The 53876-nt window shown below is 40.8% G+C and carries 46 protein-coding genes; 12 read left to right on the top strand and 34 right to left on the bottom strand.

The window, feature by feature from the left end:
* The 21 genes from HXY43_RS21555 to HXY43_RS21455 all read right to left on the bottom strand — a co-directional run.
* Window positions 1-314: glycosyltransferase family 2 protein (locus tag HXY43_RS21555; protein ID WP_290887482.1), on the bottom strand; the 314-nt coding region annotated here is incomplete at its 3' end.
* A gap of 51 nt (window positions 315-365) precedes the next feature.
* Window positions 366-1364 (bottom strand): glycosyltransferase family 2 protein, encoded by a 999-nt coding sequence (locus tag HXY43_RS21550; protein ID WP_290887478.1) that lies wholly within the window; start codon window positions 1362-1364, stop codon window positions 366-368.
* A 91-nt stretch (window positions 1365-1455) separates the two neighbouring features.
* Window positions 1456-2397 (bottom strand): glycosyltransferase, encoded by a 942-nt coding sequence (locus HXY43_RS21545; protein ID WP_290887475.1) that lies wholly within the window; start codon window positions 2395-2397, stop codon window positions 1456-1458.
* Between the two features lie 88 nt (window positions 2398-2485).
* Window positions 2486-3625 carry a glycosyltransferase gene (locus HXY43_RS21540; protein WP_290887473.1) on the bottom strand — a complete coding sequence of 380 codons (1140 nt, stop codon included), beginning with the start codon at window positions 3623-3625 and terminating at the stop codon, window positions 2486-2488.
* A gap of 128 nt (window positions 3626-3753) precedes the next feature.
* A complete protein-coding gene (gene hepA / locus HXY43_RS21535; protein WP_290887494.1) occupies window positions 3754-5595 on the bottom strand; it encodes a heterocyst formation ABC transporter subunit HepA in 1842 nt (613 codons plus the stop codon).
* A gap of 252 nt (window positions 5596-5847) precedes the next feature.
* Window positions 5848-6666, bottom strand: coding sequence for a heterocyst development glycosyltransferase HepC (gene hepC / locus HXY43_RS21530; RefSeq protein WP_290887470.1), 819 nt, complete (start codon window positions 6664-6666; stop codon window positions 5848-5850).
* A 504-nt stretch (window positions 6667-7170) separates the two neighbouring features.
* On the bottom strand, window positions 7171-7302 hold the full coding sequence (locus HXY43_RS21525; protein WP_290887467.1) for a hypothetical protein: 132 nt from the start codon (window positions 7300-7302) through the stop codon (window positions 7171-7173).
* Between the two features lie 510 nt (window positions 7303-7812).
* A complete protein-coding gene (locus HXY43_RS21520; protein WP_026734476.1) occupies window positions 7813-10044 on the bottom strand; it encodes a polysaccharide biosynthesis tyrosine autokinase in 2232 nt (743 codons plus the stop codon).
* Window positions 10045-10068: 24 nt separating this feature from the next.
* A complete protein-coding gene (locus tag HXY43_RS21515; RefSeq protein ID WP_026734475.1) occupies window positions 10069-11169 on the bottom strand; it encodes a glycosyltransferase in 1101 nt (366 codons plus the stop codon).
* Window positions 11170-12071: 902 nt separating this feature from the next.
* Window positions 12072-13328: a glycosyltransferase gene (locus HXY43_RS21510; protein WP_367161495.1), complete on the bottom strand. Its 1257-nt coding sequence runs from the start codon at window positions 13326-13328 to the stop codon at window positions 12072-12074.
* 620 nt (window positions 13329-13948) lie between these two features.
* On the bottom strand, window positions 13949-15259 hold the full coding sequence (locus HXY43_RS21505) for a Gfo/Idh/MocA family oxidoreductase (protein ID WP_290887459.1): 1311 nt from the start codon (window positions 15257-15259) through the stop codon (window positions 13949-13951).
* Window positions 15260-15501: 242 nt separating this feature from the next.
* Window positions 15502-16059 carry a dTDP-4-dehydrorhamnose 3,5-epimerase gene (gene rfbC / locus HXY43_RS21500; RefSeq protein ID WP_290887456.1) on the bottom strand — a complete coding sequence of 186 codons (558 nt, stop codon included), beginning with the start codon at window positions 16057-16059 and terminating at the stop codon, window positions 15502-15504.
* Window positions 16060-16148: 89 nt separating this feature from the next.
* A complete protein-coding gene (locus HXY43_RS21495) occupies window positions 16149-16994 on the bottom strand; it encodes a phytanoyl-CoA dioxygenase family protein (protein WP_290887453.1) in 846 nt (281 codons plus the stop codon).
* 50 nt (window positions 16995-17044) lie between these two features.
* Window positions 17045-18052 carry a glycosyltransferase family 2 protein gene (locus tag HXY43_RS21490; RefSeq protein WP_290887450.1) on the bottom strand — a complete coding sequence of 336 codons (1008 nt, stop codon included), beginning with the start codon at window positions 18050-18052 and terminating at the stop codon, window positions 17045-17047.
* A 150-nt stretch (window positions 18053-18202) separates the two neighbouring features.
* Window positions 18203-19231 carry an NAD(P)-dependent oxidoreductase gene (locus HXY43_RS21485; RefSeq protein WP_026734467.1) on the bottom strand — a complete coding sequence of 343 codons (1029 nt, stop codon included), beginning with the start codon at window positions 19229-19231 and terminating at the stop codon, window positions 18203-18205.
* A gap of 29 nt (window positions 19232-19260) precedes the next feature.
* Complete coding sequence (locus tag HXY43_RS21480) at window positions 19261-19962, bottom strand: DapH/DapD/GlmU-related protein (RefSeq protein ID WP_290887446.1); 702 nt, start codon at window positions 19960-19962, stop codon at window positions 19261-19263.
* A 52-nt stretch (window positions 19963-20014) separates the two neighbouring features.
* Window positions 20015-21226 (bottom strand): L-2-hydroxyglutarate oxidase, encoded by a 1212-nt coding sequence (lhgO, locus tag HXY43_RS21475; RefSeq protein WP_290887443.1) that lies wholly within the window; start codon window positions 21224-21226, stop codon window positions 20015-20017.
* A 121-nt stretch (window positions 21227-21347) separates the two neighbouring features.
* A complete protein-coding gene (rfbF, locus tag HXY43_RS21470; protein WP_290887440.1) occupies window positions 21348-22121 on the bottom strand; it encodes a glucose-1-phosphate cytidylyltransferase in 774 nt (257 codons plus the stop codon).
* 315 nt (window positions 22122-22436) lie between these two features.
* Window positions 22437-24620 carry a tetratricopeptide repeat protein gene (locus HXY43_RS21465; RefSeq protein WP_290887437.1) on the bottom strand — a complete coding sequence of 728 codons (2184 nt, stop codon included), beginning with the start codon at window positions 24618-24620 and terminating at the stop codon, window positions 22437-22439.
* Between the two features lie 54 nt (window positions 24621-24674).
* Window positions 24675-25454, bottom strand: coding sequence for a PP2C family serine/threonine-protein phosphatase (locus HXY43_RS21460; protein ID WP_290887434.1), 780 nt, complete (start codon window positions 25452-25454; stop codon window positions 24675-24677).
* A 48-nt stretch (window positions 25455-25502) separates the two neighbouring features.
* A complete protein-coding gene (locus HXY43_RS21455; RefSeq protein ID WP_026734461.1) occupies window positions 25503-26177 on the bottom strand; it encodes a VWA domain-containing protein in 675 nt (224 codons plus the stop codon).
* Between the two features lie 593 nt (window positions 26178-26770).
* On the opposite strand from HXY43_RS21455, the gene HXY43_RS21450 reads away from it, so the two are divergent.
* The 6 genes from HXY43_RS21450 to HXY43_RS21425 all read left to right on the top strand — a co-directional run bounded on the left by HXY43_RS21450 (window position 26771) and on the right by HXY43_RS21425 (window position 35096).
* Window positions 26771-28177, top strand: coding sequence for a response regulator (locus HXY43_RS21450; protein ID WP_026734460.1), 1407 nt, complete (start codon window positions 26771-26773; stop codon window positions 28175-28177).
* Window positions 28178-28945: 768 nt separating this feature from the next.
* The gene (locus tag HXY43_RS21445; RefSeq protein ID WP_290887429.1) at window positions 28946-29131 is read left to right on the top strand and encodes a hypothetical protein; all 186 of its coding nucleotides are present in this window, start codon (window positions 28946-28948) and stop codon (window positions 29129-29131) included.
* A gap of 83 nt (window positions 29132-29214) precedes the next feature.
* On the top strand, window positions 29215-30318 hold the full coding sequence (locus HXY43_RS21440) for a GAF domain-containing protein (RefSeq protein WP_290887426.1): 1104 nt from the start codon (window positions 29215-29217) through the stop codon (window positions 30316-30318).
* Window positions 30319-30421: 103 nt separating this feature from the next.
* Window positions 30422-31006, top strand: a complete 585-nt coding sequence (gene hemJ / locus HXY43_RS21435; RefSeq protein WP_026734457.1) for a protoporphyrinogen oxidase HemJ — start codon at window positions 30422-30424, stop codon at window positions 31004-31006.
* 228 nt (window positions 31007-31234) lie between these two features.
* Window positions 31235-32098 carry a DUF6671 family protein gene (locus tag HXY43_RS21430; RefSeq protein ID WP_290887423.1) on the top strand — a complete coding sequence of 288 codons (864 nt, stop codon included), beginning with the start codon at window positions 31235-31237 and terminating at the stop codon, window positions 32096-32098.
* Window positions 32099-32330: 232 nt separating this feature from the next.
* Window positions 32331-35096, top strand: coding sequence for an S-layer family protein (locus tag HXY43_RS21425; protein ID WP_290887421.1), 2766 nt, complete (start codon window positions 32331-32333; stop codon window positions 35094-35096).
* A gap of 206 nt (window positions 35097-35302) precedes the next feature.
* On the opposite strand, the gene HXY43_RS21420 is transcribed toward HXY43_RS21425, so the two are convergent.
* From HXY43_RS21420 to petC, 3 genes are all read right to left on the bottom strand, one after another.
* A complete protein-coding gene (locus tag HXY43_RS21420) occupies window positions 35303-36259 on the bottom strand; it encodes a 1-acyl-sn-glycerol-3-phosphate acyltransferase (protein ID WP_026734454.1) in 957 nt (318 codons plus the stop codon).
* A gap of 707 nt (window positions 36260-36966) precedes the next feature.
* Entirely contained in the window at window positions 36967-37968 is a 1002-nt protein-coding gene (gene petA, locus HXY43_RS21415; RefSeq protein ID WP_290887416.1) for a cytochrome f, read from the bottom strand.
* A gap of 96 nt (window positions 37969-38064) precedes the next feature.
* Window positions 38065-38604 carry a cytochrome b6-f complex iron-sulfur subunit gene (gene petC, locus HXY43_RS21410; protein ID WP_290887414.1) on the bottom strand — a complete coding sequence of 180 codons (540 nt, stop codon included), beginning with the start codon at window positions 38602-38604 and terminating at the stop codon, window positions 38065-38067.
* Window positions 38605-38831: 227 nt separating this feature from the next.
* On the opposite strand from petC, the gene HXY43_RS21405 reads away from it, so the two are divergent.
* Entirely contained in the window at window positions 38832-39140 is a 309-nt protein-coding gene (locus HXY43_RS21405) for a DUF3067 family protein (protein WP_026734451.1), read from the top strand.
* Between the two features lie 256 nt (window positions 39141-39396).
* The gene (locus HXY43_RS21400; RefSeq protein ID WP_290887410.1) at window positions 39397-39876 is read left to right on the top strand and encodes a GNAT family N-acetyltransferase; all 480 of its coding nucleotides are present in this window, start codon (window positions 39397-39399) and stop codon (window positions 39874-39876) included.
* Window positions 39877-39879: 3 nt separating this feature from the next.
* Here the strand turns inward: HXY43_RS21400 and HXY43_RS21395 are convergent, their stop codons facing one another.
* Window positions 39880-40491, bottom strand: a complete 612-nt coding sequence (locus HXY43_RS21395) for a class I SAM-dependent methyltransferase (protein ID WP_290887407.1) — start codon at window positions 40489-40491, stop codon at window positions 39880-39882.
* A gap of 180 nt (window positions 40492-40671) precedes the next feature.
* The gene (locus tag HXY43_RS21390) at window positions 40672-41169 is read right to left on the bottom strand and encodes an ATP-binding protein (RefSeq protein ID WP_290887404.1); all 498 of its coding nucleotides are present in this window, start codon (window positions 41167-41169) and stop codon (window positions 40672-40674) included.
* 235 nt (window positions 41170-41404) lie between these two features.
* Between HXY43_RS21390 and HXY43_RS21385 the strand changes: the two genes are divergently transcribed.
* Window positions 41405-42670 carry a pre-peptidase C-terminal domain-containing protein gene (locus tag HXY43_RS21385; protein ID WP_290887401.1) on the top strand — a complete coding sequence of 422 codons (1266 nt, stop codon included), beginning with the start codon at window positions 41405-41407 and terminating at the stop codon, window positions 42668-42670.
* Window positions 42671-42746: 76 nt separating this feature from the next.
* Here the strand turns inward: HXY43_RS21385 and HXY43_RS21380 are convergent, their stop codons facing one another.
* The 3 genes from HXY43_RS21380 to HXY43_RS21370 all read right to left on the bottom strand — a co-directional run bounded on the left by HXY43_RS21380 (window position 42747) and on the right by HXY43_RS21370 (window position 47363).
* Complete coding sequence (locus tag HXY43_RS21380) at window positions 42747-43796, bottom strand: WD40 repeat domain-containing protein (protein ID WP_290887398.1); 1050 nt, start codon at window positions 43794-43796, stop codon at window positions 42747-42749.
* 159 nt (window positions 43797-43955) lie between these two features.
* Window positions 43956-45995: a serine/threonine-protein kinase gene (locus HXY43_RS21375; protein WP_290887395.1), complete on the bottom strand. Its 2040-nt coding sequence runs from the start codon at window positions 45993-45995 to the stop codon at window positions 43956-43958.
* 282 nt (window positions 45996-46277) lie between these two features.
* Window positions 46278-47363, bottom strand: a complete 1086-nt coding sequence (locus HXY43_RS21370) for a serine/threonine-protein kinase (protein ID WP_290887392.1) — start codon at window positions 47361-47363, stop codon at window positions 46278-46280.
* Window positions 47364-47951: 588 nt separating this feature from the next.
* On the opposite strand from HXY43_RS21370, the gene HXY43_RS21365 reads away from it, so the two are divergent.
* Window positions 47952-48176 carry a hypothetical protein gene (locus HXY43_RS21365; protein WP_290887389.1) on the top strand — a complete coding sequence of 75 codons (225 nt, stop codon included), beginning with the start codon at window positions 47952-47954 and terminating at the stop codon, window positions 48174-48176.
* A 48-nt stretch (window positions 48177-48224) separates the two neighbouring features.
* Here HXY43_RS21365 and HXY43_RS21360 read toward each other — a convergent pair whose 3' ends face one another.
* A complete protein-coding gene (locus HXY43_RS21360; protein WP_290887386.1) occupies window positions 48225-48593 on the bottom strand; it encodes a pentapeptide repeat-containing protein in 369 nt (122 codons plus the stop codon).
* The gene (locus HXY43_RS21355; RefSeq protein ID WP_290887383.1) at window positions 48575-48895 is read right to left on the bottom strand and encodes a hypothetical protein; all 321 of its coding nucleotides are present in this window, start codon (window positions 48893-48895) and stop codon (window positions 48575-48577) included. The genes HXY43_RS21360 and HXY43_RS21355 overlap by 19 nt, the downstream gene beginning before the upstream one ends.
* A gap of 320 nt (window positions 48896-49215) precedes the next feature.
* Between HXY43_RS21355 and HXY43_RS21350 the strand changes: the two genes are divergently transcribed.
* Together HXY43_RS21350 and HXY43_RS21345 are read left to right on the top strand one after the other, a co-directional pair.
* Complete coding sequence (locus HXY43_RS21350) at window positions 49216-50529, top strand: cytochrome P450 (RefSeq protein ID WP_290887381.1); 1314 nt, start codon at window positions 49216-49218, stop codon at window positions 50527-50529.
* Window positions 50530-50537: 8 nt separating this feature from the next.
* Window positions 50538-51185, top strand: coding sequence for a hypothetical protein (locus HXY43_RS21345; protein ID WP_290887378.1), 648 nt, complete (start codon window positions 50538-50540; stop codon window positions 51183-51185).
* A 75-nt stretch (window positions 51186-51260) separates the two neighbouring features.
* Here the strand turns inward: HXY43_RS21345 and HXY43_RS21340 are convergent, their stop codons facing one another.
* The 3 genes from HXY43_RS21340 to HXY43_RS21330 form a co-directional block, all read right to left on the bottom strand.
* Complete coding sequence (locus tag HXY43_RS21340) at window positions 51261-51569, bottom strand: hypothetical protein (RefSeq protein WP_290887376.1); 309 nt, start codon at window positions 51567-51569, stop codon at window positions 51261-51263.
* The gene (locus HXY43_RS21335) at window positions 51535-52707 is read right to left on the bottom strand and encodes an FAD-binding oxidoreductase (protein ID WP_290887373.1); all 1173 of its coding nucleotides are present in this window, start codon (window positions 52705-52707) and stop codon (window positions 51535-51537) included. Before HXY43_RS21335 ends, HXY43_RS21340 begins: the two co-directional genes overlap by 35 nt.
* Window positions 52708-52862: 155 nt before the next feature.
* Window positions 52863-53777 carry a hypothetical protein gene (locus tag HXY43_RS21330; RefSeq protein WP_290887370.1) on the bottom strand — a complete coding sequence of 305 codons (915 nt, stop codon included), beginning with the start codon at window positions 53775-53777 and terminating at the stop codon, window positions 52863-52865.
* Window positions 53778-53876: the final 99 nt, after the last annotated feature.

Raw genomic sequence — 53876 nt, 5'->3', positions numbered from 1 at the left:
TAGGCAAAAACTGTCTCCAAAAAAGTTTCGCCTAAAACAGCATCATCGTCGAGAAAGAGTACATGAGAACCAGTTACAGCCTTTAAAGCATTATTCCTATTAGCCCCTAGACCTTGTCTAGGTCCAGGTAAATATTTCACACTTGGATAATGCGAATAGATAAGGGCTTCGGTATCACTGTTAGTACTGTCATCTGATACGATTGTTTCATGGATTGGATAGGTTGATTGCTCAAGAGAATCTAACGCTTTTTTTAAATTCTCTGGTCTATTTCTTGTACAAATACAAATAGCAACCGTGAATTTTTCAGACATACTTTTCTATAAGAATTTGCAAGTGATACCTACAATTAATTTTTTTGACAATTAGAAACGACGTGCAAATGATGATGGAGTAAAACTTAAAACCAGTGCTGCAATTGCCCGCAAACTAAACTTTCTTTGCAAAGAACGCCAGAAATAAGGACGCGCTTGCTTGGTTTGTGCAGATCGCATTAAGCCGACTCCTAGGTTAGTACTTACTTTTGCCCATTGCTGTTGAAAATAGGGTTTAAATTCCTTGAGTCTTTCATCTTCCATAAAACGCTCGAAGCAGAACATATCCGCTTGAGCTTTGCGGATTTTTGCTTGGTAGTTTTGTCTACCACTCATCATTGTTTCCGTTTGATCATGTCTGCGATATCTAGTTAATTTTTCAGGACAATAGTAAGCACCCATTCCAGTACAGCAACAAAGGTAGGTCAAGTAAATATCCCACGAGCCACCCACTTCCTCCGGAATTTTATCCCAATCTATAGCCTCTGTGCGAATTACAGCCGCCATTGCTGTAGCTATTGCTTGATCCACTAAACCAATTTTGTAAAAAGGTTGGTAAATGCCCTCTTGAAGATTAGTCCGTTTAAATAGCTCTGAACAATGTTCTGTAATGGCATCATTGATTGTACCATCAGCATCAATGACATAATGGTCACAAAAAGCCAAAACCAAATTAGGATTAGCTTCTAGGGGAGGAATAAGCTTTTCTAAAAAGTTTTCTTCCCACATGTCATCATCAAGCAGGGTAGCAATATATTTCCCGCGTGCCATTTTGAAGGCTTTCATGGTATTTGCGAACATTCCTAAATTCGTCTCATTGCGTGAAAAGCGAATTCGCGGATCATTAAAAGACTCCACCAGTGCTTGTGGGTTTTCCGGACTACAATTATCAGAAACAATAATTTCTATATTTTTATAGGTTTGTCGAACAGCAGTTTGCAAAGCTTGTTGCAAGTAGTCTGGACGATTGTAAGTGGGAGTGATAACACTGACTAAAGGCTCTTGAGAATTAGTGTGTAAAGTTTTTTGTAATTCAGTGGATACAACCATAGACTTGAATTAGTTTCTAAGGTATGGAAAATTTTTACATTAACAGGTATATATTGAGATAAAGACTTAATTTGGAATAACAAAAAATTAGCTATATTCTGTTCAAACTACGTCTTTCTAACCAAAGTTTAACCACAGTGTTTAACTTTGAAGGTAATTTCGTCTCCCACGGATTTTGCAATGCTAAAAGACTAAGTAAGACCAAACTTGTTCTGTTACCTAATTTGTATTTGAGCAGTTGATAAGGCCAATGACCTGCAAGATTAACTTCTCGATCAATACCTAAATCTTTCAGTTTACTATTCAGCATCTTGGCACGGAATTCATGGTCTTGCAATATACGCATATCCCGGGTATCTTTCTGCGCTCCACTAGAGTTACTCCAATTATTGGAGCCATGAGTACGATACTGAGATAAAACTCTATCTATGCCTACTACCTCTCCCAAAAACGGAGCTAAATCAGCCAGGTAAGAATCTGCACAAATTCGGTATTCTGCTTCTGGGATGTTCATAACTTTGCACAGAAAATCTCTACTGAAACTCAGTGCTGTAGAAGGTGGAAAGGGCCACCAACCTCCTGTTCTTGCTACTTGACTGGAAATATCTCCTTTTATAGGTTTGTAAGGTGGCCAGGGTACACTGATGATTTTGCCTACTGTATCAATATTTTCTACTTTATGGTAAACGACCGCAGCCTTGGGATAGGTATTGAAAGCTTCAACTACCTTTTCGACTTTTTGAGGCAACCATACATCGTCTGAATCTAAAAAACAAATTATCTTACCTTGGCTGACAGCAAATCCTGCATTGAAAGCCGAGGCTTGCCCACCATTTTCTTTATATATAGGAATGATTTTATCTTCGTAGCCAGCAATGATTTCCCGCGAGTGATCTGTGGAACCATCGTCTACTACAATTATTTCTGTGTTGGGATACGTTTGATTAAGAGCGCTATTGAGCGCATCTTTTATATACAGAGCATAATTGTAGTTATTAATTAAAATAGTCACCAAAGGTTGCTCTATATTCATGATCGATCTATTTCTCCCCAAATAATTTTGCGTTTTAGTAAAGATTCCAGCATATTAGTTATGCTCCATTGATTTAAGATTAGAAATCTCAAAAAGTGTAACAAGTTTGAATTAGTTTAATATAGTCTGGGCGTAATTTCTCCCAACTGAAGCGATTGTAAACACTTTGATGACGACGAATGCGCTTAGATGAGTCGTGAGATTCTGCTAAAGCTTGGGGTACTAAACCTGCTAAACTACCCTGATTATTAAAATCTGCATAATATCCTTCTTTTCCTACTACAAAGCGAGCAACTTCATAATCGTGCGCCATACATGGTAAACCATAAGACATTGCTTCTGCAAAAACTCGTCCGAAGCCTTCGTGTAGAGAGGCTAGTACAAAAGCATCGGCAATTTTGTAGTAATTTGGCATTTCCTGATGAGGAACAGTTCTAATCTGGAAATTTTCAGTTCCAAGTAGTTCGTTGGCAAGTTTAAAAATTTCCGGTGATTCCTCGGTTTTTTGCCCTAACATGAGAAGATAGGGACGCGGTTCGGGTAAAGCAGCTATTTCACGAATGAGGTAATCCATACGCTTGTGAGCTTTACCAATGGCTCCTACTGAGAGAATCAAAGGTCGCTGTTCGGGTAATTCCAGCTTACGCCGCAAAGCTTGTCGTTGTTCTGGTCTCAATATCTCTACCTTGAATAGCATTTTGAATCCATTGGGAAGCAAGGTTTGCTTTTGGGCTGGCAATCCTACATCCAAAGCAGCTTGCAAATGAGTAGGTGCTAATTGATGCACATAATTCCAGCGAAAGATATTATTAATTGTTGATGTTGGGCCTCCGTTGCGAAATAAAAGCTTATAGCTTTGTTTTGTCAAACGACGCCAATGCCAAAGTAAATCGCCTACACTTTCATCACTGAAGTAAATAACATCTGGTTTGCCAAAATAAATGTATGGCAATAGGCTAATGAAAAACGACAATTGTTCAGTGAAGTAAGGGTCTTTCCTTCTGTAAATTGTGCCGATAACAAATTGGCTAATTTGAGTTGTTAGCCATTTTTGCCGCGGTAAGTTCCATAAAGTAATCTCTTTTTTAGAGGGCTGTCCGCCACCTTTGAAAAGAGTGATGTCAAAGCAATTAGCTTCTGATAAAACATCGAAGCATTCCCGAGTAAAAGATTCATAGCCACGGTTGACTTGACCGAGTCCTGAGCATATTAGAAAAATTTTAATCATTTCATGTTTTTAAGTAAATTTACAACATAAGTAGATGCTCCTGTCAGCTTTGACGATTATAGTTTGGATTGATTACAATATCTTTCCTATAGCGAATCTTTAATGACTAAAGATCCTTGAGGACAGCTTTAATTTATCTGTCCCATTTCATGTTGCATTTGGTGATATTTCCAAAGCTTTCCACGTTGTTCTAGCAACTCTTGATATTGCCCTTGTTCTACAATCCGTCCCTGTTCAAGCACCACTACCTTGTCAGCTCTAATAATTGTTGATAAACGGTGGGCGATCGCAATTACGGTTCTACCCACAGATAGCTTTTCGATTGATTCCTGAATTAATCGCTCTGATACAGAATCTAAAGCACTGGTAGCTTCATCCAATATCAGTATTTCTGGATCGCGTAGCAAAGCACGAGCGATCGCGATCCGCTGTCTTTGTCCTCCAGATAACCGGACGCCGCGATCGCCTAATTGTGTATCAAAACCTTCAGGCATCTCTTCAATAAATTCCAGTGCATTTGCTAGTCGAGCTACTTCTCGAATTTGAGCCTCGCTTGCTCCTGATGTACCATAGGCAATATTGTTCCAAATAGAAGTATTAAAAATAAATGTATCTTGGCTGACTACAGCCATTCTGCGACGCAGTGAGTTAATTTCAAACTGTCGCAGGTCAACTCCATCAATTAAAACCTGTCCTTGTGTTGGATCGTAAAATCGAGTAATTAGATCCGCTAATGTTGTTTTACCAGCGCCAGAAGCTCCAACCAGCGCTGTCATTTTTCCCCGTTCAATTGTTAGTGTAATGTTTTGTAAAACCAAGCTACTGGGATCGTAGCCAAAATCCGCAGATACTATATCAATCGAGCGTTTGAAGCCGCTAAATAAAATATTGCCGTTGTAGAAGTATGTTTTATTGTCAGTTCTGAGAATTTCCTTAAGCTTTTCTAGCGAGCCTTTCAAAGTACTGAGATATGCTACTGTGCCGTTAATATCCTGAATATTCGGTACGAGGCGAACTAATACAAAGAAAAATGTCAGCAATGAAGCGACTGGCAGCGTTAATTTCGTAAACGAAATAACAATTAAACTGATCAGAACTGTAGTAGCTATACCTTCTGCTAAAGGTCTCACCAGCGTCCAAGCCATGACAACTTTGATGGAAGAGTTGAGTAAGTTATTACTGGCTTTGTAAAAACGCTGACGTTCAAATTCTTGTGTACCAAATGAGTGAATAGTACGAATACCGTTAATAAATTCTGTCGCTGTAGATGCAAAATTAGCGTTGGCATTGGAAATTCCAAAACTTGTTTCTCTAATCCGGGAATTTAGTGTTGATAATCCTACTGCTAATAGTGAAAATACCAGTACTGAAATAATTGAAAGTTCCCATGAAATCATAAACATCGCGAGCAAGTAGACACTGACTGTCATTGTTCGCGTAATTAAAAAACCAACACCACCAAATGCCTGTTTTAACCTCTCTATCTCCGTTGTCATTGTGTTAATGAGTTCGCCACCACGGCTTTTGGCAAAATAACTCAGTGGCAATGCTTGCAATTGCTCAAATATTTGCTTTCGCAGACGATCTGCAAGATTTAGTTGAGCAGAGTCAGTGTAAACTGCTGAAAAGTAGTTGAAGGTTGCACGCAACCAAGTGCTTACTAAGATTAAAATAGATATCAGATATAGAGGATTAATACCTGGTGTATTGGCAATCCAAGCATCCAACCAAGCAATACCTATCTTAGGTTGGGCATTAGGATTAGTTAAGCTCTGCAAAAAAGAAAGTAGAAAACCAATGCTAACACCTTCAAATGTTGCTGCTAGGAAAGAAAAAACAACAGCTAAAATTGCTATTTTGCGAAAGTGTTTAAATTCTTGTAAGATTAAATAGTTTTCCTGCCAGAAATTGGTAGTTTTGACTAAGCTCTTGATGAGATTACGGATTGGCTTGGAAACTCTGAGATGCATGGGTGTTTTTTCTAAGATCATCTTGACAAGGCAGAACAGAATGCTTGAGTTCTATGTACAAATTGATAGAGCAATATTACTATGCTTTTGCTTGCAAGCGTTGGCATTGCAAGCAGTCGCACATAGTATAGCTCTCATCAACTCATTTTTATGAGATTTGCTTTGGCAGTCCAAGCATAATAACTCTGTATAAATTGAGTAGTGAACCTGCCGCTGAAATTAAATTCACTACTTAATTAAGTCAGTTACAAGTTACAGAGCTTGGCTATCTAAAGGCAATAGTTGAGATTCTGCTTCTACTTGCCATGAATCAATAATCCCCGGCAGCTTATTCAGTTGTCCTTGCCTTTCTGAATTTAGTTGCACCGCTTCTGTCAATGTCAAGCAACGGGGTCCGCTCAAGCTCATTTCACCGCGCAGTACATTCAACAACAACGGCAGATTTTGAAATCCGTATCTCTGCATCCAACGCCCTAAAATCGTGATACCCTGTTCGTCTTCGCTAAGTTCCACATAACCCGCTTCCCGAACATTGAGGTGTGTTTTTTGGTCGATCGCAGTTGTGCGGAACTTGAACATTCTAAACAACCTACCCCGTTCTCCCACACGCCACTCCTGCTCCAAAATTTGTCCTGGAGAGTACAAGCGCATCAGCCACACTAATCCCAGCATGAGTGGACTCATTGCCACCAGAAACACTAAGGCAACTATCCAATCTACCATGCGCTTTAACTGCCTCAAGATTAAGCTTTGGGGTTTTCGCTTTTGTCCAGATGGTACACGCAAGTATATCGGCTTTGACGCTTTTTCGCAGGCATTAGCCCAAAAGTTTAATCTTGCTTCTCCTAACTTTGGGTCTATGCGAACTAAATTTACTGGCGAATGCTTTAAGCACTCCACTAAGGATTGTTCGTCATCTAACGATGCTATGTATGGCTGTTTAATTTGCCCAGCAGGTTTTACCAAAAGTTGATTCCGCCGCCACACAAGTGTGCAATATGAGTAGCGGTCTTTGTGTTGCTGGCCAGCAGTGTAGCGATCGTCTAAAGTTGAAATAATTGAGGTAGTCATAATGTATTGATACTTAAATATATAAGAAGGTAGATTGCTTACCTGATATCACTATTGAGCAAAAGAACTTGAACCGTACTTAATTTTTTACTAGACAAAATCTGGAATCAATCGAGTAGATAAAACAGGATTAATTACCTTATAGTCTTCTACACATCTTGTTTGTTAGTTTCCAGATTTTAGGAGATGAATATCTATAAATACTTAAAGGTATTTGTTAGCGCTTTGATTTATCTATAAATTTTCATTTCGGACTTTGAATTTTGATGACAATGTGCTTCAATAACTAGGATATAAGAATCCGTAAAAATAGCGGACGTAAAAATAGATTCTTTATTCACTCTTTAAATAGCTTGCGCCTTTCCTCAGCGATTATTAAGTTCTTATGAATCAGCTAAAAAGTGAAATTATGACAATTGCTTTTTAATAATTTTAAATTAGCGTTTAACACAATCTTAATTATTATTAGGACTTACGCACTGTACAAATAGATCATCATGTGTATTAACGAAATTTGGTTGTTTCAGGCTTTTTAGAATTACCCTTTGATGGTTGGCGATCGCTTAAAAGCGTCGAAAAACTAATCTCTAATGGCTGAAATTCATACCCCATGTTTGGTTTGGTATTTTCTGTCAATGCGTAAGTCCTAATTATGAATAATATAAAACGTGATGAAGCAAGAAAGCAGTTGTGCGCAGAATTAAAATTCTGCTGATTTCATGTTTTTATGTCATGTTTTCATGCTTACTTGATTTCAATATGGCTATTTACCTTTTATGCAAAATAAGCATAATATTTCCTAGAAGGCTGGAAATTCTTTCAGGAGTAGGAATTTTACTTATGTCTTCCGTAGTAGTAACCGAGGCGATCGCCTTTTTGAATTTCCTATACATGCTATGTTAAAATTTATACATTGTTTCTAAAATTGGATACAACTAAAAAATAAGTACATTGCACATACTATTTTAAATTAGTAATTTTGAAACTCTTATCAAAAAAATAACTAAGTTAGATTCTATTTATAGATTTTCTGCTTGCCAAACTTCAAACAGCCTGGATCAAGCAATTGGAGGGTAGTTAGGCGTATAAAAGCTTAACTGTGCTCCTAACCTACCCTAAGTTTGTAGCTAAGCGGGAAAAATCTGGTTATTTTTCCATAGCTTGTTGCAGTGCAAGTGTGTGTTGTTTTGCATAAGGTATGTAAGTGCTCTCAGAGTTTGATACTCCATTTGCCACAACACCAATCAGGTTTAACCGATTGAGCATGGCTGTAGCTTGTGCCAGTTGGGCTTTTGTCACCTTACCAATACTTGCTACCATTACGACACTACGACAAGATGATGCTGTAAGTAGGGCATCCACCAAACCTAGAACTGGAGGAGCATCTACAATTACCAAATCATAGTTCTCCTCAAATGCTGCCATCAATTCCTCCATTCGAGGAGAACTCAACAAATTGGCTGGGTCAGCTGGTGTTGGTCCGGCAGTTAAAATATCAATGTAGGATGAACCGGAAGATGGAATACTAATTTGGTTGGGTAGAGTAGACTCACTTACCAATAGAGTAGAAAGTCCCTGTTCGTTGGGAAGATTGAGTTGTTTGTGGAGGCTGGGGGCGCGCAAGTTAGCATCGATGAGCAGCACTCGTTTATGCAAACGAGCAGCACTCATTGCCAAACCCAATGCTAAACCTGATTTGCCATCGTCGGGTAATGCCGAAGTCACCATCAGAGATCTGAACGTGGAAACTGAATTCACAAGTTCAATATTTTTATAAATCAGATCCAGCGATTCCCAGCGTGGTGAAGATTGCAATACCTGAATTGTCCAAGGTGCAAGCACCTCTGGTTTACCGAAAGGTAACTTGAATACTGATTCTCTAGTTTTGGCTAGGGGTAACTTGGGGGTGGTTCCTAACACTGGTAAGGCAAGCTGCTTCTCTAGCTCAGCAGTGGTGTGAACGGAATCATCAGATGCATCACGAATAAAAGCGACAACAGCTCCCAACATCAATCCAACTACTGCACCCAACATGAGGTTTTGCTGGAGATTCGGGCCTAAAAAAGAACCTTCGCGCGGTTCTTCCACCATTTGCCAGTTAAACCCGCCTTTGGCGAGTTCCTGCCGTAATTCTTGTTCTGCTTTCAACAGTTGCTGCAACCTTTCACGATTAAGTTGAATTTGGGGTTGTAAGCGACCGTACTCAGCTAACTTCGCTGGGAAGCTTTTGAGTTCCTCACGCACTTGTTTTTCTTTCTCAACCAGAGTTTGGTCGCGAGCTGCTAAGGCTAGTAGATTTGTTTGTGTCTCTACTAACTGGCCAGCGAGATTCAGATCAATTTGACCAAACTGTCCTTGTTGGAGTGAGCTATCCCCTTGTTGAGCGCTAGCATCTCCAGATTGACCTCCTAAAGCACGTCCAGCTTCTTGTTGCAACAATGCTAATTGGCTTTGACGTTGCTCCAGTAGTTTTTGCACTTGGGGAGTTTCATCGGTGAAACGTAAACGTTCCTGTGCTAAGGCCAGTTCTGTTTTTTGGACTTCGTTGAGTAACGCCTGATAGCGAGAAGACTGACTCAGACGAGAAGCAACCAGAGCATTTTTTGGACTACGGTTCAGTTGTTGTTGCAAGTTAGCATAGCGGGCCCTTCCCTCCTCAAACTGAGAACGAGTTGTGCGTCTTTCTTGCAGAATATTATTTAAATTATCTTCTAGAGCTTTTGCCTGTGCCTCAGGATCGATTAAATTCTGGGCTCTGCGGAAGCGCTGCAAATTTGCTTCTGCGGCATTCAGTTCGGTAGTTACTTTGGTTATTTGTTCTCTTACAACTCTAAGACCTTTTTTTAAACGCTCATCCTGCTGTTCTCTGTTGTATTCCAAATAAACTTGTTGTAATACCTTTAAGACTCTTTGTGTTTTTTCTGGATCTGTATCGGTGAATTCTGCTTGGAAAATGTTAGTAGGATCATCTTCTTTTGTTTTTAATTGATTTAAAACTAAAGCAGCCTGGATTTGCTCCGCAGTAATGTCCGGATACTCAGGCTTGAGTTTATCAGCAGCTTTTTGCAGAAGTTTGGAACTCTGCATCAAGTTGAGTTGAGTGGCAGTATCTATCTTAACGCCAGAGTCGATAAACCTATTTTCTTCAGCGCCTCCCCCCTGTGGGTTGCTTTTATAGTTTGGTTCTATCAACAACTGCATTGAGCTTTTGTAAGTAGGTGGTGTTTTTTTCGTTATGGCGGCAGCAATGGCAATAGAAGCGATAAATACTACCAAAAACCAAGGAAATCGGCGGATTAAAACCGCGAATATTTGCCCATAACCCGGTTCTGTTTCAGTAACTGGATTTACATGGGGACTCAGACTAGATTGCATCACGTTTACTATTCCTCAGCTAATCAATTAAACGAGTGATGGATTTAAGTTACAAGTTTGGTTAATAACTTGTTCAACTTTACTAAAGAAGGCTTGTTCTGAGAAATTTGATACTGCATAATTACGAATATAATCGTAATTCCAAGCTATTTCCCTGGCTTCTAGTAGTGCAGATTGTATGGATTCGGGCGTTTGCCTCTTAAAAAAGACTCCAGTTCTACCAGGTACTTGAGTATCTAATACTCCACCTGCACCATAGGCAATCACTGGTGTTCCACTGGCATTGGCCTCTACTGGAACTAATCCGTAGTCCTCTAGGGCTGCTACTATAACTGACTTAGCTTTAGCAAATAACTGCGTGCGTTCGGCATCTGTGACGTGTCCTAAAAACTCTACATTGCTCAAGGCTTTAGATTGTAAGCGCTCCCGTTCTGGCCCATTTCCTGATATTAGTAGTCGCCACCCCAGCCAATTAAAAGCTTCGATTATTATATCAAGACGCTTGTAGCTGATCATCCGAGCGGAGGCGAGGTAGTAATCTTCTTTGGTATCTGCAAAAACGAACTTACTCGTATCTATAGGATAGTTAATAACAATGGCCTGCTTCGCGTAAGTCTGTTTGATGCGACGAGCTACAACACTGGAGTTGGCAATGTAAAGATCTGGTTCTTGTGCATATGTAAGATCCACCTTTCTCATGACTTGGAAGACTTGTTCGATGAGAGGAGCAAAATATCGATAGTCTCCGTACTCACGCAAATAGGTTTCTGTATCCCACAAAAAACGGGTGATATTGTGACAGAAGCAAATGTGCTTTGCTGAAGGTTTTTTTCGCACGGCCTTAGCAAAACTGGTGCTACTACTGATAATCAAATCGTAGTCTTGTAAATCCAAGGCCCGAAAGGCAGGAAAATAGAAAGGAGCCATGAGGCGAAAATGTTTAGCCGCACCAGGAATATTCTGTAAAAAGGTCGTGTTGACGATTCGCTCACCTAGATCGATAGTTTGCTCAGGGTCGTACACTGAGGTGTATATGTCTGCTTGAGGGTAGCGTTTGCAGAGTAATTCAAACACCCTTTCTGCGCCCCCTTTCTGGGTTAAGTAATCATGTACTAAAGCAATTTTCATAGTATTCCTTGTGAATTTACTCTATACAACAGCTACACCCACTGCTTAGCCATTTACCCATCGTTGTTTTTAATACAGTTTGTCGGCAGAGAAATCCTGAAATGGTTTTTAAGATTTAAAAAAGTAGCTGTAAGTGTCCGGATTTTGTAAAGTTTTGATGAATATTTACGATTTGTGAAAACCATTAGGCGATCGCACTTAATCATACGTGCGAACAAATTTCTTGCTCTGTTGAGCATAAATGGGTCGGCAACAAATCCTGCACGAACATCTGATACATCTCGGCGGGTCAGAAAAGGGTTTTTTGCTGATCTGGAGAATACAAATCAAATAAAGATTTGCCTATATAGATTCCGATTGACCATTGATTACACTTTTCGGGCACTCCTATCAGTGAGTTATTGAGTAACTTGGGCGGTGGTTTGTCGAGCAGCAACATCAACGGTTGTTTAATTAGCGCTTTTAAAGTCCTCATGTCGAAATTTTCCTTGAATTGAGGGAAAAAGTTTAGTATTATATGATGTTGTTTACGAAAACTTTAATTTGCTTTTATAAATTCGTAATGGGATATCCTGGCTTACACTGTATTTCTAAGGATATTCATGCACACCTGTGGATATACTTAACATTGCCTTGCATTCTTTTTGTAAATTTTTAGTTAAAATTGCGTATATTTTAGATAAGATATATCGTTAGAATGTGAATTTTGTATAGAGAATAGGCTTTGGATATCTCCGCTTGTGAATATTGAAATATTTCTTGCAGGCATAGAGACGAAGTAGAGACGCGTACGCCGCAGGCGTTCCCGCAGGGTAATTTCGCGTCTCTACTTCTGGATTCATATCTTTGATTCAGCAACGCCCGAACTTTCCTTAGTTAGGAAAACATACTGTTTAACAGCCTTATCCTTTTGCTAAAAGAGCAGGTTCTGGAACAGCAAGGTTTGCTTTGTGACTGTGAGATTTTTGAATTGTATCTATGGTATTTTTATAAACCTGAGCAAATCTTTCCCTTGTATGATTGGCTCTTGCAAACTCCCAAGAGTTTCTTGCCATCTGTTTTAGCTTTTGTGCAGGGAGGCTAGAAATCATTTGAATAGAACTCTTGATTTCTTCAATCGAGCATTCTTTGAAAATCACACCATAATCATCACTCACATCCACACTCGCTTCATAACTGACAAGTGGTATAAGACCTGCATGCATACAATTGATAACGCAACCACCACCACCTTCTGAACAGGAAGGATAGACAATACCAATACAACTATTAAGAATATTGATAAAATTCTGGCTGTCTAAATCAACCCATCCAACAGTATGAATATTAGGAGTTTGATAAAGTTCTTTGTAGAATTCTTTGACAAAATCCTCTTCTTTGTTGATTGGCCCACAAATAGTTAAATGATAGTCAGGCATTTGTGCAAAGGCATCTAAAAGCAAATCTAATCCTTTGTGAACTAGACCACCACTACCAAACCAGAGAAAATGCTTGCGACAAGCTTCAAAATCTTTTTCTTCTGGGCAAGGATAAGTTACTTGACTAGATATAGGAACACGATAGAGAGGTTTTTGAGTATATCTGTAGGTACTTAAAGTAAATTCATTACCCAGAACAATAGCACAGTCTGCATGTTCAATTGCTTTGTTAGGAGCCTCAAATCTACGAGGCATCAGAGTAACGCCCCGTCGTTGTTGTAGTGCCAGTATCCTGTTGGCTTCAGCGGCATTATGGAACAAAAGATGAGCTGTATCTGCATGGAATATTTTTATGCAATCTTTACTTAGGTATGGTGCGCTTCTTTGCAAATTCCAACGAGTTTCAATAAAAAATGCATAATCTTTTCGCGGAAGAAAGACGTCATTATCGAAACGAATCACATCTACACAATATCCCATTTCTAAAAAAGTCTTTGCCATTTGCAGGCATTCCCAATAGTGAGTGTGGGAAGTTGGAATAGGTTCACCTGGCTTTAATAGAAATGGTTTAAGAATATAGGAGATAAGTACATTACCTACGGCAGGACGATTTGGCTGGAGTGAAACTATTCTTCGTCTTTCCATGCGACCTTGTATTTTGCCTGCCAAAACAGTAATATTACTTGTTAAGCTCTTGATCAAGTTCATTTGTGCATACCCCTTATTGCCATGAATAATCAAAGTTTTTTGAAAACTTGATTGTTGAGTTCCTACTGACTGTAGCTGATGAAAGCTAAGACTGAAGATAGCGTAAATACAAATTTCATTATATTTACACAAATAAATATACAGGCTCCGCACTGAAAATTTCGGTAAGTAAGATCAGAAAAAACGAGTTATGACCAGGCGGTAAATTTACCGCCTGGTCAAGTCAGTTTTGGATGAATAAGGTTGGAGTGTTATATCAAGTTCTTTTAGTCACTTATAATAAAAAACCTCACCCCCATCCCCTCTCCTTGCCAAGGAGAGGGGTGCCAGAGGCGAGGTGAGGTTAAACGAGAATTATAAGTAATCATGCGAACTTGTTATTAATCTGTTTTACTAGTTTTAGCTAAAGGCCAAAACTTACTCATAGGCTAAATATACACATTGCAGAAGCTAGTGCAAGCTGCGCTCTGAGCTACTTAACTTAGAGTCTGCCACAAAGATTTTAACAGGCTAAGGGAGTTCGTAGTAAGTACTAAGCGTGCTTAAATGAGGGCTAAAGCCCACCCTTCGGGTAGGCGCGTAGCGACTTCTGCAAGTAGCCGCTCTTACGAGCGTCTACACTACAAACCTATCAAAATTAGTGTGGTGGACTATTAGACTGCCGTCAGTGTTTTAGAAGAAGCGAAATAAGCATTTTGCTCTGCTCTGAGTTTGTCACAAAGCCTACCTGCTGGTAATTCCACATCATCATAGGTGAGAACTTGATCCTTGGGAATATCTCGCTTGAGACGGCATCCCTCAGCTAAACCCATAGGTAGGAGATTTTGTTGTTGGACTATGTTAGAGTTTTCACACTGTCCGTAGGTCATGTAATAGCCTATGCCATCTAAAGTTTCCCCAGCTTTCAAGTCAATTTTGGCAGTGGTGACAACATCGACAATGGGGGCACCCAAAGGACTGAGAACGTAATCTCCGAAGAGAACTGCACGTGCAACAGAGATTGGCACTTCAAAGTGACAAAGGTGATAAGGAGTATAGAAACTATATAAGGGACCTTCACCTAATTTGTACAAGTTGAGGTAATGACGTTGTTTGGGATCGTCGTGAGTGCCAAAAACAAAAACTCCCGGGCCGGGTTTTGCACCAACGACGTAATCTACTATGCCGCCCAATTCTTTGAGTTGTTCAACGTCATACATGTTGGTCATTTCATCAACATGACCGTCGAAATTGTATCCCAGCATTCCCCGTTTGGCAACCTTCATCCCTGTGGCGTTAGCAACGATCGCCTGCTCAAAGGAAATTTTTGTGCCGTCAGCAAAGCTAGTGACCATGTGGGCTTTTTGCCCCCAACGCTTAGCAAATGCTTCCTGGGTGGTTGGGTTTCGATATGGGTCTTGCAGGCCTTTGATATTACCACACAACAGAGGAGTTAGACCTATACTTTTCACAAAGCGGTAGAGGTTCATTTGTACCCCTGGCTGGTCGCCATCACAGGCGGTGAGGATGACACCTGCTTTGTCAGCGTACACTTTCAGAATTGAACCGATGGTGCCATCGAGTTCGGCATTCATCATGATCGCATGCTTGCGATGAGCGATCGCTTCCATAATTACATGAGCGCCAAATTCAACTGCGCCTGTCACCTCTATTAAAGCATCGATGCCTTCAGCCCGGCACAATAACATCGCATCTTCGGTGACTGCATAGCCGCCACTGGCGATCGCATCTTCTAATTCGGTGACAGTGGAAGCGACTTTAAAATTCTCAATTCCCGCTTCTGAATAGGCTCGTTTTGCTGCATCAAGACTGCGGTTAGAGATAGCGACTAATTCCATACCGGGAACGGAATTAGCAATTTGATTGGCAATTCCTCGACCCATAAAGCCAGCACCGATCATCCCAACTTTAATGGGGTTGCCAGCTTCTGCACGAGCAGCTAAAGCGCGATCGACAATAATCATGATCTAAACTCCTGTAGAAATTGTCTGTTTATTCTTGAAGGAAATAAAGAAGTGTGAGATCACTTCTTATTGGTATATTTCACTAGAGAAACAACCTTGAGAAATTGCATATACTTGATGTGCTTTTTATCTTTGTGAAGATAAAAGATATAAAATAGCCAATGTGATTGATAGATCTAGTTGGTATATGCATTCCCAGATTCATTCGCTCAACTAATCAATTTTCTAGAGCAGTTAAACATTTATCTAGGTTGCGTACCACCGACACTCATCATTCTCATCAAAGGCCAATTTGCATCTTTCTCAGAAATTTCAGTTACTTCTAGAGGCCATTGAATGTTAAAAAATGGATCGTCATAGCGCAGACCTCTTTCATACCCTGGTGTGTAAAACTCCCCGACTTGATACACAACTTCCGCCCCATCGGTGAGTGCTTGATAGCCGTGAGCAAACATTTCCGGTACATATAAAGCATGATGGTTTTCTGCGGTTAGTTCCACACCAATATGTTGCAAGAAAGTGGGTGACTCAGGACGCATATCAATAATTACGTCGTAGATAGCGCCTTGAGTACAGCGAACTAATTTAGTTTCCGCTGCTGGGGAAATTTGATAGTGCATTCCCCGTAAGGTTCCTTTTTTATAGTTGAAAGACAAATTGCACTGAGCAACTGCTGGCTTTAAACCATGTGCCTCAAATTCTTTAGCGCAGAAAGTGCGAGCGAAGAAACCACGATGGTCGTGCTTTTGTTCTAGTTCAATAATATATGCGCCTTTGAGTTCGGTTTCGATGAAAATCATTGACAACCTCGTTGAATGAATATGATTTGGTTAGTGGTTAGTGGATAGTGGTTAGTAGTTAGTGGTAGATAACTACTAACTACTAACTATTAACTATTAAGTAATTCTGATGTTTGGCGTAATTCTGGTTTGGGGAAAGTATCGTCCCAGTACTGAGTACAAAGTTCTGGTCGTTTGGGTGGGTTAGCAGTGTACACAAAAAACAGTGCTGACCTTTCTTCTGTTCTAAGAGTTCCGTGATGCAAGGCAGTTTTTGGATCTGCAAAAATCACAGTTCCTGCTGGCCCGGGACAGGATTTCCAAGCTGACTTGGGAATAATTTCTTGCAATTGTTCATCGTTGATTCCTAAATATCCTGACTGCCATAACTTGTAGTAAATGCGGTAGTAATTCAAGCTGTGTAAAGGAGTTAAAGATAACGGAACGTATTCAAAAGGCCCGTGTTTTTCTTCTACATCAGTCAAATATATAATGACTTTGACCATCCGGCGGTCTTCTGAATCTTTATGCCACAGCAGCGTACCAAATTGATTTTCATTGGGAAAATCTTTGCGTAAATGTACACCTTGAAAGGCGACAGGAAGACCGATATAATTTTCGACGATGTTGAGTAGTTTTTGTTCGCTTCCCCAGGTAAAAAATTCTGGTAAATCTGTAACTGTGTAAATTTGCGGTAGTCTTTGAGCGATCTGACTATTTTGCACTGCTGCCATTGTGGACAGTTGATTGCGAGCAGCATTAAGCAAATTGGTAGTGGAATCTAACCCCAAGTCGGCGAGTGTAGTAACGTAAACTCCTTCGCGTTTGAGAGCGTCAACAATTACGCGATCGCGCTCTGCAATTGCGGGTAGATTTTTTGTATGTTTCCAAAGAGCGAATTTGTAGTCAATTTCGGAGTTTAAGGCTGTTACTTTATTTTTGATAGCGTTAAGCATCAGATGATTACCTCATGCATTAGATATATTTGGGATATTGTTTTTGCAGCTTATTGTTGATATTTTCTCAACCTGGAAGTAGACGGATTATTTGTCTCTACTATTTCAATATTTTTAGCTGCCATAATGTCAAAAGCAGACAGGCTTACTAAAGCAAAAAAGGGAAGTGCTGTTTGTAAAGCGAATACAGGCCATCTTCTCAAAGCACCTAAAAAGACTTTGAAATTGGCATCTTTAAAGCTCTTTAAAATCATCTGTCGGCAAAATAGCTTAGAATAGCCATTTTCTTCTAGTTTCATCAGCACTTCAGATGTATGTTTGTATTGCATCAATAATGCTGACCTTGGCTCTTTTTGCCAATAACTTACGCCGACAACGCATTCAAGATAGGTATCTTTAGTTACAATGGTTCTCCCATTAGCAGCACAAAAACCAGCTAAATATGCCAAAGATATCCAGTTATCTGCGGCGTTTGGCCAGATTTGCAAAGCACGTTGTACGATATCAGTTCGATAAATAGAAGCAGTGAGGAAAATTACAGCACCAACACTTTTGAAAAAACAATGTTCAAAAATGGCTTTACCGTCGCCATTGCCATCTTCACTATCAATATCAAACCAGCGATTGCCAACTATTGTTGGTGGATGGACTGGTTCACCTGTGATTTTGTTCCGACCAGAAAAGTTGAGAAATAATAATGATAAATCTGGATGTTGTTTGATTTTTGTAATTACGTAAGGAACGGCTCTGTCCTGAATCGGATCGTCATCGCCAATAGTCCAAACATATTTTGTAGTAGCGCTTTTGATGCAATGAATGATATTTTTCATTACACCTAAATTTTCAGGATGTCTAGAAGATTTAAATGTGACATGGCTGAGTATTTCTTGCCACTTCTTAATAACTTCCTGAGTATTGTCAGTGGAACAATTATCGGAAACAAAAATTTCACATTCTGATTCAATACCTTTAATAGCTTGAGCCAGCCACGCCAATTGCTTGTCAAGTAATTCGGCACGGTTGTAAGTGGGAATGGCGATGGTGAGTAATTTGTTCATATTGGATCTAGTCGCATTTGTCTAAAACACAAAAAACAACCTTACATATCTGTGCTAGAGGAAAGAATCATTTCCCTTATAAGAGAAGTCCGAACCAAAATTTTTGATTCGGAAGCTTCAAAAGATTTTACTGCCATTCAGTTCATCTGGCTATTTCTTAGCCCAGAAGAAATCTTGATCAATTTGCTGAGTGCGAATGAGATACTCTAGCTGCTTTAAGCGAGTAAAGCCTCTAGATAAGAAAATATCTTCTGTCATGTCAATTTGGGAAAATAAATCAAATAATTGTTTAGCACCCTGTTCGGCATTCCAATCACACTTAAAGCCAGGTAGCATAGTATTAATTTTCTCGAACGAAACCCGATAACTGCGATTGTCTGCTCCTTGAGAGCCAAAACTTAATTGACAGCCAGGGAAAACATCAGCAATAATTTCAGCTATTTCTTTAACTCGATAGTTATTTGCAGTATCTCCAACGTTAAAAATTTGGTTATGTACAATGTCACGAGGAGCTTCGAGAGTACAGACAATAGCCTTACAAATATCCAATGCGTGGACTAGTGGACGCCAAGGTGTACCATCGCTAGTCATTTTGATTTCTTTAGTAGTCCATGCCAAACCCGCCAAGTTGTTTAAAACAATATCAAAGCGCATCCTGGGGGAAGCACCAAAGGCTGTGGCATTCCGCATAAAGGTAGGAGAGAAATCATCATCAGCTAATGGTTTGACATCTCGCTCTACTAGTGTTTTGCATTCTGCGTAAGCTGTTTGGGGATTAACAGGAGATTGTTCTGTAACGTCTCCTTCTGTTGCTACACCATAGACACTACACGAAGACATGTAGACAAAGCGACGCACTCCTGCTTCTTTTGCCAGTTTGGCAAGGCGAACTGAACCTTTGTGGTTAATATCGTAGGTAATATGGGGTGCAAGCTGTCCAGTGGGATCGTTGGAGAGTTCTGCCATGTGAACTACTGCTTCGACACCTTGCAAATCTTCAAGGGTAATATGACGGATATCTTTGTTGAGAGTTTTAGCTGTGACTTCAGTACCGTGGTACAACCAACCAACTTTATAAAAGCCAGTGTCTACACCGATAACTTCGTGTCCCCGTTGAATTAACAGGGGAGGTAATAATGAGCCAAGATAACCTTCTGTTCCAGTTACTAGTACTTTCATTGATTAAAAAAATCCTTTGTGCTGATTGGTTAAGTTTGATTACGTTTAGAAATAACCCGAGCCGGTACACCAACTGCAATTGAGTAAGGAGGAATATCTCTGTTTACTACTGCTCCTGCTCCAATGACGCTTCCCTGACCGATGGTGACACCATCTACTACTGTCACCCCATGACCGAGCCAACAGTCATCCCCGATTACAACTCCCTTTTTTGTAACTCCCTGGGCTGCAATTGTTAGGTTTGGGTCTGCAAAAGTATGACTGTTACCGTATATTCCTGTATGTGCAGCAATTAAACAGTTTTTACCGATTTTAATGTTGCCATAACCTGCAATGCAGGTATACAAACCGATGTATGTACCTTCGCCAATTTCGATATAGGAATCTTCTAATGTTCCAATATCAACTCCACGTTCAAGAAAAACTCTAGAACCAATAGAAACTTTATTGTTTTCATGACCTAGGGTATTGATGCGTACGCCACTAGAGATTTTCACTCCGTCTCCTATTTCTATACCTGAAGTTCCGTAAAATTTGACATCAGTTTCAATGTAGACGGAACTACCAAACGCAGCAAAAATTAAAGGATACACTCCTTGTCGTAATTGTACTCCTAAGGCAATTGCTGGTACTTTCTCTAAAAGCGTTGTTATTAAGACCTCCTTGATACGGTCTAGTTTAGAAGAAGTTCTTGGTTTTCCCCAACTGTTTGCATCTGCTATTATGTTCATATTAAACGCCTGATAACCAATGTGCTTTTTTATTTATAAAGCACTTATGGTATCAGGCTATCATGGTTTGTAGGTGCTTTTGCTGGGGAATTTGGGCGACTATGGCTTTACCAATTTCAATTGAAGAAGTAGCCGCCGGGGAAGGAGCATTGCATACATGAACTGTGTTTTGTCCATGAATAATTAAAAAGTCGTCCACCAACTTGCCGTCATTCATCAACGCCTGAGCGCGAACTCCGGCGTGGGTGGGGATTAAATCATCAGATTGGACTTCCGGAATTAATTTTTGCAAACTTTTTGTAAAGGCTGCTTTACTAAAGGAACGAATAATTTCCTGGATTCCTTCGTCGGCGTGTTTTGCTGCTAATTTCCAAAAGCCGGGATAGGTCATGACTTCAACAAAGTCACGCAAGTCAAAGTCAGTTTTTTTATAACCTTCGCGCTTGAAACTGAGAACAGCATTTGGTCCAGCGTGGACGCTGCCGTCAATCATCCGGGTAAAATGGACGCCCAAAAAGGGAAACTCTGGATTTGGAACTGGATAAATCAAGCCCTTGACTAAATAGCGTTTTTCTGGCTTCAGTTCGTAATATTCGCCTCGAAAGGGTACAATTTTTGCTTGGGGATCGACTTTACCTAATTTGGCAATGCGATCGCTATGTAATCCAGCACAATTGATAACAAAGCGAGTTTCAAAAGAGCCATTATTTGTTTCTAGTACTAGATTTTCACCACTAGCAACTATATTCTCGACTCTTGTATTAAGTCGCAGTTCACCTCCCTGCTGGGCGATGATTTCAGCATATTTTAGGCAAACTTGCTTATAGTTTGCAATTCCAGTTGAATATACATGAATTCCACCTACACAGCTAACGTGAGGCTCGATTTCCTTAACTTCTTCAGGACTAATTCTTTTAACTTTAATGTCATTCTCTAAACCTCGCTGATACAAGTTTTCTAAGCGAGGTAGTTCTTCTTCGCTAGTGGCAACAATTACCTTACCACAAACTTCATAGTCAATCCCATGCTCTTGGCAAAATTCCACCATTGAGCGACAACCGTCACGGCAAAATTTAGCTTTAAAACTTCCTGGTTTGTAGTAAATACCAGAGTGAATTACGCCGCTGTTATTGCCTGTTTGATGAAATGCCCACTGACTTTCTTTTTCTAATACTAGAATTCGTGCATTGGGATATTGTTTACATAAAGCCATCCCGGTGGAAAGACCAACAATTCCTCCACCTATGATTGCAAAATCGTACATTTGTATTATCGCCCTGTTAGCACAGTAAATACAAGTTCAAGAGTGGAGAGTAAACAGTCAAAAATCAAGAATATGAATTATAAATAATTTTTTATGATTCATAATTCGCAACTTTTGATGCTTACCATACTTTCCAAGGAGCTTGACCACTCTTCCACAGCTCCTCCAAATAATTTTTATCTCTTAAAGTGTCCATAGGCTGCCAAAAGCCATCATGCTTGAACGCAGATAGCTGCTCCATTTCAGCAATCTTTTCTAGTGGTTCTTTTTCCCAAACAGTGGAATCACCAGCAATAAAATTAATTACCTCTGGTTCTAATACAAAAAAGCCACCATTAATCCAAGCACCATCACCTTCCGGCTTTTCGTGAAAACTACTGATCTTAGTTTGCTCGTTGCCTAAAATAATCGCACCAAAGCGTCCTGGTGGTTGAACTGCGGTGAGTGTTCCCAACGTCTTCTGCTCTTGGTGAAATTTAATTAACTCAGTTATATTGACGTTACTGACTCCATCACCGTAGGTGAAGCAAAAAGTTTCATTGCCAATGTGCTCTTTGACTCGCTTTAATCTTCCGCCAGTCATGGTGTTGTCACCTGTATCTACTAGAGTGACGCGCCAAGGCTCAGCATAACCTGAATGTACATTCATTTGGTTAAAGCGCATATCAAAGGTCACGTCTGACATATGTAAGAAGTAATTGGCAAAATACTCTTTAATAACGTAGCCTTTGTAACCGCAGCAGATGATAAAGTCATTAATGCCGTGGGCAGAGTAAAGCTTCATGATGTGCCACAAGATTGGCTTGCCACCAATCTCAACCATAGGCTTTGGTCTGACACTAGTTTCTTCACTGAGGCGTGTACCAAGCCCTCCAGCCAAAATCACTGCTTTCATGCAATTGCCTCTGAATTTCTATGATTTTTTTGGTAGATGAATAGATCAATACCTGATTTTTGCTGTACTTAGAGCAAAATTTATTGCCAATTTTCTCAGTATATAATCTAACCGTATTTTCATGAACAAGTATGAAGACAAGGTGAATAAACTTGCTTTGTCTGTAAAAAAATGGAAAAGATCCATTCATGGTTAGAAAGCTGAGAAAAACATGGAAAACAACCAAATTAGCTAGCTTAAAAGCAATCTTTCATGAGAAAATCTGCTTGAGCTAAGTCAGAATTCAGCTACTAATAGTTATTTTTTTACTTTAGTTTATTGATTCTGTTCTAAGAAAGTTGCGTTGCGGAAGAAAGTATCACATTTGTTTTCAACAGCTACGCAAATACTGCTAAGTGCTTGTTGATAACTATCCATATCTTCTTGCTCAAGAAAAAGTCTGGCAGCTGCCTGTAAATCTTCTACAGCTTTCTTTTGATGTAGGCTTGATTTGCTACCACCATATTGAGCAAGTTCATAATGAACAGTTCCTCGTTTGAGATAAACTTTTGCCATTCGCGAATTGAGATTCAAGGCTTGGTTAAAGTCTTTGATTGCTTGGGTATATTCTTGCTCAAAGTTGCTGCTATATTGGGCAATTTGATAGCGGACAAGACCTAGTTGAAAGTGAGCTTCTGCTCGAGATGGATTAATATTTATTGCTTGGTTAAAATCCGCAATTGCTTTTTTGTAATCTAGCTGAGAATCACCACTGTATTTGGCTAATTGAGCGTGGACAATACCTCTTCTAATGTAAGCTTCAACTTCTTTAGGATTGAGGCGTAGGGCGGCATTAAAGTCAGCAATTGCGAGGTCATAGTTCTTATCATGGTTGCTGCTATATTCAGCTTGGATGTAGTAAACATTACCTCGATTGACAAAAGCTTTTACTTCTTTAGGATTGAGTTTAATTGCTTGGTTGTAGTCTGCAATTGCTGCTTCATAATCTTTGAGGTTGTAATGTGCATTGCCCCGGTTCACATAGGCTTTAGCATGTTGGGGTTCTTTTTGGATTGCTAGGGTAAAGTTTTCAACTGCTTGCTCATAGTCTTTGACTTTGTAGGCTGCATGACCCTGCTTATAGTAATCGGCGAAGGCGAGATTATTCTGCTCAGCATTACGAGGAGAAAGCAAGGTTTGTTGAGCGTAAGAATTTTGGTTGAGATAGTTACGACTGGTAAAGTTATTGATTAAGTCTAAATATCCTAAACTAGCAAGACCAAGTAAACAGAAAATAATCGCGTACAATCCAGTCTTTCTACGAGGCTGGTAAAATGGAATTTTGTGAGGAGTTACTGAACTGTAATAATTCAGTTGCTGGAATGGGATAGCAGTTTGCGGTAGGCGTCGCGTATGAGAAGAACGCCTTCTTGATGGAATGCGAGGTTTGAGATGTTCTCTTGCCGCGATCGCCTGCGGTGATGGGAAGGGGTCGCGTCCACCCAATCGCAAGCTACGTTCACACCAAGGACAAGTTTCTAGGTGGTTGCTGTAACGATGTTGGGGGTTGGCGTTGCAAGCGATCGTAGATTCTTCAGCTTCTGCCAAAGCCAAAACCCAAGTTTGAGCGCTAGGACGAAGGAGAGGGTTAGTGTGACCATCCTCAAAACAGCGTACAAATAATTCCTGCAAGCTGGGATGGAGAATTTCCCAGGGAGGTGCGATTGGGGTAGGAGTGTAAGGTACGTGTCGGTTTTGACTATAAGTAAAATGACCAACTGCTATGCGTGCTTCGTAGGGTGGTGGCTCACCTGCGCCTTGAAAGATACCGGAAAATGGATGAGTACCTTCCATTAACAGTTGGAATATTAATACCGCCAAGCCAAATAAGTCATGGGGAACAGCGCGATCGCAGTTAGCAAAAGTTTTATTCTGTAATTCTGGTGGGGTAAACTCTGGTTTGCCTACTGGACAGCGGTAAACAACATCGTTGTCTGGATCGTGTACTTGGAATGAGTCTGTGTCTACAACTGTTACTAGTGCTGTGTCGCTGACGAGGATGTTTGATTCATTCACATCACCTACACAGTAGCCACTCGCATGCAAAGCAGCAAAAGCCGCAGCTAGGTTACGAGCAGTGCGAAGCAGGTACTGATAGCTGAATAAAGGACAGTGCTGCCGACGAGTTCTGGGGTTGTAAAAGTCGATAATTGGACGCATTCCCCGAATGCGCGGCATTAAAAAGCCGATTGTGCGATCGCTGCCATCTGCTGACTGCAAAAGTTCTACAGGCCAAGCAATCGAGATATGCCCCAAACTAGCTGTTGGGTTTTCCGGCGGGTGATTCAGCATCACCTCAAGTTTGCGAGCTTGTGCTTCAGACGGCTTGTGATAAACTTTTGCTACCAAATTGGCATCGGTTGGCACTGTATAAATACATGCTTCACCGCCACGCCCTAAACTGACTGTGAGGTTCAGAGGAATAACTTTTTGGTTGGGAAGACAACGTAGTACCTGCATGATATATTTATTGTTGGGGGTAGGTATATGTAATTTTAAATAGCAATGCGATCGCTAATCTGTTAACGCTGCGATGACCAGTGTTAAATCATCATCAGTTCTTTGAGAAATTCGCTCTGAGCGTAGAAACTTTACTAGCTGCTCTTTCGCCACTATTTTGTCTTCGGCACTGGCGACGAAGTCAAACAGAGGAACAAAGAAAGGTTTGTGAGGCGCACTCACAGCCATATTCATCGCTAGCAATTGTAATCCATCAGTAAGAACACCCACGTTTACTATTGGTTGACGCCATAGCCTCACCTGCACTTTCTCCATCGCGCCTGGAGAAACCAAAAAAATGGTTTCGTTCATGTATTCACCATTGTCAGGAGTGGTAAGTGCAATCAAATTGCCGATGCTATCTTTTGCCACCGCCACACCATCCCCGATCTGCGCTACGGCTACGACTTCTGGTGTGGCAATGACAACGATTAAGGTGCTGGCTAAATCCTGCGGTTGTTTGTTGCAGGCAACTGCTTCTTCTTCTACAGCTTGTTTGGCAGCCAGCATGGCTTCGGTTAAGAGCGATCGCACAACAGCGTCATTGGTTAACATGCGTCGGGTAACTTCCTTTGTAGATATAGTTTCTACTGCTGTTTCTGTTGCAACCATCGCCCCAACCTTTCCCAAAATCGCCGAACCAGCGCCATCTGCCGCTGACACCACCAAAATATTGTCTGGCAATATTAAAAAGTGGTGAGCATCTTGACACAGCTGCTTATTTTTTATATGGCTTGTGCCGCATACTGATGCGGCAACTACTCGCCATTGAGGTGTCCTTGTTGAAGTTTTCATAGAGTCATCTGCCAACAGCTGTGTAAGTCTAGAAGACGCTATCTTACCTTAAACAGAACCCCAGCCAATCGGAGGTAGTGCCACCTGTTCGTCTACTTTAGAATGGGAGACAGCTGACATACTGGCAGATAGCCAGACAAACAGCTCCACAAAATTTAATCCTGTTAGCTTCAGGGGAGTACGTACAGCAATTTGACTTAAGCGTGCCATATTAGCATTTTCCACACCTACCGTAAAAAAAGCAACACGTTTGTTCACTTCATCCGCTTGTAACCGCTGAGCGGCTTGCTCCACAAGATTTTCTGCCTCTCCTTGAGGTTCTCCATCAGTAATCATGAACACCCAGGGACGATAGTAAGCAATACCGTTGGCTCGATACTGAGCTTTACGTTCTTGAATCATGTCCAAGGCCTTATGGATGCCAGAACCCATATTAGTCAGTCCCTGTGCTGTTAGTATTGGCGGGTTAAATTGATCGGCAGTCACGAAGTCTTGTACTACATTGACATGGCTATCAAACGTGATAATTGCGACTTCTACTCTTCTGGCAGCTAGGGAATTTTTAATTAATTCATCCCTAAAACTCAACAAGCCCTCATTCAAAGCATTGATTGCTAAACCTTGCATTGAGCCGGATGTATCCAGTAGTAACACGCAAGGACAACGCGGTTCGGGGTTCTCAGCAAATTCAACTACTTCATCAAGTCTTAATGTATCAGTCATAACTTTCGTGTTATGTTAAACCTCTTATGTACTATTTTCCTTTTTTCCAAAGTATATAGTTTACACCGCTGGTAAGACTACTTAGAGAATGTGGAGTCTCAGATAGTTTACTCACTATTAAACAATTAGCTGCTGCCAATTTACGCAAAAATTCTAAAAAATCTTTCCTTGGATTTAGTAGCGAAAAAGGGAGATTACTAGGAATTGACATTACTTGTAGAAATACATTTAACAAATTTTATACATAATAGATATAGAATACAATAACTGCGTGTGTTCGCTAACGTAGCATTTTAAAGATTTCATGTAGGAAATTCATATTTTAGATAAAAGTAATTCAGCATAATTAGCATACTCAGCGTTTTTATGAAACCTGTATAAAAATACAGAATCAAAAACAAAAAATATATAAACCTGTCTCAATTTCTATACAAAATTTAACATAACTACTTAAGTGTAATATTTATAGCTTGTCACTCATAGACGTTAAATAAAAACATTTTTGAAAAAAAATTAGAATTTGTAGAATATCATCTCTGCCACTATTGCATGTTGACAAAATTCCTCTGCTCCTCCGTAAATTCTCCAAGGCAATGAATAATTACGGCACATTTACAAAACTACGCCCCTCCAGTTTGTTAAGGCAATTATCTAATAGTTCTGAGAGTACTTGTTTACAAGCATTGAGCAACTCAGTTTCTTGGTTAATTTTTCTCGATCAAGGCAAAATTACCTATGCCACTCATGCAATTGAACCCTTTGATAGACTAGAATGTCACTTACGTCGCCTCAGCCATCGAATTCCTACCTTAACTAGCGAAATTCGTGTTCAATTACGTCTAATATTTGAACCTGATTCATCTAGCCAGTCAAACAGTCTCCTATCAGAAAATTACGGCTCTTTATCACAAAAATCTATTATTTCTCAGCTACCTCCTGAATATCAAGCGATTTGCTGGTTAGTAAGTCAAAAATATCTAAACCCTACACAAGCAGTTGTACTACTACAAGAATTAGTCAAAGAAGTAATTGAATCATTTTTGCTCATCAAACAAGGCACTTATGAATTAAAATCTCTTCCAGAGCGAAACCCGATTATATGCAGGCTTGACGTAGGAAAAATGATAGAACGCTGTCAAGAGCATTTGCAGGATTGGCAGTCTTTAGCTCCACACATTTCTTCTCCGTATCAACGTCCATACCTACGGGTTAAAACCATAAGTGAGCAAAAAAGCTTACCAGCAATACAGCACAATTTAGCTGAATGGATGAAGGGCTTTAGCTTGCGTCATCTGGCAGTGATTATGAATCAAGATGAAATACAGATGGCGAAAAGTTTATACCCTTACATTATAAATGGTTCGATTGTATTGCACGAGCCAGATCCACCCTTTGATAAATTACCTAAAACATTCGAGCAAGTCTCAGAACCTGTTGATTATATAGATGAACCAGCTAATAAAGAATTAGCAGACACACAATCTACAGCCATTGGTAATACAGAGACTAAAGCTACTCATCAGCAATTACCGCAGAGTATTTATCTCAGAAGGAAAAAGCTACAAGAATTAACAAAACCAATTAACACAAATCCTATTCTGCAAAAAGCTAGCCCTGCTCAAGCAGTTGCTCGAAAAAAATACAAAATCGTTTCTGTAGATGATAGCCCGACATTTCTCAAAGAAATTAGCCGTTTTTTAGAAGAAGAAAACTTTTCTGTAGTAACAGTTAGCGATCCAGTGAAAGCAGTAATGGCGATAATTCGGCATAGACCAGACTTGATTTTACTGGATTTAAACATGGAAGGGATTGATGGGTATGAGTTATGTCGCATTATCCGCAATAACTCCATGTTTAAACAAACGCCCATTGTGATGGTGACAGGCAATAAAGGTTTGGTGGATAAAGTAAGAGCTAGATTTGTCGGAGCATCAGGGTATTTAACTAAACCTTTTACTCGCGCAGATTTACTTAAAATGGTGTTTATGCATTTGGCTTAGTATAACATTGCATAAATTTATAACAAAATTTTTGCACCATATTTTAGCCTATATCTATTTATATCCCACCCGATGCGATCGCCAAAAAGCTCATGACTTGAAGCTGTGACTACCCCTACAAGGGCGTGATTATACAAACAAAGGCTATCTTTGCAGGAAATATTCAGTTATTACTGTGCTTGAGAGTGAAAACCAGCCTATTTTGCCTGCTAATTACTCTTGTAGTCTGAGTGGAAGCAGACCATCTTAGTTCGGCAAATAAGCTAAGAGTAAATGTGAGTATAATTGCTAGCAAAAGTTTTTCCACCATAGTAATCCCCCCAACCACAAAAGTAATTAAATCGCCCCTACTTTTAGTTTTAACGAGAATATCTATTTTTCTCAAGCTAGGCGAAAATCATATATGAGACAAGTGATTTATCACCGCTGCATCAGTGATGTCTATCACAAATCCTCGGTTTGTACATCTTCTTTTTACCCAAATATTGCTCCCAAATGAACCCGATTGAATTGGAGTGACAACACCTCAAAAAAGATGAACTAGCCTCGAAAACGTTTGAGGATGAGTTAGACCTTGCTTATGCTGTGATGGATGGAGTTCAAACAAGAGGAGAAAAGGGAAACTACAGTACACAACGTGTCAGATTTAACTCTCATTCTTCTGCTTAATTGTTTGTTACATACTTATGAATTTTCTCTACGGCTTACTTACTTCTGTTAGCCCTTTATCGCTACACTTTAGAAAAAGTCAATCGCCAATCAAATGCGATGGGTGCTGATCGTAACGCCTGTCAACTTTATCAAGTAATGAGACTTGATGCAAAGGTTCAAGATTGTAACAATGCAATTGAGCGTCTTTCACAACCGCCAGCACTTATTGTTACATCCCGTCGCGGGTTTTGGGGATGGCTAAGTCGGCTGTGGCGTTGGGTTCGTTCTTGGTTTGGGCGTTAGAAAACTACATCTGTGCGAGTACCTAAAAAGATAGTTACTATTTAAAGTAATCAGCTAAGCCACAGAACATCCGAGCAGCAAAAGTGCCGTATTTAATCTACGCTCCTGAAACGCCGAATGAGAGAGTTTATGAATTGAAACTAGGAGTTAACACCCTTGGTCGTCAAATCGATAATACTATTGTCTTGCTGGAAGAAACCGTATCTCGCTACCACGCGCAGATTCATGTCAGCCCCAATGAAGTGACGATTAAAGATTGTCGCAGTCGCAACCATATTTATGTCAATCAAGTCAAAGTTGATTCCTGTCAACTCCGTGACGGCGATGCGATCGCTTGCGGTCAACTCCAGTTAAAATTCGTTTATTCCCTGGCAAAATCCAAGTCGAAACCTGTCGGAGATAATCAAGAATTATTAAGCGAGAATTTAAAACAAATTCCTCTGCCCCAAAGCGAAGCTAAACTTGAGAATTTGGTGGCCCAGAAGCCTAGCGACGACTCAATTCTCAAATTTAAGTCTCGCAATAGCGAACAACAAACAGTCAACAAACTCAAAATTCTCTTAGAAGTCAGCAAACAACTCTGTTCGCCTGACGAACCCGACCAACTTCTCCACAAGATCCTCGATCTACTCTTTCAAATTATGAGAATCGATCACGCGGTGATTCTCTTGGTCGATGAAGAGTCTCAACAACTCGAACCAAAAGCCACCAAGTTACGAGAGAATCTTACTGGCGATCGACAGCTTTACAGTCGCAAAATCGTCAATCTCGCTTATCAAAGCGGGGATGCAATTATCACTGAGGATGCCAAGCGCGATCGGCGATTTAATGATTCTTTCTCGATTGTCCGAGAAGCAATTCAGAATTGCATGTGCGTACCTCTTAAAAACTATACGGAAGTTGTCGGAGTGTTATACGTCGATAATTTATCACCTTCTGTCAGCTATACCGACGAAGATTTAGAGTTTTTGAGCGCTTTGGCTAATCAAGCCGCAGCAGCTATTCATATGTATCGCAAGTTTCACAAACGAGAACAGAAGCTCAAACAACAAGTATTAGAATTGAAAATTCAAATTGACCAAGTGAAAAAAGAAAATGAGGTTGCCGAGATTATGAACCTCGATTATTTTCAAAGGTTACAGGAATATGCTGAGCAGATTAGAAACAAAAATAATCCTCCTACTTGAAAAACTTCACACTTCTTTATCACTCAACGCCATTCCCAGCAATTGCCATACAAGATTTTGCCGTAACCTGGATATTTGAGAGTAGAAACGCAGGTTACAATTCATGGCTTATTCCTGGTTTAAAGCATTTCATATCATCGGTGTTGTCGTTTGGTTTGCTGGGTTGTTTTACCTGGTACGTCTTTTCATCTATCACATCGAAGCTGAACAAGAACCAGAACCAGCGAAGACAATCTTAAAAAATCAATATCAAATCATGGAAAAGCGCCTCTATAACATCATCACCACTCCCGGGATGCTAGTGACGGTGGGGTGTGCGATTGGGTTGCTGGTAACGCAACCAGAATTTTTAAAACAAACTTGGTTGCACTTCAAACTCGGATTTGTGGCGCTTTTACTTGTATATCATCATTATTGCGCTCGTTTAATGAAGCAGCTAGAAAAAGGCACGTGCAAATGGAGTAGCAAACAGATGCGTGCTATGAATGAAGCACCCACCGTTTTGCTAGTGGTAATTGTCATGCTGGCAGTGTTTAAGAATAGCCTACCTACAGACCTGACCGTTTGGGTAATTTTTGGCTTAGTTATTTTGATGGCGGTGACTATTCAGCTTTACGCCAGAAAGCGCAGACTAGATAAAGAGAAGCAACTTGCAGAAATAACACAGGTTCCCCAACAGCAAGCTTAAGTAATTATGCCTGAGATGACATAAATTAAGAAATGTAAACAAAATATCTTTGACATCTCAGGCATAAGTATGAACGATAAATCTTTGGGTACACCCCGTTTCTTATGGCGAGTAATTATGTTGTCCGTTGTCTGTAGTTACAGGGATGCTGTACTACGGGTGATATAAATTGGTCATACAAGAAGAATTGCGCCGTTGATTTAGCAGCAATATCAAAAGAGGTAAAGAATGCAACAAAATTCGTTATTTACCAATCGAGTTGCAGTGCTAGCAACAATGCATCAAAAAGAGAGGGTAATTGCCCCAATTTTGGAAGAAAACTTAGGAATTAAAGTTATAGTACCAGAAAATTTTAATACTGATGCTTTTGGTACATTTACCAGAGAAATTAAACGTCCTGGCAATCAAATTGAAGCCGCAAGATTGAAAGCAGAAAAAGCATTAGAACTAACAGGTGAAACTTTAGCGATCGCCAGTGAAGGAAGTTTTGGACTGCACCCCAGTCTACCTTTAATTTCTAGTAATCGAGAAATTGTCATTTTATTAGATCAAACACATAATTTAGAAATTATTGGAGAAGAGTTGTCTTGTGACACGAATCATAATCATTTGGTTGTAGAGAGCGTTGAACAAGCATTTCAATTTGCTAAAAAAGCTGGCTTTCCTGAACACGGTTTAGTCGTCATGTTTGGCAACTCAGCCAAAGATAGCAGCGAGATAATTAAAGGAATTACTACAGAAGAAAAACTTGCTGAAGCAGTAGAATTTGTGCTGATAAATTCACCAACAGGAACAGCCCATCTAGAAACAGATATGCGGGCGATGTATAACCCCACACGCATGAAAAATATTGAAAAAGCCACCCATGACTTATTAAGAAAAATAAACAGCCTCTGCCCAAGTTGTTCTATGCCTGGTTTTGAAATCACCAGGAGAATTAAAGGATTGCCCTGTGCAATCTGCTATATGCCAACTCCCTTAACTCGTGCTGTAGTTTATCAATGTCAAAAATGTGGTTTTAGTCAAGAAAAATTATTGTCAGATGGCAATAATTATGCCGATCCAGCACAATGTATATACTGCAATCCATAATTGTGCTGGATAAATGCTTGTTGTTAAGAAAAACAAACTCTGTCTTGAAAATAGGGATTGGGGATTGGGGATTGGGGAATAGGGAACTCTTAACAGGGAAAAGGTATTTTTATCCTTGGTTGTGGGATTTTCCTGTTATTGACTGAAATGAAAGTGTAAGTAATACTTTTAGCTCTGATTGTGGTTTACTCAATACTAATGGTGCAGCTGCTATGGAGCTAGGGAGATTGTAATGACTAGTTTGAGGGGTACTCGTTTGGGCTGCTTCTTGGGAATTGCGATAGGTAGTGTGTACGCTTTGTTTGCCAATTGTGCACTCGCTCAAATTACTCCCGATCGCACTTTACCCAATAATTCCAACGTCACTACAGAGGGCAACACCTTCAATATCACTGGAGGAAGCCAAGCTGGTAGCAACTTGTTCCATAGCTTTCAGGAATTTTCTGTTCCAACTAATAGCACTGCTTTATTTAATAATGCTACAGATATTCAGAATATTCTGACACGAGTCACAGGTGGAGCAATTTCTAATATTGATGGTTTAATCAAAGCTAACGGTACAGCTAACCTGTTTTTAATTAATCCTAATGGCATTATCTTTGGTCAAAATGCGCGCTTAGATATTGGCGGCTCGTTTTTGGCTAGTACAGCCAGTAGCCTGAAATTTGCTGATGACACAGATTTCAGTGCTACACCAAATATCACTACCACGCCTTTGCTAAGCATTAATGTACCGATTGGCTTGCAATACGGGAGCAATACTGGGAGTATTCAAGTACAGGGGGCTAATCTACAGGTAACTCCTGGCAAGTCCCTAGCACTTGCAGGCGGCAACGTGCAGCTTGATGGTGGGCGACTGCTAGCTGCTGGTGGTCGAGTTGAGTTGGCAGGTATAGCAGAAGAGAACAGTGTCGGGCTGAATTCCAATGGCTCGAATCTGAGTTTGAGTTTTCCTAATGATAGGCTGCGAAAAGATGTATCTATCGAAAATGGCGCTCAAGTAAACGTACTTGCTGGCGGTGGTGGTAGTATTACCATCAATGCCCAAAACTTAAATATTTTGGGAGAAAGTACGGTGCAGGCGGGGATAGACTCAGGCAAAGGTTCTGTTGACGCAAAGGCATTCGATATTGACATTAATGCTACAGAAGCAATAAACGTAGATGCAAGTCGAATTTCTAACACAGTGCAACCAAATGCTGTAGGCAATAGTGGCAACATCAACATTACTACTGGATCGCTTGCCTTAACGAGTGGCGGTCAACTCAGAACCACGACATCTGGACAGGGAAATGCAGGCAATATAAATATACTTGCCCGCGACACGGTTACTTTTGATCGTATGCGTAGTGATACTGCCACTGGGTCATACAGCACTGTAGAACCAAAAGCCGTGGGTAACAGTGGCGACATCAACATTAGCACTGGGTCACTTTTTGTCAAAAATGCCGCTGTTGTAAATGCGAGAAGTCAGGGAAAGGGAGATGCAGGCGGTATAAATATAGTTGCCCGCGATACGGTTTCCTTCGATGGGTATAGTTTTAATCTCGCAAACATTAGTGGTGCAGCTAGCTCTGTGGGATCGACAGAGGTAGCAGATGCTGTAGGTAATGGTAAAACCATCAATATTACTACCGGGTCACTTTTTGTCACTAATGGCGCTCGACTGGTTGCTAACACTTTTGGACGAGGAAATGCAGGCAATGTGAATATAAATGCCCGCGATGCTGTTGTTTTTGATGGTGTTGGTCTGAATGGATACTCTAGTGGAGCGGTCAGCAATGTAGAATCAACAGGTGAAGGCAAGGGTGGCAATGTCAACATCACCACTAGATCACTTGCGATCCAAAATGGCGCTGTCCTGGGTGCGAGAACCCGTGGTAAAGGAGATGGAGGCAGCATCGTCCTTAACGCTAAAACTTTAGAGGCCATTAACGGTGGACAAATTTTTACCACCAGCTTTGGTAGTGGCAAGGCAGGTAACATTACCCTCAACATCAGTGACAGTATCACTCTTGCTGGCACCGATCCCACCCATTTTGATCGGGTTCGTCAATATACTCCGGTTATAGCTCCGAATATAGGCCCTACAAGTGGATTTTTTGCCAATACATCCAGTTCTTCCACGGGTCAGGGGGGAGAATTCACGATTAATACTGGGAAGTTAAATATTCGCGATCGCGCACAACTAACAGTGAGCAGTACTGGGACTGGAATTGCAGGCTCATTAAAAGTTAATGCTAACTCGATTCGTCTTTGGGATCAAGCAAAAATCAGTGCAGATACTAGAGGAGGTGCGGGTAATATTACATTGCGATCGCGGGACTTGATTTTGCGTCGCGGCAGTAGCATTACCACCAATGCCACAGGTAGTAATATCATTGGCGGCAATATCACCATCGATACTGATGTTCTCGCTGCTTCTGAAAATAGCGATATCAGTGCTAATTCTGATAATTTCTTTGGTGGTCGGGTAGTAATCAATACTAAAGGCTTCTTTGGTACACAGTTCCGACCGTCACCAACTTTAGAAAGTGACATTACCGCCACAGGGGCAAGTCCTGAGTTAAGCGGTACAGTACAAATCAATACACCCGATGTCGATCCTAGCCGGGGATTAGTGCAGCTACGTGCAAATCTCGTTGATGCTTCACAGCAAATTGCGACTGGCTGCAATGGAGGTGAAAATCAAGCAAGAAGTTCATTTATTGTCACTGGGCGTGGTGGCATACCACCCAGTCCCACAGAACCTTTGATCGGTGATGGGGTAGTAACTAACTGGATAACGCTTTTTGATACAGCAGAGGAACAACAAAGAAGCAGACTTGCGGAGCGAGATTCAGCTGATTCTGCCAATCCCCCTACTCAAATAGTGGAAGCCCAAGGGTGGGTAGTAGATGCCAATGGTGAAGTGATTCTAGTTGATGCTGCATCTACTGTGGCACTCCATAATCCTTTGTTCCAGCCTGTATCTTGTAGTGCTATTGAGCCGAGATAGGGTTAACAGTTATTCGTAAGTTCGTGCGCGAAATTTTTGTACAAAGACTCTGCGAGCCTCCGCGTTCTCCTTTGCGAGCCTCTGCGTTTGAAATCGCTACTCTTTTACGCAAAGCCGTACTAAGATCCCTGAATCAATTCGCTTTCTTGAAACCCTTTTTTATAAATCTGATCGCTGATCGCTGATTACTGTTTACTGTTGAATGTTTACCAAAACATGTGATTGAGAAAGTGATGCAAAAACTTTGGTTCTTTTGGTTCTCGATAGTCTTTTGGCAACAACTCTATCAGCGCCGCTTCTAACTCATCTATCACTGCTTGCACTTGCTGTGCTTTTGGACGGTTAGATTGTGGAAAGATGATGGGTTCGCCGAACCGGACAGTTAATTCTTTGCGGAAATACAGATCTTGCGTGCCAATTAGCGCTATAGGTAAAATTGGTACTCCAGAACGCAAAGCATAAATTGCCACTCCTCGTTTCAAGGGCACAGACAAATGACCCTCAGCATTGCCAAGCCTCCCTTCTGGAAATAATAAAATACTCTCCCCACGCCCAAAAATACCTTGAACGATGCGATCTAGCCGTCGCATCATTTCTATAGAGTTACCTGTAGGGACATACTCTTCAATAGATTCTGCCAATTCGGCTAAATCTTCACATCCCGCTTTAGCAGCTTCAATCACTGCTATTTCTTCTTTCCAGATCCGTTCAATAGGTATGACACCTTTAGCAAAATTTAGAAATTGACGCTTCCACCACTGGTTATAAAGTGTGCGAGCATCACCTAAAATATGGCAGTAGGGACGCGGTGGTAATTCAGAAAGCAGCAGAAGTGGATCGATGTGGTTCAAATGGTTGGCTGCAAACAGCGTTGGTTGGACAGGAAGCCGCTCTGGAAACTCAACTTTCACTCTAAACAGAGTATGAATTAGAGTTCGCAACACGCTTCGGCGTACCTCACCGCTAACTTTATGTTCCGAAGCACCTTCAGCAAAAGCTTCTGTTGACTGTAGCGCTTGGCGGATCATTTCCTGAGCGTGGCGATCGCGTGCATAGGCAACACCCTCCTTTGCGCGCTGGATTGTTTCTTTTGTCAGTGGTGGCAAAATTAGTTCTTGTGTGTCACTTTGATCTGGGTGAGGAACGACCGGGCTGTTTGACATGGACTGATTGGTAATTCTCTTAATTTAGACTCGACGTGATTCATCGAGAGCAGAATAATGTGAAATGGCATGTTGATATAAATCTAAGTTAAAGCTTGCCTGGATGGTAACTATATTTGGGCAGTTAGTTTAATGTCCTAAGTAATTCTTTGGTAAAAAGTAATAACTACGGCAGCAGGTGTGAGTTTTTGGTAGACAGTTTGGCTTAGTGTCACAACTAGGGAATTTACACAATTGTGCCAGTTGCGTAAGTTTTGTGCATCTATGCAATAAATGATAGCCAAAAAAAAGCTCTCTTGCCTTTAGCACACAAGAGAGCTGCGGTGTGGTGTGAGGAGCAAATTTAATGTTTGCTACCAGCGATTCTACCAGATTTTATGTGAATAATTAATGACAGGCTTATAAAAATTATGTGTAGATACGTAGCAGTCGATGAAGATTGCTGAATCGATGTTACAGAACAGATTCATAACATCTGTCAACTCTTGTCAACCTCGTATCTCAAGGATATAAAAATGCTCTCTTGTTCTTTAGGTTACAAGAGAGCATGAGTGAAGTGTGATGTGAGGAGCAAACAAGATGTTTGCTAAATACGAATGTAACTACCCAATGTGAACGTAAAGTGACAATTAGATGAAAAGAATGCGATCGCAAAAAAAGACAGGCAAGATGCCTGTCTCACAACTGATGATTTTTTCAGTGAAAATCTAGAAATTCATCTCAGCGGCTTGAACTTTCTCAACTTGCTTCTTCTTTAGAATCAGCATAATTTGAGCCAACATTACCAAACAGATAAATGCAATCATCCATTTAACTCTGTTAGGATCTTGCAACACTATTTCTGTGTCATCTTGGCCAAAGCCACCAACGTTGGGGTTGTTGGTCAGTGCATCTCCAGCTTTGACAGCTTGTCCTTCAGAAACAATCAACTCGGGGCCAGCTGGAACTGTATCAACAACTGTTTCGCCAGAGTCGGTTTGGATATTGACTTGGTATTTAACGCTTCCATACTCGTCTTCTTCTTTGGCAATCTTGGTGATTGTGCCAGTAGCGGAAGCGTTGTAAACAGCGTTGTTGCTCTTTTCACCAGTAGGATAAACTTGTCCGCGTCCCCGATTAGCACCTAAATGAACTGCATATTTGCCGAAGTGAATGTTCTTGTCGGTAGCGGGGTTAGGAGAAAGAACTGGGAAGACGATTTCTTGGTACTGTTCTCCGGGTATGGGTCCCACGAGGAGGACGTTGTCTTGGCCTTCTTTGTAAGGCTGGAAGTAAACATCACCAACTTCTTCTTTCAGTTCCTCGGGAATGCGATCCTCGGGCGCAATCTTGAAGCCTTCTGGCAGCATTAACACAGCACCGACGTTCAAACCAACTTTGGAACCGTCAGCACCCACCTGCTGCACATTGGTGTCGTAGGGAATTTTCACCACAGCCTTAAACACCGTGTCAGGCAGAATTGATTGGGGAACTTCTACTTCAGCAGGCTTTGCTGCTAGGTGACAGTTAGCGCACACAATCCGTCCAGTCGGTTCGCGGGGTGTTTCTGGATAGGTTTGCTGTGCCCAAAACGGATAAGCAGCGGCGGATTGGGGAAGGACGAGATCGCTGGTGAAGAAAAATGTCACAGTAGCGATCGCTATGAGCAATGTTTTCATAATTGCTCTAGCACTGCGAGTTAGTCTCGCGGGTGTACAAGCATTTCTCATCTCTTAAGGACTAAGTTTCTCTGATAAATTTGTCACTGGTCATTGGTCATTGGTCATTGGTCATTATCAAAGGACAAATGACAAATGACGAAACTTTTAAGCCCACCAAGGGTCTTCACCGGTACGGAAGTCGGTTTCAGTCCAAGGGGTGAGGACAATTTTATCGTCCTGTGGTATAGCATGAGCCAAAGCCAAAGACAACGGCGCAGGGCCCCGAACAACCTTACCAGTTGCATCGTACTGGGAACCATGACAAGGACACTTGAACTTGTTCTCAGCAGCGTTCCAAGGTACAACACAACCCAAGTGAGTGCAGACGGCATTAATACCGTAATCGGTAATCGCCTCTTTGCTTTCTACCACAATATAAGTGGGGTCGCCCTTGAGTCCCTGAACCAAAACGCGATCGCCCACATTATGGCTTTCTAAAAACTTGCTGACACTAACATCGTTACCCAGTTCGTCTTTAGCAGTTGTACCACCGCCAACACCACCACTAGAAGGTGGAATAAAATACTTGACAACAGGATACAATGCCCCTAGAGCAACTCCGGTTACAGTTCCAAAAGTGAGAAGATTCATAAACTGGCGACGCCCCATATCGGGCACGTCCATTGATTCAGAAAATTGAGCCATAATCTACGCGTTCTTGGTGTGTTTTGTTAACAACTTTGACTTGAGTTCTAATTATCGAGAAACTCACGTCTATCCTAAGATACCCATGCCCGCAAAGAAGCCAGTTTTTCTCTTCAAGATATTTCTAGCATCTCTTCTTGTAGCATTACATTTCTTTATATTCTTATCATACTTGAGTAACCGAACTTAACATCATAACCAAATGTAAAATATAATTGAGAACAGCTATGACAGGACAAGAATTACGTCAACTGTTGCTTGAGAAGTGGGGGCGGTCTTATGATGTCCAGCTGCGCCGCACTCAAGGTAAAATATTCGTGCAAGTGATGTGGAAGTACCTAGAACAAGCTTCTTTTCCTTTGAGTGAGGCAGAGTACCAAGAGCATCTCGATAGCATTGCTAATTATCTGAATTACTTGGGTGGAAGCACGCAGGTGCAAAAATATATTGAACGGACACGCGAACGTCCCCGACTTGGCAAAGCTGTTAGTATTCCTCTAGATTTAGGGGAACGCTCGGCAGAATGGATATTATAATTTTCACTCGTGTCTGTTAATTAAAATCAGCCATTTCTACTAATTAGCTTTTGCTTTTCTGTATTTATTGGCACTTAAGATAGCTAGCTAATAGTTGATAGCAAATTTAGTTTTATTTTCTCTTTTTGATAAAGTCTGGCTTTACGGACTTTGTTTAATATGCAGCCAATTTTACTCATTATGACAAATTTTTGTTTTTGGAATTAACTATAAGTTTATTTTTGTTTGTATTTATAAAAATAAATTTTTACAGAATATGAAACAAAAAGATTTATCATTGCCTACTGGTTGTACCCTTCGCAAGGCAACGTCTGCTGACATTTGGTCAATTCGGTGGTTGGTACTATCAGCAAAACTTGACCCAACACAAATACGTTGGCAGCAATTTTGGGTGATTCAATGCAATGGGCAAATAGTAGCTTGCGGACAGTTACGTAACTTTTCTGGTGCACAAGAACTGGGTAGTTTGGTTGTAGCATCAGCTTGGCGGGGTCGTGGTTTGGGAAGTTTTCTCACTCAGCATCTAATTCACTCTGCTACTCAACCACTGTATTTGGAATGTCTGGGTCAACAACTGGCAGAATTTTACAATCGCTTCGGTTTTGTACCCGTTTGTTTTAGAGACTTAGCACCATCAATCCAGGCTAAGTTTCGATTGTCTGAATTTGCAAGGAAACTGCGTATTGTTCCTCTAGTGTTCATGCATTATCAAGATTCTGTCTTCCCTAGTTCCTAGTCCCTATTTTTTAGCAAAAATCGTCAGCAAGACAGGGCCAAGTAAATAGTTGTTACCTACACATTCAAGTCCTGCCGAACAGCCAAGAAACTCACGGTTCTTTGGACTGTAGAATCTAACTCCACCAGAGGTTATAGGCATCAGCTGAGATTCTGCCTGACTTTTTAAAGTTATGTCAGCCAAGTAGAAGCGTCCACTTGTTTTCAGCACCCGTGCTACTTCAGCAAAAACTACTTCGGGTTGCAAATAGTGCAGGAAACTCAAAGTATTGAAAACAGCATCAAATTGACCATTAGCAAAAGGAAGAGATTCTGCTTTGCCTTCAATATAAATTAAACGTGGATGATGGCGGTTCTTTTGTCGTGCTACGCGCAACATCTGTGGGGATAGATCCAATCCCGTACCATACAAATCAGGAAAGTGAGTTGCTAGACGATCAAGCAGGCGTCCAGTACCACAGCCTAGGTCAAGTACATATGAGTGAGATGGTAAATCAACATACTCTAGTAGCCGTTTGTGGATGGCTTGGTAAAACACTGAAGGAAATAGCCAGTCATAGCTTGGTGCCCAGCGGTCAAATAGTTGCTTTTTATTATTTAATAAATCATGAGTCATAACTTTTGCAGCTAGCAAGTTCCTCTGACTTTTATGCCTATTCAGAAAGACCAGCCGCGCCTCCAAAAATTCGTATTTTTCGCAGTCTATTTTCAACTAGACTTTTAAGTTTATTCTTGGACAAATAGCTTTTTGTTCACAAGCTCAAAGCTTCTATCTATAATCGTTCTAAGATTAGTTTTACTCTGATGTTGCTTTTTCTATTTTATCCTCTGCTTCTTCTGAATAGCTCATCTTTAGTGGCAGAATAACTGTAAATATAGAACCCTGGCCGATTTGAGAGACTAGATCTATTTTCCCCTGCAACAGTTCGACAAGACGCTCCACAATCGCCAGTCCTAAACCAGTGCTATCAGCTGGATGCTGGTTTTTAGTAGATTTAGCACGAACAAAAGGTTGAAAAAGTCGTGCTTGATCTTCCTCGCTGATGCCAATCCCTGTATCGATGACTGAGATTGACCATTGATTGTCTGCTCTTGTACAGCACTCTATAGTAACGCTACCCTTTTCTGTATAGCGAATGGCGTTACTAATTAAGTTCAGTAAAATCTGTTGCAATCGCAACGGATCTGTTAGTACTTGAGGTGGTGCATCTTCAATATTCAGCACCAGCTGTAATCCTCGCTCGTCAGCTAAGGGTTGCATGATTTCTACAGCTGTGTTGATCGCAGAACGCACATCTGTGCGTCTATGTACATTGCTTATGTACTGTCACTGACGTGAAAAATGGCTTTTGTAAAGAAAAAATGGTGCTTATGTCAATAAAAAATGTTACACAGATCCTATTATCCCAACAAATTTCATACCAAACTAATCAATTTTATTGGACTGTGACTAAGGATTAAAAAAATCTTTAAGTAACTATCTAAAGGAATAAAACGATTTGTAAACTAGCAATGTGAAGAGTGAAACTATGGCAGAAAAAAGTGACAAAAAATATTGGGGGAAATTAAACTGGGCTTTAATATCTACCCTGAGTGGTAGTTTATTGATTACAAGTTATGTTCCGTCTGTTCATGCTTTAGAAATATCGAAAATCTCTGGAGAATTCAAAATTGCTAAAACACCAGATGAAAGACAGCTAGAAGCAGTAAAGCAAGGAATCGAAAAAATCCCTGTTTCGCAACCACCTGCGTCTCCTCCTCCTGACAATCAACCAATAGAGTCTCCTATACCTGCAACTCCTGCACCATCTCCAACGTCACCTTCCGGTACTGATTCTACTTCCGCGCCATCTCCAACAACAGAGTCTACTCCAACACCACCTTCTCGTACTGGTTCTACTCCCGCACCATCTCCAAAGCCGCCTTCCGGTGCTGACTCAACTCCCACAGCACCTTCACGGACATATACGCAACCGAAACCACAGCCCTCCGGTACTGGTTCGACTCCTTCAGGGTCGGGAGATCGCAAACCTGCTAATCAAGATAGAAATCGTAGAAATTCTACGGATTCGCCAGTTTCTCCAACTAGAATACCTAACCCCAGACAGATTAATTTTGTAGATGTGCAATTGGGCGTTTTAGCTCCGGGTGATTTTAAATACAAAGGCAGATATTTTCATTTCTATCAGTTTGAAGGCAGAGAAAACCAACTGATCCAAATCAGACTTATTGGTAGTGGCGATCGCCGCCGTTCTAACAACCTGAGTCTAGATCCAGCCATGATTTTGCTCGACCCCAACAATAACGTTCTTGTCAAAAGGAGTGGTGGGCAAAGCGCTAACAATGGTGAAGTCAAAGACGCATTTATATTTGTAAGATTGCCTGCTAAAGGTGTTTACACGATCGCTGTCACTAGCCGCAAACCTGGAGAAATAGGTCGCTACAGTTTAGCACTGAGAAATGACAGGGCTAGCTATGCCATTGATGAATCGGGTCAACTAACGGCAAGTAGTCTCACCCTCAGACAGAATGGCAGTCGTTATAACGTTTCCAAGTTTGAGGGGAAAAAAGACCAACTGATTAGCATACGTGTAGACAGTATTTTGGAAGAATTTCCCCCCTACATAGTCTTGCTTAATTCCAAAGGACAGGTAATTGCCGCAGATAATGATAAAGATGGCAGATACACCGCGCTCATTGACCGAGCCAGATTACCAGAAGATGGCACTTATTATGTTGTGGTGATTTCAGCTATTCCTCAAAAAACAGGAACTTATAGATTGACTTTGTTTTAATTTGTTGGTGGTTAGTTGTTGTTTGTTGGTTGTTATTTATTCCAACCAACAAACAACAACCAACAATTAACAAATATCATTGCGACATCCGCCAAATCTTGATAGTTTTATCAAAACTGCCACTGGCAATGGTTGTGCCATCGGAACTAAAGGCGACAGACCAAATTTTGTCGTCGTGTCCTCTGAGAGTGCGAATTTCATTTCCTGTGGAGACATTCCATAGTTTGATAGTCTTGTCCCAACTGCCACTGGCAAGAGTCTTGCCATCTCGGCTAAAACTTACAGACCAAACCTTGTTGTTATGACCTGTGAGGGTGTGAATGTTTTTTCCTGTCTTCACATCCCAAAGTATGATATTTCTGTCCCAACTACCACTTGCCAAAGTGCTGCCATCGGGGTTAAAAGAGAGGGAATGAACTGCTTCAGTATGTCCCTTGAGGACGCGGGTTTGGCTGCCTGTCTTCAAGTTCCACAATCTAATCGAGTTGTCAAAATAGCTGCTGCTAGCAAGCGTATTGCCATCTGGACTGATGGCGATCGCATCTACTACGTCACAATCGCCTTTGATAGTACGGATTAGTTTTCCTGTGGCGGTATTCCACAGTTTGATACTTTGATCCCAACTGCCACTAACTAAAGTGCTGCCATCGGGGCTGAAGGTGACAGACTGAACCGAAGCTACATGTCCTGTAAGGGTGCGAATCTCTTTTCCTGTTTCCAGATTCCAGAGTTTGACAGTGTTATCTCCACTGGCAGAAGCAAGAGTTTTGCCATCTGGACTCATTGCCAGAGAATTAATCCATTGAGAATGCCCTGTCAGCGTTTGTCGTATTTCTCCTGTTGCCAGATTCCAGATTTTGATCGTCTTGTCTCCACTAGCAGAAGCAAGAGTTTTGCCATCTGGACTGATGGCGACAGCCCAAACTACATCAGAATGTCCTTTCAGGGTGTGAGCAAGGTTCAAATTTGCCCACGCTGAGTTTGTCTGCTGGTTGTCGCCTTGAGAGGATGAGGATACAGTGGTTACACCAGGGGTTTCCCAAACCAAAACTCCTCCAAATCCCATCAGCGCGATCGCCGCACCCGTTAGAACTTTAATTTTTGAGTAACTCATTTGTACAGGCATTGCAAATTCCGCAGTTGCATCGCTCTCTTGTTGTGAGATTCACAAACCAGAGAGTCTATATTGTTTTTTGGGAATAAATTTATTTACCCATCGGATCGGTTGAATTTCTGATTTCTTGCCAAACTTTTAACATTACTTTGTAGTCATATGAAGAATCTATTAATTTGATAACCGCCAAATCTTGATGGTGTTGTCAAAACCACCACTAACGAGGATGTTGCCGTTTTGGCTAAAAGCGAGAGATTGAACCCCATCGCCATGTCCCGCTAGGGTGCGAATTGCTTCTCCGGTTTTGAGATTCCACAATTTAATCGTCTTGTCGCCACTACCGCTAGCTAGAGTTTGCCCGTCTCGACTGATAACGACGGATCGAACTCCACCAGAGTGCCCAGTGAGAGTACGGATTTCTTCTCCAGTTTTGAGATTCCATAATTTAATCGTCTTGTCATCACTGCCGCTGATTAGGGTTTTGCCATCTGAAGTGATGGCAATAGATGTCACAGTCTGGGAATGTCCATCAAGAGTGCGGATTTCCTTTCCTGTTGTCAGATTCCAAACTTTGATAGTTTTGTCCCGACTGCCACTAACCAGGGTTTGTCCATCCGGGCTGAAGGCCATAGACCTAACCCAGGAAGAATGCCCCCTGAGAGTGCGAATTTCCTCTCCTGTTGTCAGATTCCAAAGTTTAATGGTGTTGTCATCGCTACCATTAGCTAGAATTTTGCCATCCGGGCTAATAGCAATGGTATGAACTGAGTTGGAATGCCCATCAAGGGTACGAATTTCCTGTCCTCTGGCAAGGTTCCACAATTTGATGGTTTTGTCTTCACTGCCACTCACAAGGGTTTGTCCATCTGGGGTAACTCCTACGACATTAACGCGATCGCTATGCCCAGTAAGGGTAGAAATTTCCTGTCCTGTAGCTAAACTCCATAGTTTGATCGTGTCACCACTGTTACTGACAATCGTTTTGTCATCGGGACTGATGGCAACGGACAAAACAGATCTAGAGGGCGACTTAAAGGTGTAGGCTAAATAAAAGTTGCCCAAAGGAATTTTAGAGGACTGAGGAAGCATTGCGTCAGTGTTGGCTGGTGTATTGTTAGGTTGACCGAAGCCAGAGGAAACATTGATTCCCAACTGATGCGATTGCCGATAAAAAAATTCTCCCAATACCAGCAACATAATCAGAGAACCCACTAAGAATAAATTTCTTAGCAATGCGTATTTTCTGGGTACAGATGGCTGTTGAGTTGGTGGAAGAATTACAAACGAATTTGCAGCTTGGGCTGAGAGTGATGGCTGTTGTTTGGGAACCAAATCTTTTAAGACTTGCTCAGCGGATTGGTAGCGCTGATGAGCATCTTTTTTTAATAGTTTGTCAATTATCTCAGCCAAATCATCACTGATGGCACTTTTTAAATATTGCCGCCAATCTTGAACCCAAGCATAACCATGTTCTGTCCAAAGTTTAAAGGGAGAAGTTCCGGTGAGTAAATGAAAACAAGTCGCTCCCAAACTGAATAAATCGCTAGCTGGGTAAGCTTTACCATCTCTGATTTGTTCAATTGCGGAATAACCGTGTGAACCAATCGAAGTACCCATTTGTAACTGCACTCTTGCCGTCAACTGTTTTGAGGAGCCAAAATCAATCAGGCACAAGCGACCATCGCTTTTACGACGGATAATATTCTGTGGCTTGAGATCTCTGTGAATAACTCCTCGTTCATGGATAAACTTCAGAACAGGTAGTAAATCTAGCAAGATTTCTCGAATTTCCTTAGCGCTGTACCCCCTTTTTTGTTGCAACTCCTTTAACAAATTCTGTCCGTCAATAAACTGCTGTACTAAGTACAAATAAGTATTTTCTTCAAAGTAAGCCAATAAAGTTGGTATTTGCGGATGTTCTCCAAGTTGTTGCAGTCGTTGCGCCTCTCTTTGAAATAGATCCATCGCCTTAGAGAGGGCCCAACTTTCTTGGAATTTTGGGGCTAATTGCTTAATCACGCAGCGATCTTGGAGCTTGTCCATATCTTCTGCTAGATAGGTTCTACCGAACCCCCCCTCATCTGAAAGCACTCGAATAACGCGAAAGCGATTCCGCAACAGAGGTGTAAGCGGGCGGTTGCAAGTTTGGCAGAACTGCTTTCCGTCAGGATTAAGGGGGTGTGGGCAATCGGGATTCAGGCAGCAGATCATTATCAAAAAAATTACAACTGCGTAATAAATTATGCTAAGGTTGCCCCGAAAATTTTATGAATTAGGATTAACCGTCTCCCGTATTATACTAAATCTCGATTAAAAAATTATGTGAATTTTCTGACTGTAAAACGATCTATTACTGATAAGCAAATATCAAGTTAATTAGGTATTAATAAAAACGCATGGTTTTTGATTACTGCTGACAGCAAACATATTCAAAAAGCACCTGAGTGTATTTATTGTTTGTCGATTGTGATAATAAAATTGTTAATTTGATACCTAAGACGTATGAAGTTTTCGTTGCTCGTTCGAGTTTCTTGTCTTTAACTTTACTCGCCATTCCCGGATAGCGTTTGCAGTTCTTGCTACAGGTGACAAGTATTGATTAGAAATATCCTTATTTGTAGTTTTAGTATCACTTCTAAGGCGTTGGGTGCTTAAACAGTTAGTTAAAGTCGGCAAATACGATTCCATGCCTAAAGCCCAAATTACCTCATCAGCAGACTGAAAGCGTTCTTCCAAAGAGATTTTGAGCATTTTATTTAAGATTTGGGCGAAATGCTCGCTGAGATTGACATGTGTTTGCCAACTGCACTCACCTGTGTTTGGATCTTGGTCAAATTCTAAAGGTGATTTTGCCGTTAACAGATAAAGACAAGTCACACCCACAGCATAAATATCACTAGCATAAACAGGACGCAGGGAAAGCTGTTCTGGAGGTGCAAATCCCATCGTTCCGACAAAATGGGTGTTGGCTGATTCATGCATGGTACTTTCAGCAACGTCAAGCAATTCTTCTTTAACTGCACCAAAATCAATCAATACCAACCGTTTATCATCCTCAGAACGCAGCAAGTTATGAGGCTTAATATCCCGATGAATGACATGATGTTTGTGGACATACTGCAACACCGATAACATTTCTTGCAAAAACTGCTTCACCTCAACTTCATTTTTAGGGCCGTTGCGCTTCACTTCCCATGCCAAATTAGAGCCTCGCACGTACTCTTGAACTAAGTAAAATTCTCCATTAATTTCAAAGTAGTCCAAAAGCATGGGAATTTGAGAATGACTCCCAAGCTGAGCTAAGATTTTTGCTTCTTTTTGAAAGTGCTTGCAAGCGCGTTCCCGACTTTTGGAACTAGTTACCTTCGGACAAAGCAATTTAATCACGCACAAAGGGTTCCCAGGTAAGACTGCATCTTTGGCTAAAAACGTGATGCCAAAACCACCTCTACCCAAAATTTTGAGAATTTCGTAGCGATCGCGAAATAACCTTGAGGAACCACAAAGCTTACCAAGCTGAGTTTGCTTTAAAATATCTGCGTGAATACTCGATATCTTTGGATTAGAAAAGCAATTCATCGCGCAATTAGGCTAGTTGAGGTGGAACAGCTGCTCTAGTATGTTTTTAATTTAACTACAAACATTTTTTTCCGCCAGGAGCATTACCGTAACTTTGCAAAATCCTGACCTTCGCTACCCTAGGATTCATCAAGTTGAAACAAAAAATTTAAAAATTTACGGCAAAATTTTCCTGAATTAAACTCTTCAGTATAATTGCGTAGTGAGTTGTTTATTTGAATTACTGTAAAATTTAGCAGTCAAACAAGAATGGTTCACCGTTTTTGAATGTCAAATATCTTGATCAACGTTCGACGATGCCTATGAGCAAAATCTCCCTATGCACGATACCCAACATATCCACTCATGGTGCCCATTATGACAAACACTAAATACTAAGCATAGTGGATGCCTTCAACACTTGCAATTTTACATGTTTTAAGATAGCAAACAGCCCTGCCTTAAAAAGGGGGGTTAGGGGGGATCGCAACCTTAACTGAACCGTATTTTTTGATATCGGAGAAATTTTTTTATAAAACAAAGCCAGTCTATGCATAATTTGCCCTTATCCAATTGTATTCATAGTCAGGATGCTGTTGGAGTAAGTCCATGCTAGTCTACTGGAAGCCAATTATTATTGAGGTACTATTAGAAGTTTTGCTAGAGCTAGCTCCTGGCAGCATAGACATTTTGGCAACTTGTGCTGAGTATTTAATAGAAAATTCTTGGGAAACTAGTAAAGCTTCAATTCAACTTGTTTTAGCAAAAATAAATTACCAAGTTGATTGTCAATTACCTCATCTTTCCCATGCCATTGCATCCCCAGCTATTTGATCAAAATCAATATTACTACTCTCGATCTACGACCAGAAAAACTTGACTTTACATCTTCCGCATATTTTTACTTAGCGGGTTAAAACCATAAGAAAATTTGGTACTGTCATCGTAACAAGCTCCTGTTAAGTTCGCTCCAAACAGCTTAGTATAGTGTAGTTTGGCTCCGCGAAGATTCGCTTCTATCAACTTTGCACCGCTGAGGTTAGCTCTAGTTAAATTTGCTTTGGCCAGGTTTGCTCCACCCAAATTAGAACCCCATAATTTAGCTTTAGCCAGGTTCGCGCCACTCAAGTCTGCTGCATACAAATTAATGCCCACTAAATTCGCTCCAATTAACTTGGCTCCAGCCAAATTGACACCAGTAAAATCTCTTTCTCCAGCAGCATAACGCCGCTTTAGTTCATCGGCATCCATGATTCTTTTACCTTTATCAGCAAATCAGAAGCAATTTGCTCCCATTCTTTGTCAAGCCCAGCATGAAATTCTGGCTTGTTACTGCGTCTGTACCAGTAACGAGCATTACTTAAATCCCCTTCTTTTCTGTGCAGGTAGGCATGAACCCAGGCACTGTCAGCATCACCAGCATTTTGGACGATTTCATGCGCTTTGTCCCAATTACCTTTGTAGTCATACCACAAAGCTTGTAGCGCTTGTGGTAGTGATTCGGGACATTTTTGCTGTTTTTCAATCAATTGCTGGAATTCCTTTGGTGTCATTATCTTTACCTAAGCATTATCAAACTCTTTTTTGTCTTTACTTGATTAATGACTGTTTGTCAGACGTTTGAAGTGTAAATAAATAGCATCTGCTTTTAAAATATTTAATTAGTTAGTATAAATTCTATTTGTTACCAATACTCAAGTAATTTTGGCAGACTGTAACTAGTATGATTTCAGTGTTTTTTAGTAAAATATAACACATTCGTTGAGTAAATAAGTCTGAACTGGAGTTAATGTGTCAGTATAGTTTATTAATGTTAATGAACATATTAATAATTTAACTCTTCGCTGACTGTTGCCTGGGAGTAATTTAACAAATGAAAAACTATCAAATCCCACCTGGAAGCTTTGGTCTACCTCTGTTAGGTGAAACACTTTCGTTTGTGTCTGACCTTAAATTTGTAGAAAAGCGCTATAAGCAGTATGGGTCTATCTTTAAAAGCCATATTTTTGGCAGGTCTACTGTGTTTATGGTAGGGCCAGAAGCTGCTGAATTTGTCCTTTCTAGCCACATGGATCATTTTTCTTGGCGTGAGGGATGGCCCAATAATTTTAAAGTACTCTTGGGTGAATCGCTATTTCTCATGGATGGAGAGGAACATCGGCGCAAACGCCGTTTAATTATGCCAGCAATGCACGGTGCAGCGTTGGCAAATTATATTGGCACAATGGAGAGAATTACAGAGAATTATTTGAAAAAGTGGAAACAAAAACAGGAGTTTGCCTGGTTGGCAGAGTTCAAGAAGTTGACATTTGATATTGCTAGCGAACTGTTACTAGGTACTCAAACAGACGCAGAGTCTGCACGTCTGAGCAAATTATTTACAACGCTGACGAATGGATTATTTTCTATCAATCCATTAGCTTTACCATTTACGCAATTTGGGAAAGCCATAGCAGCCCGCAATCAAATTCTAGAGCATGTAACTAAAGTTATCAGAGAACGCCAAAAAAACCCTACCAAAGACGCCCTCAGTCTCTTAATCCAAGCAAGGGATGAAGAAGGTAACAGCCTCAGTGAAAAGGAACTCATTGCCCAAGCAGTGCTGTTGCTTTTTGCCGGACATGAAACTACAACCTCAATGCTAACTTGGCTGTGTGTAGAATTAGCCCGTCACCCAGAGGTAATGCAACGCGCTAGAGAAGAACAGATGCAATTTGCTAATGGGGACGCTTTGACTTTAGAAAAATTAGGGCAAATGCACTATTTAGATCAGGTATTGATGGAAGTTGAAAGACTACATCCGTCTGTAGGGGGTGGATTTCGTGGAGTAATTAAGGAGTTTGAGTTTAAAGGCTTCCATGTGCCGACTGGCTGGCAACTAGTATATGCAATTCCAGAAACTCACCGTGTATCAGAAATCTATTCTCAGCCAGAAAATTTTAATCCAGATCGCTTTAGCCCCGAACGGCAAGAAAACAAACAACGTCCTTTCAGTTTAATTGGTTTTGGTGGTGGGCCGCGCATCTGTGTGGGGATAGCTTTTGCAAAGATGGAGATGAAAATAATTGCCGCCCACCTACTACGCGGCTACCAGTGGGAAATTTTATCTAATCAAAGTTTAGAGAAAGTACGAATTCCCACTAGTCGCCCTAAGGATGGACTGCGGGTTAAATTTCAGCCTTTGTAAAATGTTCTATGACACTCCAAATTAACATAAATTGGCCTGATAGATTGTCGCAACGCTTGCAACAGGCAAAAAATTTTGTCAGCGAAAGTGTCAACTCCCTAACTAACTCAACACAGCAAGTAAGGGAGTCGTGGACACAAAGTGCTGAGCAAATTCAGAATACAACATCAACAGCCATTCAAACAGCAATTAATTCTTCTGTGAGTGCTTGGCTTGAGCAACATCCTAATATTTTCCGACTATTACAAATCTTTGGATGGGCAGTTAATCACCCAATTGTAAGTTGCATAATTCTGCTGTTTGTCTTAGCTATACTTGGGAGTATTATCAAAGCAATTGTTAGATTGATTGAAACAGCTAGTTGGTCAATCTTACAAATCCCTTTTAAATTACTTTTTGCTATTATTAATGTTAGCTTTCAATCATTTATTAAAATTGGCAGCTTAGCATTGAAACAACTAGTAGGCTCTAAACAAACTGCTAATTTAACAGTTTTACAATTAGCTGACGCTCAACTGTTTGACAAAGATAAACAACAAAGATTAGCAGTAATTTCAAATAGACTTTCAGAAATTCAAAAAGAACAACATGAGCTTTTAAAAGAAGCTACAGAACTTTTAGCTTCAGATACAAGTGATATCAAAATAGAAGGCTGATTATACTTTAACTTGATGAAATGCCAAATCAGCCATGTACTGTCTAGCAACTTCGATGGAGGGAAACACAAACATTTAAATTCTTCCATGAGGTCGCATGAGTGTGCGACAGTATGCACAACGGTGTGCTAAACCATCAATTAGCCAAATATCTGGTACTAGGTCGAAAAATTTCTCAACGATCATTCCCTGTAAAGGAGTTAAGTCATTGTCAACCAAGTAATCTAATAGTTGGCGTTGTCCTATCAGGGAATACCTACCAAACAACTCTCGTAGTGCAGTGTAAGCTTTGTGCTGGCGGCGACCGCCCAACCGTTCAGTCGCGTAGTTAAAGTTGCTGAAATTATTGTTATCTTGCAGGATATAACTGGGTAATAACTTCATCTTCCTGTCCCGATACCCAATGAGCAAAGCGCTGGGCTAAAGGAGGTACAATGACTAGGGGATTGCTGAATCCAGAAAACACATAGATACCCTGAAATTCAGGTATAGAACCAATTAAGGGAAGGCGATCGCTACTAAATGCCACTAAGCAATGATGCCACCTCCCCGGCAGCTTAGCCAAAGCTGGCAACACTTCCCCTATACTCTGCCTCAACCAACTTTCACTTGCCTGTGAGTCCACCTTAGCGTTGGGATCGGTGAGAACACGACTAATTTGACCCAAGCGCAAACTACCATCTTGAAACTGAATTGCACCCGCATCTAAAATCGGCGCTATGGGTTCATTTCCTGGTTCATTCCATAATTCATCCACAACGCTAGACTCTGCCTCTAATTGAAAGCGTTTAAGATTAGCAGGCATTACCAGGGTACGTAATTGCACCTCAACGGGCGGAGTTTCAATCATCTCTGCATGGGTGAAATACAACCGTACAGGTATACCAGATGCTTTTAATAACTGTCGGCTGAGTCCGCCAGCACAAACAACAACGTTAGCAGCGTAGTAATTTCCAGTAGTTGTTTTGATCGCGATACCTACTCCCCTGTCTGCTTGTGGAGAGGGGGTGAGGTTCTGCACTTGCGTAATTTCTATTTTACCCCCAGCGCGCAGAAAAGCTTGAATGTAAGCTTGTGCCGTTTTTTCAGGGTTGATATGACCGTGTTTGACTGTTAAAGCACCAGCGATCGCCTTTCTATTTAATAAGGGTTCCATTTCCCAGGCTTCGTCAACACTAAGTAATTTGGGAGGAATGGCAAAATGAGCGTAGGAAGCAGCCACAACTTCTGGATCGATGTCAGTTGCAATAGTCAGCAATAAATCTAACTCGCGAAACTCGATATCAGCATCTAACTCTTGCGACAGAACTTGATAACGCGCCATTCCCTCATTACACAATTGGCGAGTTAGGGGAGTAGTACCAGACCAAAAAGCTAAACCACCATAACTATAGCGAGTAGCATTGCGTGAAGTTGCACATTGCTCTAACAAAAGTACTGAAAAGCCAGTTTTCGCTAGTTCGTAGGCGAGTGCAGCACCCGTAAAGCCAGCACCGATCGCGATCCAGTCGTAAGTTTTCATTTAGGATGATTTCCCCTTTCTTAGTACAGCTTTGCGTAAAAGCGTAGGATTTAAAACGCAGAGGGGCGCGGAGTAAGCGCAGAGGGGCGCAGAGTCTTGGTCAAGAATTTCGCGCGCGAACTTATGCAATGTTGTACTAAGAAATATACTTCTATTTAGTCTTTTGCTAATGAAACAAATTTTGAGCGTTTTGCTTTACGTTTAGCTTTGATAGAAATGGCGATTAGTAGACTAAATAAAAGCGAGCCTAGGTAAGTTGAAGGTTCAGGTACTGCTACTTTAACTTTACTTTGCCTGGTTGCTACTAATGTTAGATTTGTTTTATTCTCAAATGAGCGTTTTAGAGAACCACCTATAGAAGCTGTCGCTGTTTCTTCATTACTACCAAAGTCAGATTCCTTTAATTCTTGATTGAAGGTTATATTTTGGCTTTTTGTGTATTTTAGAAAATCGTTATTTCCAAAAGTATTTACATTGCCAGTGAGTAAAAAGTACTCTAAAGGTTTTCTATTAATGTTGTCATTGCCAGATAATAAAGAGGCTACGAAGTCTGAGAGATTGGCTTCAGGTATATCACTCGTATCAAATAACAAAAAGGATATATCTCCAGAGGCATTAGCATTTTCTGTTGGTAGCCCATCTTCAATTAATGTTCCCAAATTTAAAGAGGCTGTGAAGTCAAAAGAAAATGATTCACCAGCATCTACATCGAAATTACTGACTATTTTTCCGAGAGTGTCTGCTGTTCCTAAGTAATTTGAGCCTAAACCTCTAACAAAACTCAAATCCACACTAGTAGATGCTTCTGGTGGATTAGGTATGAAATTTGTTTGTACACCAATATTTTGAGCTATTACAACTGCATCTTCACTAAAAGGAGAAGCATCTATGTTAGCCTGATTTTGTCTATCAATTAGCGAAAAATTCTCGCTAAAGTTGGTAAGATTTAAATTTTCTTCAGCAAAAGCAAGACTAGCAGCCTGACTGGGTAGGGATGCTAAAGCAGAAGTAGCTACCACCGGAGTAAACACTAGCAAAAATTGCTTAGCAAATCCCAGATATCGCTTCATATTTTCCTCTTTCTTCCTTCTAAGTCTTCGTAACTGACCTAATAGTGTGGCAATAACTAATAATTACAAGCGGTTCTGTGAAATTTCGGAAATCTAAGG

Source organism: Fischerella sp. (assembly GCF_013388695.1).
Lineage (GTDB): Bacteria > Cyanobacteriota > Cyanobacteriia > Cyanobacteriales > Nostocaceae > PCC9605.
The sequence above is the reverse complement of the archived record's forward strand: the minus strand, read 5'-3'. Positions and strand labels throughout refer to the sequence as shown.

Bases quoted from the DNA above. Each gene is read 5' to 3' on its own strand.
- HXY43_RS21350 (WP_290887381.1), top strand. From the start codon at position 49,216: ATGAAAAACTATCAAATCCCACCTGGAAGCTTTGGTCTACCTCTGTTA.
- HXY43_RS21420 (WP_026734454.1), bottom strand. From the start codon at position 36,259: ATGTCAAACAGCCCGGTCGTTCCTCACCCAGATCAAAGTGACACACAA.
- HXY43_RS21425 (WP_290887421.1), top strand. From the start codon at position 32,331: ATGACTAGTTTGAGGGGTACTCGTTTGGGCTGCTTCTTGGGAATTGCG.
- petC (WP_290887414.1), bottom strand. From the start codon at position 38,604: ATGGCTCAATTTTCTGAATCAATGGACGTGCCCGATATGGGGCGTCGC.
- HXY43_RS21465 (WP_290887437.1), bottom strand. From the start codon at position 24,620: ATGCAGGTACTACGTTGTCTTCCCAACCAAAAAGTTATTCCTCTGAAC.
- HXY43_RS21445 (WP_290887429.1), top strand. From the start codon at position 28,946: ATGGGTGCTGATCGTAACGCCTGTCAACTTTATCAAGTAATGAGACTT.
- HXY43_RS21485 (WP_026734467.1), bottom strand. From the start codon at position 19,231: ATGAAAGTACTAGTAACTGGAACAGAAGGTTATCTTGGCTCATTATTA.
- HXY43_RS21375 (WP_290887395.1), bottom strand. From the start codon at position 45,995: ATGATCTGCTGCCTGAATCCCGATTGCCCACACCCCCTTAATCCTGAC.
- petA (WP_290887416.1), bottom strand. From the start codon at position 37,968: ATGAGAAATGCTTGTACACCCGCGAGACTAACTCGCAGTGCTAGAGCA.
- hemJ (WP_026734457.1), top strand. From the start codon at position 30,422: ATGGCTTATTCCTGGTTTAAAGCATTTCATATCATCGGTGTTGTCGTT.
- HXY43_RS21405 (WP_026734451.1), top strand. From the start codon at position 38,832: ATGACAGGACAAGAATTACGTCAACTGTTGCTTGAGAAGTGGGGGCGG.
- HXY43_RS21550 (WP_290887478.1), bottom strand. From the start codon at position 1,364: ATGGTTGTATCCACTGAATTACAAAAAACTTTACACACTAATTCTCAA.
- HXY43_RS21505 (WP_290887459.1), bottom strand. From the start codon at position 15,259: ATGATTATTGTCGATCGCGCTTTAGCTGCTCGTGCAGAAGCTGGCAAC.
- HXY43_RS21450 (WP_026734460.1), top strand. From the start codon at position 26,771: ATGAATAATTACGGCACATTTACAAAACTACGCCCCTCCAGTTTGTTA.
- HXY43_RS21355 (WP_290887383.1), bottom strand. From the start codon at position 48,895: ATGACACCAAAGGAATTCCAGCAATTGATTGAAAAACAGCAAAAATGT.
- hepA (WP_290887494.1), bottom strand. From the start codon at position 5,595: ATGCATCTCAGAGTTTCCAAGCCAATCCGTAATCTCATCAAGAGCTTA.
- HXY43_RS21540 (WP_290887473.1), bottom strand. From the start codon at position 3,625: ATGATTAAAATTTTTCTAATATGCTCAGGACTCGGTCAAGTCAACCGT.
- HXY43_RS21395 (WP_290887407.1), bottom strand. From the start codon at position 40,491: ATGACTCATGATTTATTAAATAATAAAAAGCAACTATTTGACCGCTGG.
- HXY43_RS21345 (WP_290887378.1), top strand. From the start codon at position 50,538: ATGACACTCCAAATTAACATAAATTGGCCTGATAGATTGTCGCAACGC.
- rfbC (WP_290887456.1), bottom strand. From the start codon at position 16,059: ATGATTTTCATCGAAACCGAACTCAAAGGCGCATATATTATTGAACTA.
- HXY43_RS21380 (WP_290887398.1), bottom strand. From the start codon at position 43,796: ATGCCTGTACAAATGAGTTACTCAAAAATTAAAGTTCTAACGGGTGCG.
- HXY43_RS21430 (WP_290887423.1), top strand. From the start codon at position 31,235: ATGCAACAAAATTCGTTATTTACCAATCGAGTTGCAGTGCTAGCAACA.
- HXY43_RS21360 (WP_290887386.1), bottom strand. From the start codon at position 48,593: ATGGATGCCGATGAACTAAAGCGGCGTTATGCTGCTGGAGAAAGAGAT.
- HXY43_RS21490 (WP_290887450.1), bottom strand. From the start codon at position 18,052: ATGAACAAATTACTCACCATCGCCATTCCCACTTACAACCGTGCCGAA.
- rfbF (WP_290887440.1), bottom strand. From the start codon at position 22,121: ATGAAAGCAGTGATTTTGGCTGGAGGGCTTGGTACACGCCTCAGTGAA.
- HXY43_RS21330 (WP_290887370.1), bottom strand. From the start codon at position 53,777: ATGAAGCGATATCTGGGATTTGCTAAGCAATTTTTGCTAGTGTTTACT.
- HXY43_RS21400 (WP_290887410.1), top strand. From the start codon at position 39,397: ATGAAACAAAAAGATTTATCATTGCCTACTGGTTGTACCCTTCGCAAG.
- HXY43_RS21335 (WP_290887373.1), bottom strand. From the start codon at position 52,707: ATGAAAACTTACGACTGGATCGCGATCGGTGCTGGCTTTACGGGTGCT.
- lhgO (WP_290887443.1), bottom strand. From the start codon at position 21,226: ATGTACGATTTTGCAATCATAGGTGGAGGAATTGTTGGTCTTTCCACC.
- HXY43_RS21480 (WP_290887446.1), bottom strand. From the start codon at position 19,962: ATGAACATAATAGCAGATGCAAACAGTTGGGGAAAACCAAGAACTTCT.
- HXY43_RS21495 (WP_290887453.1), bottom strand. From the start codon at position 16,994: ATGCTTAACGCTATCAAAAATAAAGTAACAGCCTTAAACTCCGAAATT.
- hepC (WP_290887470.1), bottom strand. From the start codon at position 6,666: ATGACTACCTCAATTATTTCAACTTTAGACGATCGCTACACTGCTGGC.
- HXY43_RS21515 (WP_026734475.1), bottom strand. From the start codon at position 11,169: ATGAAAATTGCTTTAGTACATGATTACTTAACCCAGAAAGGGGGCGCA.
- HXY43_RS21365 (WP_290887389.1), top strand. From the start codon at position 47,952: ATGCTAGTCTACTGGAAGCCAATTATTATTGAGGTACTATTAGAAGTT.
- HXY43_RS21545 (WP_290887475.1), bottom strand. From the start codon at position 2,397: ATGAATATAGAGCAACCTTTGGTGACTATTTTAATTAATAACTACAAT.
- HXY43_RS21455 (WP_026734461.1), bottom strand. From the start codon at position 26,177: ATGACTGATACATTAAGACTTGATGAAGTAGTTGAATTTGCTGAGAAC.
- HXY43_RS21340 (WP_290887376.1), bottom strand. From the start codon at position 51,569: ATGAAGTTATTACCCAGTTATATCCTGCAAGATAACAATAATTTCAGC.
- HXY43_RS21385 (WP_290887401.1), top strand. From the start codon at position 41,405: ATGGCAGAAAAAAGTGACAAAAAATATTGGGGGAAATTAAACTGGGCT.
- HXY43_RS21460 (WP_290887434.1), bottom strand. From the start codon at position 25,454: ATGAAAACTTCAACAAGGACACCTCAATGGCGAGTAGTTGCCGCATCA.
- HXY43_RS21370 (WP_290887392.1), bottom strand. From the start codon at position 47,363: ATGAATTGCTTTTCTAATCCAAAGATATCGAGTATTCACGCAGATATT.